This window comes from Mucilaginibacter sp. P5_A4, assembly GCF_056400605.1.
In genome coordinates this window covers 1-57,671 of record NZ_JBFUKX010000040.1, presented here as the reverse complement: position 1 = coordinate 57,671, position 57,671 = coordinate 1, and the positions used below count along the sequence as shown (strand labels likewise).

The window sequence follows — 57,671 nt, the reverse complement described above, 5'->3', positions numbered from 1 at the left end:
CTGGCCTGAAATTTCCTTTTTAACGGGCATTTCCTTCAATTCGGCTGTCAAATATTTGGTATGCTGATAGTAGGATTGCATGGCCGTATCTGTGATACCAGCTTTAGCAATAGGTGCGCGGTTACCTGTATTATATTCAATTTTCACCAGGCGGGCATCTTCATTTTGTGCACCGTAAACAGAACCATACTCCAGCATATACAATGCACCATCAGGACCAAATTGCATATCAATTGGCCGCCTGAAATCGCCATTAGCTGGCATAAAAGCTTCATTACGGAGGTAATTCTCATCCTTATCAAACTTCAGATTAATAACCCAGTTACGCATCCAATCGGCCATAAATAATGTACCGCTGAAATACTCAGGGAATTTATTCGGGTTTTTAACATTAACATCGTACTCATAAAAATCACCGCCGATAGCGCACCTGCCACCCATCCCTAATTCGGGAAACTGGTCAGACGCAGCATACGGGTACCAGATCATGGCTGGTGTGGCCGGAGGCAGCAGATTTAAACCTGTATTATTAGGCGAATTATTTACAGGTGCCCTGGGATCAAAATTAGGCCCTGGCGTATTGGTTACAAAATCCCAATGCGAATAGGCGAAGTTATTGCCTACAAAATATGGCCAGCCAAAATTCCCGGCCTTGCGGGCCTGGTTAAATTCATCGTAGCCACGCGGGCCGCGCGGCGAATCTTTACCGGCATCCGGTCCAACCTCGCCCCAATATAACACCGAAGTTATCGGGTTTACCGCAATTCTATAAGGGTTACGGCAGCCCATCACATAAATCTCGGGTTTGGTTTTGGCCGTGCCTTTAGGGAAAAGGTTGCCCTCGGGTATAGTATAGGTACCATCAGCTTCGGGGTGAATCCGTAGTATTTTACCTTTAAAATCATTGGTGTTACCCGCACTACGCTGTGCATCTAAACTATAATGCTCCTGGCCTGGGCGCTCATCCAACGGAGCATAACCATCAGCCGGGAACGGGCTCGAACTGTCTCCCGTTGATAAATACAGGTTGCCATTTTTATCCCAGGCTAACGAGCCGCCATGGTGGGCACCGCTCACTTTTTGTACAGGAACTTTTAACAGGACCTTTTCTGATTTTAGGTCGAGTACATTTGCAGGGCTAACCTTAAAGCGCGAGAGCTGGAAGTTGAGCGGTTCGACAGTTTGCCCGGCTGGCATGTAATAAATATATACAAACTGGTTACTTTCAAATTTAGGGTCGAGCGTTAAACCGATAACCCCTGTCCCCCCTTCATAAGTAATAGGGAATTTATGGATCACCTTAAACTGGCGGGTGTGGGTATTATAGACCGAGAAATTACCCATCAGCTGGGTGAAAAACACGCGCCCGTCCTTAGCCGTTGCCAGCTCCATTGGGGATGCTATGTTACTTACCAACACCGTTTTTATAAACCGGGTTTGATCTGGCGATACCTTTGAATAGGATTTACTATAATCCAACGATTTGCCATTACCCATAGCATACCGGATACCACCCAGCAGCTGGCCCAGGAACAAAGGATCGCTGTAACTTTCATCGGTATGACCACAGCCTGTGTAAAATGAGCGACCGCCATCAAACTCATGAAACCAGGTAATGGGATGATTTGCGCCATTGGTGCCCCCATCATACGTATTCTCATCCAAACTGGCCAGCACATGAATGCCACTGTAAATGGATTTATAGTTATACCATTCGTCGGTACGCTCCCAGCGGGCAGGCAGATTTGCGGTTATGAGGTTTGTTCTGTCGGTAACATCAATAGTTGCCTTCCGAATGTTTGAATTATTTGGATGACTTGAAAAATAGGCACCAACCAGTTTGCCGTACCATGGCCAATCGTATTCGGTATCGGCAGCAGAGTGTACGCCCGCGTAGCCGCCACCCGCCTGTATATAGCGTTCAAAGGCTGCTTGCTGTACAGCATTAAGCACATTGCCGGTAGTGCAGTTAAATATTACGGCATCATACTTTTTTAAATTATCATCAGCAAAAGCGTCAGCATTAGCAGTGGTATCCACCTCAAAATTATTCTCTTTACCCAGCTTTTGAATAGCAGCTATACCAAAAGGGATGCAGGAATGGTGCCAGCCCAATGTTTTTGAAAAAACCAGTACACGCTGCATGGGTACAGGCTTTTTAAAAGAATATAGTCCAAAGCTGAGCCCTATCAATAAAATAGAGGTGAGTTTTAATTTTAAAGACATTATTTGAGAGATTAGTTGATGTTTAATTTATTACCTACCGGTCGCCACAGCAATATATCCTATTAAAAATTCCACATAAAAAGCTGATCCTTAATGATAAAAACGTATTATGTAGGGGCAAAAACGTATCGGCAGATTAATTGGCTAATACAATATTAGTATTTATAACTCATCACTGTGTAATAAATACACGCTTATTTGAGGGCCTGTTTGTTTTGTAAATGAATTGTTACCAATGGGATTTATAAACACGCGGTAAACGCTTATAAAACTGTCGGAAACTGATCTGCAATTGTCGTAAAGAGCCATCTGTTATTTTAATGACCAATAGTATATTTGATTCATGCAAAACTTGTTTAACCATTTTATTAAAATCACCGTTTTTATCCTGACAGCTATGACAACAGCCAATAAAACCCAGGGCCAGGAAATGGGCCGCTATGCCAATGTAAACGGCATAAAAATGTATTACGAAATCCATGGTAGTGGTCAGCCATTGGTATTGATCCATGGTGGCGGGTCAACCATACAAACTTCTTTTGGGAAGATAATGCCGGTGCTTGCCAAAACTCATAAGGTTATAGCTGTAGAACTTCAGGCTCACGGGCATACAAGCGACAGGGACGCCCCTACAAGTTTTGAGCAGGACGCGGATGATGTAGCCGACCTGCTTAAACAACTGAACATTACCGGAGCAGATATCCTGAGCTTCAGCAATGGAGGTAATACAGCCATGAAAATAGCCTTAAGACATCCCGAACGTGTGCGCAAACTTATCCTGGCATCGGCATTTTATAAACGCGAAGGTATGTACTCCTGGTTTTGGGAAGGGATGCAGCATGCGAAACTGGAACAGATGCCCAAATTATACCAGGATGCATATTTAAGTATCCCTGGTAATACCCAGGCCGGGTTGCAAAGTATGCACGATAGAGATGCCGGAAGGATGCAAACTTTTGTGGATTGGAAAGAAGAAGACATCAGATCGATACAGGCTCCAACGCTGGTAATTGTTGGCGACCAGGACGTGGTGCGCCCGGAACATGCAGTAGAAATGTACCGCTTGTTACGTCATGGCCGGTTGTCAATATTCCCTGATAACCATGGCAGTTATATGGGTGAAGCGATGTCGCCAAATCCCGATAGTAAAGTGCCGGAGCTGTTTGTTGCAATGCTGGAAGAATACCTGGCAGCACCGATGCCGGAGACTAAGTAAAGCATTATTTCATTTTAGTATTTAGCTTAAAAAACATAAGTTTGATGCTTATATAAATCATTCATACTTAATGAGCCAGGTAAGCGATCTATCAACTGTTCCATCATTTATCCGCAATACAGTAGCCCATATTCACCCAGAAAGCCAAACCTTTATGATCCATAAAGTGAATGATACCTGGGTAGAGATTAGTTACGGCGAGGCTTTAGAAAAGATCGATGCTATATCTGCGTGGCTACTTAGCCTGGGTATTCAAAAAGGCGACCGGCTTTCCCTCATTATCGAAAATGGCCCAAACTACGTTTATTATGACCAGGCACTGCAGCAGATAGGTGCGGTTAACGCCTCTATATATCCAACCCTTACCGAAAACGAAATTGAATATATCCTGAATGATTCCGGCGCTAAAACCATTATTGCCGGCAATCCCTTCCTTTTCCGTAAGGTGCTTAAAATAGCCAACAACTGCGCTTCACTTATCCGCATTATTCCTGCATTTGATGATTTTGAAAAATACAGCAGCAAGCTAAACCTCAATGCGGGTGTTATCGGGTTCGACCAGGTGATCAGCGAGGGGTTGGTATTGGTAAGGCAATATCGCGAAGCCATTAGCGCTGCCCGTGAAGCTATTTTACCTACAGATCTATCCTGCCTTATTTATACGTCTGGCACCACAGGGATCCCTAAAGGAGTAATGCTTACTCATTATAACCTCACCCAGAATGCTTTAAACAGTGTTATCCAGATTCCGTTTGTATCAAAGACCGACCGTTTCCTTTCGTTCCTGCCGTTATCACATGTGTTTGAGCGTACCATTTATCATATCGCCATTTTAAAAGGTTCACAAATTGCCTTTGCCCAAAGTTTAGAGTTGTTGGCAAAAAATATGGCAGAGGTTAAACCTACCATATTATGCTGCGTACCACGCCTGCTCGAACGCATACATGATAAAGCCATCAAAAGCGGAACATCAGCAGGAGGCCTTAAAACCAAAATATTTTTATGGGCGTTTGAGATTGGTAAAAAGGTACGCTTGGTGCTGGAAGCAGGTAAAAAACCCGGGCCCATTTTAAAAACACAGCACGTGATAGCAGAAAAACTGGTATTCAGCAAGATAAAAGAAAAAACCGGCGGTAAATTACAGTTCATGGTATCGGGCGGAGGTGCGCTGCCTAAAAACATCGGTGAGTTTTTTGGCGATCTGGGTATTGTGATACTTGAAGGCTTTGGGCTAACAGAAACCTCTCCGGTTATGGCCGTTACCGAACGGCATAGGGTAATTTATGGCACTGTTGGCCGTATTATTCCGGGCATTGAAGTTGCAATTCAAAATGTAGACACCAAAAAGATCTATACCGTCCAAACCCACGATAATTTCAGGGAAGACCTGGTTACCGAAGAAGGCGAGATCATTGTACGCGGCCACTGTGTAATGAAAGGCTACTGGCACAAACCGGGGGAAACCGCTACGGTGATTGATGCTGATGGCTGGTTCCATACCGGCGATATCGGCCGCTTTTTTCGGGGCAACCTGCAAATTACCGACCGCCTTAAAAACATGCTGGTGAACGCCTATGGCAAAAACATCTATCCTACCCCGGTTGAAAACACCTATCTTAAAAGCCCCAAAATTGAACAGGTATTTTTAGTGGGCGATAAGCGCGAGTACATTGCAGCTATTATAGTGCCCGGCAAAGAAACCCTGCAGGAAGCCTTTAATCTGAAAAACGAATTTTTCGAACGATCAGACGTTTTTATTGAGGATAAAGAGATCATTGACTGGATTGGCCTAGACATTCGTAAGCTAAGCAACGAACTTGCCAAATTTGAACGCGTAAAATCGTTCAAAGTAAAGCGCAACCCTTTCAGTATGGAAGAAGGCGAAATTACCCCTACCATGAAAGCAAAACGCAAAGTGATAGAAAAGAAATACGCGGCGGATATTGATGATATGTATGCGGGAGAAGCGAATGCCGATGATTAATGATTTTATTTGAAGATTCGACGGTTTGAAGATGTGCTTCTATCTTGTTGGACAAACTCAAACTATTTTGTGACTTAATCTTCAAAAATCTTAAAACCGGGTAATTTTTACTAATTTTGTTAGCATGAAGCGATCTGGCAGTGCTGACTTACCTTTACACTATGGCTATGTACCCATATGGCTTGCCGAACGTATGGCAAAGTTAGGCTTGGCAGTAATCGAAAATATTGTGATTGATTATGGTAAAGACGAAGTGCTGCGCCGTTTGAGCGATCCGTTCTGGTTTCAAAGTCTGGGTGCTGTTATGGGGATGGACTGGCATTCCTCCGGAATAACTACCTCTGTAATGGGTGCGTTGAAGAGGGCCATTAATCCACATAGTCGCGAACTGGGTATTTACGTTTGCGGCGGCAAGGGCAAGCACTCCAAACAAACCCCGGCAGAACTGTTAAAGATCAGCGAATCTACAGGGCTTGACGGTAACTACCTGGTTAAATGCAGCAAACTAAGCGCCAAGGTTGATAATACAGCCATACAGGATGGCTTCCAGCTATATACCCATAATTTTATTTTGAGCGATACCGGTAAATGGGCTGTTGTGCAACAAGGTATGAGTGATGCCAGCAGTACAGCCCGACGCTACCACTGGCATTCGGAGCACCTCACCTCTTTTGTGGATGACCCGCATACTTCTATCTATGGAAAAAATACCGGTTTGATACTGAATATGACCGATAAACTTGCTGATTCTGCCAGAAATGGAGTGATGCAGATTGCAGGTGAAAACCCGGAGGTGATGATCAGGGAAATTGGCCGATTGATTATGCCGAGTCACCATGAAGTAAAGGCTAAAGATGTGGACCTTAAACGCCTTGGCGCGGTACTTTGGCTTGCCCATGAAAAACAACCCGCCGAATTTGAGGATCTGCTGTTACTGCAAGGCCTGGGGCCACGCACTTTGCAATCATTGGCGCTGGTAAGCGAGGTGATTCACGGTACACCATCGCGGTTTAAAGACCCTGCAAGATTTTCTTTCGCGCATGGCGGAAAAGATGGCCATCCTTTCCCGGTACCTATCAAGGTTTATGATGAAACCATCAGTATCTTGCAAAACGCGGTTTACAAAGCAAAACTGGGCTTGTCTGAGCAAAACGAGGCTATTAAACGATTACACAAAATTGCAGCGAATGCCGAAAAAGACTTTACACCTAACGCCAATTTTGACCAGGTAATAGCCAAAGAACGTGAAGATTCCTGGAAATATGGAGGCAGAACGGTGATGGGTAAAGCAAAGCCGCCGATACAACAGCAATTAAAACTATTTTAAGGTTGCACTAATCATTTTAGCCGAATCGAGATGGGCTTGTAATGACAGTATAGTTTTCTGTGCAAATGCTGACACGTTCAAACTTTTATCCTGCGTGGCAGCTTTAAACAGGTTTATTTGTCGCTCATGCTGGCCTATAATTATTTCTAAATAAGCTTTATCAAATTCAGCAGCCTTCTTTTTTTCCAGGCCGGCTATCATTTGCAAATGGGCCGGATATATCGTATCGGTAGTGGCTGCAAAATTGTCAGTCGCAAATTTTTTAAGATCATCAGCCAGCAGGCTATGATCATCTATCATGGCTTTAGCAAATTGGATTACCCGCTGATTTTTTGAGTTAGAAATAGCCAATCCCGATGCCTTCACAGTTGCATTACTTGCTTCTGTACCATTTTTAAGAAATAACAAACCACTGTCATCAACAAGTACTTTATTATTATAATTATTCGCCCGTTTGTTACTCTGACACGATTGAACCAAAATCAGGGTAACCGCGCCCAATATAAGACCTGTTATTTGCTTCATTTATAATTAGATTATGCTACTGTTCAGGTTTAACAAAAAAACTCCTGTCTGGTTTACCAGATAACGTAATTATTAGTAATGCCTGCTACAGCAACAACAGAGCAGATCCGAAAACACAGAGGTAAAAACCTTCCGAAGCTCGATTTGCTAAATAAAAAAACCACTTTGCTATACCAAAAAAGGTATTACAAAGTGGTTATATCTTCAGCAGATAGGTGATCTTTTAAAACACCTGGTCAAACTGGTTAACGGCATCCTTGCTTTCCAGTAAAGAGTGGCCCATTAAAAATTCATCTACTTTGCGGGCAGTTTCACGACCCTCTGAAATGGCCCAAACAACCAGCGATTGTCCACGGCGCATATCGCCGGCGGCAAACACTTTGCTTACGTTGGTACGGTAAACGCCTTCTTTAGCTTTAACGTTCTTACGTTCGTCGAGTTCAACGCCTAATTGTGCTAATAAACCAGTAGGCTGAGGATAAAGGAAACCCATTGCCAGGAATACACGCTGACAAGGTATTTCGCGCTCAGAGCCTTCAACTGTATTAAATTTTAGGGGCCGGCCCATAACATCCTGCTCCCAGGATACATCAACAACTTTTAATGCCCTAAGGTTGCCTTTTTCGTCGCCCAGGAACTCCAGGGTATTAACTCCCCAAAAACGTTCTGCACCTTCCTCGTGCGAGCTGGTAGTCTTCAGGATCATTGGGTATGTTGGCCACGGCATGTGTTGTGTACGTTGCGCCGGTGGCTGATACATTACCTCAAATTGCTTAATAGATTTTGCACCCTGGCGATTTGAAGTACCCACACAGTCGCTGCCGGTATCACCACCACCAATTACTACTACATCCTTACCTGTAGCCAAAATATCATCGGCATCTACACTAATATTGCTTACGCGTTTGTTTTGCTGTTTTAAAAAATCCATAGCAAAATGGATTCCTTTTAATTCCCTGCCAGGGATCGTGAGGTTACGTGGTACAGTTGAACCACCAGCCAATACCACAGCATCGTTATTGCGTACCAGTTCGTCGGCTGCTACATTTACACCCACTTCGCTGTTCAATTTAAACACAATACCGTCTTTTTCCATTACCTCGATACGGCGTTCTACAACATTTTTCTCCAGTTTAAAGTCTGGAATACCGTAGCGTAATAAACCACCTGGTTTATCATCACGCTCATAAACGGTTACTGCATGACCGGCTTTCACCAATTGGGCAGCCGCTGCCAATCCGGCCGGACCAGAGCCAATAACGGCTACTTTTTTACCAGATTTAACTAAGGGTGCGGTTGGCTTAACCAGGTTTTTCTGGTAAGCTATCTCGATAATATGTTTCTCAATTTCCTCAATTGCTACAGCCGGTTTGTTAATACCTAAAACACAGGCCGATTCGCAAGGTGCAGGGCATATGCGTCCTGTAAATTCAGGAAAATTATTAGTTGATGATAAAATATGGTAAGCCTCTTCCCAGTTTTTACGATACACGGCATCGTTAAACTCTGGAATAATATTACCCAGCGGACATCCCGAATGGCAAAAAGGGATCCCGCAATTCATACACCTGGCCGATTGCTGATTTAGCTTCTCATCGGTATACAAATTAACAAACTCATTATAGTTTTTTACGCGTTCAGTAGCGGAAACCTTCGTTGGTAATTCCCTGTTAAACTCCTGAAATCCTGTTGGTTTTCCCATTGAAATTTAGCCTATTGTTTGATATTGTAATTTCTCTAATACTCTTTTATACTCTTTTGGATACACCTTCACAAATTGGGTTGATGCCTCATTCCAGTTGTCTAATATCTGCTGGGCAAGCTTGCTGCCTGTTAAGCTGATATGCTTGCGCAATAAAGCCAGTATCTGCTCTTCATCCTGTAATGATAAAGGATCAAGATCCACCATCTCGGTATTGCAGTTTTCGGCGAAGCTGTTATCGGGGTTGAATACCCAGGCTAAACCACCACTCATACCTGCTGCAAAATTGCGCCCGGTTTTACCCAGGATAAGCGCCCGGCCAGCGGTCATATATTCGCAGCCATGATCGCCAATACCCTCAACAACTGTTGTTGCGCCGGAGTTACGCACTGCGAAACGCTCGCCTGCCATGCCACCTACAAATACTTCACCTGATGTAGCACCATAAAGTGCAACGTTACCAATGATGATATTATCTTCGGGAACAAATGTTGCGTTTGCTGCCGGATAAATTGCCAGCTGTGCTCCGCATAAACCTTTACCTACATAATCATTGGCTTCGCCTTCAAGCTCAAAGGAAATCCCTTTTGTTGCAAACGCGCCAAAGCTTTGCCCGGCCGAACCTTTGAATTTATAGTTGATGGTATTGTCGGGCAATCCTGCCGAGCCATATTTTTTAGAGATCTCGTTTGATAAAAGCGTGCCGACAGTACGGTTAACGTTGATTACATCGAACGATGCAAATACAGGCGTTTTATCTTCAAGCGCAATTTTTGCGGTCGCTAATAGTTGCCAGTCAAGTATTTCGCTCATACCATGATCCTGTTGCTCACTGTTATACAGTGTCATTCCTTTGGTATTGGTAACCGGGTGCAATATGCCACTCAGATCTATCTTTTTAGCTTTCCAGCTATCCAGGTGATCTTTCACTTTCAGGAACTGAACACGACCAACCATCTCATTAATAGTACGGAAACCAAGCTCAGCCATAATCTCCCGAAGTTCTTCGGCCATAAAGCGGAACAGGTTAACCACATGCTCGGGCTTGCCGCTGAATAGTTTCCTCAATTCAGGATCCTGTGTAGCAACACCTACAGGGCAGGTATTTAAATGACACTTGCGCATCATTATACAGCCACCGGCTACAAGCGCAGCTGTAGCAACACCCCACTCTTCGGCACCCATTAAACAGGCTATCGCCAAATCGCGGCCTGTTTTTAACTGGCCATCTGTTTGTAACACTACACGGCTACGCAGTTTGTTACGTACCAGTGTTTGGTGAGCCTCGGTTAAACCAAGTTCCCACGGTAAGCCTGCATGTTTTACAGAGCTTATTGGCGATGCACCTGTACCACCATCGTATCCTGCAATCAGGATCACATCGGCATGTGCTTTGGCAACACCAGCAGCTATAGTACCAACACCGGCTTTTGATACCAGCTTCACGTTAATACGTGCGGCACGGTTGGCATTCTTAAGATCGAATATCAGTTGGGCCAAATCCTCGATAGAGTAAATATCGTGGTGTGGTGGCGGCGAAATCAGGCCAACTCCTGGTGTGGAGTGGCGTGTTTTAGCAATCCAGTCATCAACTTTATGACCCGGTAGCTGTCCGCCTTCACCTGGTTTGGCACCTTGCGCCATTTTAATCTGCAGCTCATCGGCATTGGTAAGGTAATTTGAAGTTACCCCAAAACGGGCCGATGCCACTTGCTTAATAGCCGAACGCATTGAGTCGCCGCTGGCCATTTTTTCGTAACGCATTTCATCCTCACCGCCTTCGCCGGTATTGCTTTTACCACCTATGCGGTTCATAGCGATAGCCATAGTACTGTGTGCCTCGTGAGATATAGATCCGAATGACATAGCGCCTGTTGCAAAACGCTTCATGATGTTTCCGGCAGGTTCAACCTCATCAATAGAGATGGCTTCACGGTGATGGGCAAAATCAAGCAAACCACGTATCGTGAAATGCTTTTCAGTTTGCTCGTTAATTACCTTAGCATAGTTTTTATATACCGAGTAATCATTACTACGGGTAGCATGTTGTAATAAATGTACGGTAGTTGGGTTAAATAAGTGAGCTTCGCCCCTGCGTTTCCATTGGTAAATACCACCCTCTGGTAGTAAGTTATCAGCAGTTTTAGCATTAAAACCAATGCGGTGTTTACAAAGTGCTTCGCGGGCAATTTCATCTAAACCTAAACCACCTATACGGGTAACAGCTCCGCAGAAATAGCGATCAACAACACTTTTGTTTAAACCTAATATTTCAAATACCTGTGAACCATGGTATGATTGCAGTGTAGAGATCCCCATTTTGGAGAAGATCTTCAGCAAACCATCATTTACAGATTTTACATAGTTTTTTTGTAATGTTTTAATATCAAGGCTGGTTTCTAAACTGCCGTTGTTTTTAACAGTTTCGATTGTAGCCAAAGCCAGGTATGGGTTGATTGCTGTTGCACCGAAAGCCAGCAAACAGGCAAAGTGATGTACTTCCCATGCATCTCCTGTTTCAACCACTAATCCAACCGCACCACGACGGCCTTTTTTGATAAGATGGTGATGTACGGCAGACACAGCGAGCAAAGTAGGAATTGGAGCATGTTCGGAATCAACAGCACGATCCGACAGGATCAATACCTCAAATCCATCATCAACGGCATCTTCGGCGTAGCGACAAAGCCTTGCAATCCCTTTTTCTAATGAACCAGGCATGCCATCGGCCACAAAATAAGTTTGCAGTGTTTTAGCGTGAAAAAGACCGGTATCAATACTGCGCAGTTTTTCTAACTGGTGATTTTTTAATATGGGGTGTTTTAAAACCACGCAATGGCAATGCATTTTATCTTCATCAAGCAAATTGCCATTGTTACCAATAAAGGTAGCAAGGCTCATTACCAAACGCTCACGGATAGGATCGATAGGCGGGTTGGTAACCTGGGCAAAAAATTGCTTAAAGTAGCTTGACAAATGCTGCGGCTTATCAGATAAGATGGCCAAAGGCACATCAGTACCCATTGAGCCAACAGGCTCTTTACCATCAACAGCCATAGGCTTTATAATGGTATCAATATCCTCGCGGCTATAACCAAATACCTGCTGGTAACGAAAAACAGATGCTTCTGAAAGCTGGGCGAATGCCAAACGTGGTTCGGTAAGCTCGCTCAGGTTAATTTTATAATTCTCCAACCAGCGGCCATAAGGCTGCCTGGAAGTAATCTGTTTCTTTATTTCATCATCGGTAATGATCCTGCCTTTTTCGGTATCTATTAGCAGCATTTTACCGGGTTGTAAACGGCCTTTACGTAAAACGGTGCTTTCATCAATAGTTAAGGTACCAGCTTCTGATGCAGCTATAACGCGGCCATCGTTGGTGATCACATAACGTAAAGGGCGAAGACCATTCCTGTCTAACAAAGCGCCTACCAGCTTACCATCGGTAAAGGTGATAGCGGCCGGGCCATCCCAGGGCTCCATTAATGTTGCATGGTACTCGTAAAATGCTTTTTTCACCGGATCCATGTGTACGTTGCCGTCCCATGCTTCTGGTACCAGCATCATCATTACATGAGGTAACGAGCGACCAGAGTGCAACAGAATTTCAATAATGTTATCCAGGCAAGCAGAGTCCGATTGATTATTATCAATCACCGGCAACAGCATTTCCATTTCTTCGGCAGTAAAGTACGACGAAGCATATGATTTTAAGCCTGCATAAAACCAGTTTAAATTACCTGTCAGGGTATTAATCTCGCCATTATGGGCTATCAGTCGGAAAGGCTGAGCCAGTTTCCATGATGGAAAAGTATTTGTTGAGAAACGCGAGTGGATCATGGCAAAGCCTGAAGCAATACGCGGATCTGTAAGATCAGCATAATATTTACGCAGTTGGTAGGTTGTTACCTGCCCTTTGTAAACAATGGTTTTGCAGGATAACGAGGTAAAATAAAAATGCTCGGCCGCACCTGCTATAGTTTCGGTGATGGTTTTATTGATATACCTTCTTAATATGAAAAGTTTGCGCTCAAAATCATCCGCATTGGTAATATGGTGCGGGCGGGCTATAAAAATCTGCTCAACATCGGGCTCGGCCTGCCGGGCGGTTACGCCAACAGCCATTGAATCAACGGTCAATTTGCGGTAACCCAATTTTACAAGGCCTAACTTTTCAATAGCATTGGTAATAACTATACGGCAAGCTTTCTTTTGGGCCGAATCCTTAGGAAAAAATATCATCCCAACACCATACTCACCCGGTTCGGGCAGGCTGATCTCCAGGTTTGAGCATTCTTCCATCAGGAACTCATGTGGCAATTGTATCAGGATACCGGCACCATCGCCGGTTTCGGGGTCGCATCCGCAAGCGCCGCGGTGTTCCATGTTTTCGAGCATGGTAAGCGCGTCATCAATAATCTGGTTACTTTTATGACCGTTAATATTGGTTATAAATCCAGTTCCGCAGGAGTCGTGTTCAAATTCTGGCCTATAAAGGCCCTGGTTGCTCTCAGTTTGATTCATTGTAAATTAAACCGTTTTATAAAATGGTGTAACTACGAAGTTACTGATATATAAATAAATTATAAAATTTATGGAAATTTTTAAAGATTTCTAAAAAATCAATTATTTAAATCATATTTATTTAACAAATTATCAACATAAACAAGCAATTATTATGATTTACTAAATGAAATATAATGTTTTACTATTTAGAATCAATATAAAGTTGCACCAGCCAAGCCGTAATCATTTATACAAGCGGTATATTTATTTATAACAGAATAAAATTTTGTTTGCTAAATCTATGTGGAGAGTAGACATTTATCTCATTAGTCAATGGTCGATAGTCCATAGACCATGCTATTAAACGTTTAAAATCGGGGGCGATAGCTATGGACTATCGACCATTGGCTATGGACTCTCTAAAAAACTATTAACTTCGCCAAAAAAAATTCAACAAATGTCCACAAAAAATAAAGMTGTTTTTTTAGATCGTGATGGAGTACTAAACCAGGAAATGGGCGATTACGTTCGCCGTTTCGAAGATTTTCATGTACTGGATAACTTTGAGGCACTCAAAACTTTGCAGGACAGGGGATATTTACTATTAGTAGCTACAAACCAGGGTGGCCTGGCTAAAGGATGGTATACAGAGGATGAACTTGCAAAAATGCATAATCATCTAAAAGAAGTATATAAAGAACACGGTGTAGAAATAACCGACTTTTTTTACTGCCCACACCACCCCAATTTTACCGGCGATTGCGATTGCCGCAAACCCAAACCAGGTTTACTACTGCAAGGCATTAAAAAATACGACATCGACCCTGCCCTATCCTATTTCATAGGCGACCGTGAGCGCGATGTTGAGGCGGGCACTTCTGCAGGTGTAAAAGGGATATTAATAGATAGCGATCAGCCGATAAGTACGGTATTGGATTTGATAGCGTAAAAACAACAGCCCCACCCAAGCCCTCCCCGGAGGGGAGGGCTTCAAAACTTTTTTATTCAAAAGTTTTGAAGCCGGGGGAGATCTTAGGTAAGGGCTTTTTAACTATTTTTAAAACATTTTGCCCCTTTACAACTTTTACCACTATCTAACAGTAAAAATCGCTACATGCAGTTAAGCCGCTATTTAAAAAACTACGACACCTTTATCGCCGCAGTAATTGGCTTTTTTGCTATCCAATTGTTTTGCAAGTACAGCGGCATCGGTATTTCGCCGGATTCTATCATGTATACCAGTGCCGCGCGCAGTTTAAATACAAATGGCACCTTGCAAACATTTAATCATATTCCTATTGTTGATTTCCCGGTTTTTTATCCCGTATTTTTAGGGAGCATCATGTTTATTACCCGTATTGATCCGGTTGCTTTTGGGGCGATATTGAACGGGTTAATGTTTGCCACCCTGATATACACCAGCGGATGGATTATGCACAGGTTTGTTCCGGCATCGCGTATATATAAATGGTTAATGTTAGTAGCTATTATATTGAGCCCGGCGTTGCTGCAGGTTTACTCCTATTTATGGTCAGAGACGCTGTTTATCTTAGAGACCCTGTTTTTCATCGTCGCGTTTAGGGAATATCTTTTAAAGCATACCATTAAAACATTAGTAATTGCAGCGCTGATAGCCGCAATAGGCTGCGTTACCCGCTATGCTGCAGTTACTATTGTGGGCACCGGCGGCTTACTTTTGCTGCTCGACAGGTTTTTGCCGCTTAAAAAGAAGATAATTCACATTATCATATATGGCTTTGTTTGCATTTCTCTGCTGGTAAGCAATTTGCTGTTTAACGCTTTCATGTCGGGCACTACTACCGGCCCGCGCGAACCATCTATTACTTCGTTTGGTAAAAACCTGTATTATTTTGGTAACGTAATTTGCGATTGGATGGGGCTTACACCAAACCAGTATTGGCTGTCGGTACCATTGGCCACAATTATATTTATTGGTTTTATTGCTGCGTTGGCTTATAACTATTACCGCCGCCACCTTGATGGTTACGAAAACCTGGCTATTACCTTCGCTTTGGTTTATGGGTTGTTCATCGTGATATCATCAACTTTTTCGCGGTACGAGCGCATTAACCATCGCCTGCTGGCGCCTATATATATACCAGCGCTGTGGGGCTATACCAGCTGGGGGCTACTGCTGCTTAAAAAAATAGCAAACACCACTACCCGCAAAATAGTAGCCGGCTTAATGATATTGCTGATGCTGGGCTTTGTTACCAAGGAGTTTTTTATTGATAAAGGCCGATATGATGACCAGGTAGCCGACCAATATGGAAACCCCGGATATACCGATAACAGTTGGATGGAATCGCCATTCGCAGCCTATCTTAAAACGATTGATAAAAGCCGGTTCGACCCTAAAGTTACCATTTATACAGATGCACATGAGGCTGTTTATTTCTTCTCGGGCATGTCATCATATCTTGTCCCACACAGGTTTTTCAAGAAGGATGTGGCCAAATTTTACCAGATCAGGCATTTCTATCTCATCTGGTTTAAAGCGCTCGAAAACCCCGAGCTTATCAATATAAAGGATATAGAAAAGGTAAAACACCTTAGGCTGATAAAGGATTTTGGAGAAGAAGGTGGTATTTATGAGTATGATGAAAGCAATAGTCTGAATCAGAATTTGCAAAATTAAAGAATAGACAGAACCTTAAAATTCGGTTAATTCCTTAAATTCGTTTAGTGATTCGGCTGACACAAGATTCTGTTAATCCTAAAATTCGGTAAATTCTGATTCCGACAAATTCACATTAAATTTTGATTTAAAAAACATCTGTCTATATTTGCGGCGACTTACCCGTAGTATACTATAAAAAAATGAACGGTATCGCTTTACATCATCTCCATCTGCATCACCACCATGTGGTGATCAGCTAAATGTATGTTTCTACGCGAAATAACAAACTCCGTTTATACTCTTTTTTATTATAGTTCCTTAAATTCATTTTGTGAAAACACTTAAAATAGCGATCCAGAAATCTGGCCGCCTCAACGAAAAATCCGTTGAATTATTAAAAAATTGCGGCTTAAACTTCGAAAATTACAAAAGCTCGCTTATCTCACCGGTATCAAACTTCCCTTTAGAGATCCTTTTTCTTCGCGATGATGATATTCCCGAATACGTACAGGATGGCATTGCCGACCTGGGTATTGTAGGCGAAAACGTGATACAGGAAACCGAAGTTGAAGTAAGCTACCTGCAGCGTTTAGGTTTTGGTAAATGCTCACTTAAAATAGCAGTACCAAACAATAACGACATTCAATCGCTTACCGATTTAAACGGCAAAGCCATTGCAACTACTTATCCTGTTATATTAGGAAAGTTTTTGAAAGAGAAGGGGATACAATCAGATATCCGTACGATCTCCGGCTCTGTGGAAATTTCTCCAGGCCTGGGATTAAGTGATGCCATTTGCGATCTTGTTTCTACCGGCGGTACATTAAAAAGCAATGGTTTAAAGCCCTTTGCTGATGTAATGTCGTCAGAGGCAGTATTGATAGGCAGCAAGACCACCGAAAACCATGACCTGGTGCTTGAACTTATCCAACGTATCCAATCTGTTTTGCGTGCAAAAGAGACTAAGTATGTGGTACTTAACGTTCATAAAGATAATCTTGATACGGTGATTGCTTTATTACCCGGAGTAAAAAGCCCATCGGTTATACCATTGGCCGAAGCTGACTGGGTTGCTGTGCACACCGTTATCCCTGAACGCGATTTCTGGAATAGGATAAGCCAGCTAAAACAAGCCGGCGCACAAGGCATTTTAGTAATGCCTATTGAGAAGATAATATTGTAGGGCGGCAGCCCCACCCAACCCTCCCCGGAAGGGAGGGCTTTAAATTATACTGGTTAATTAAGAAAAATCAAAAAGTCTCCCCTACCAGGGGAGATTTAAAGGGGGCTTATGAAGACATACAATTATTCAGAACTTACTGCAAGCGATATTCAGCAACTGGTTCAGCGTAATGTTGACCCGGCTAATGAGATCCGCGCTGTTGTTGAGGAAGTGATAGCCAACGTTCAGCAACATGGCGATAGGGCCTTAATTGATTATGCCCAAAAGTTTGACAAAGTTGAACTTAGCAAGCTTTACCTGGATAAAGCCGAACTGGAAGAACTTGCAACAGCCATAACCGCCCAACAAAAGGCTGCCCTTGAAACTGCTTATAGTAACATCTATAAATTTCACCAAACGCAGTTAAAAACCGAGGACAAGGTAGAAACCATGCCCGGGGTAACCTGCTGGCGCGAGTTAAGGCCGATTGAAAAAGTTGGTCTGTATATTCCAGGCGGCTCGGCCGTTTTGCCGAGTACGTTTTTAATGCTGGGCATTCCGGCCCGTATTGCCGGTTGCCATGAAATTGTGGTTTGCTCGCCACCACAAAAAAGTGGTAAGGTAAATGCATTTATAGCTTATGTAGCTTTATTATTGGGCATCGATAAGATTTACCTGGCCGGTGGTTCGCAGGCTATTGCGGCAATGGCATATGGTACCCAAAGTATAAGTAAAGTTGATAAAATCTTCGGTCCGGGTAACCAGTTTGTAACCAAGGCCAAAACCATCATTCAATCAACAACCACAACCGCTATTGATATGCCGGCCGGCCCATCAGAAGTTTTGGTTATTGCTGATAGTACCGCCATCCCGGCCTATATAGCTGCCGATCTGTTGGCACAGGCCGAGCATGGTATTGATAGCCAATCTGTTTTAGTTTGTACATCGACGGCCATTGCAGAGGCGGTATTGGCAGAAATAGAGAAACAATTACCTATTTTACCGCGTGCCGAAATTGCAGGGTTAGCACTGGATAACTCGTACATCGTGGTTACATCCAGCCTTGCCGAAGCAATGGACTTTAGTAACCGGTATGCACCCGAGCATTTGATTTTGGCTACCCATAGCTGGGAGCAGATCACAGGGAGCATTATCAATGCCGGTTCGGTTTTCCTGGGTAATTTAACTCCGGAAAGTGCAGGCGATTATGCATCAGGAACCAACCATACACTGCCTACCAGCAGCTATGCAAGGGCTTACTCAGGTGTATCTGTGGATTCATTTGTTAAAAAGATCACATTCCAGCATATTACCCGGGAAGGGATCAGCAACATTGGCCCTACCGTTGAAATTTTGGCCGAGATGGAAGGGTTACACGCGCATAGGAACGCGATTTCAATCAGAAGCAATGATTAAATCGTCATTGAGAGAGCTAAAATCCGGGAACTCTGAAGAGGGAATGACAAATCGGCGAAAGACTTAGCAGTTTTAAAAACTTCGTAAGTCCGGGATTCTCCAACTTGTCATGGATAGGCACAAAGCAATCAGCGGGTCAGAAAAAATTCGTTTATCGAGAAAGATTAAAAAAGTAATGTACAATATCAATAATATACTACGCGAAAATATCAAACGCCTTGTCCCCTATTCCTCCGCACGGGACGAATACCAGGGAGAGGCAAGTGTTTTTTTGGATGCAAACGAAAATGCTTATGGTTCGCCGTTGGATCAACAATTTAACCGGTATCCGGATCCATTGCAGTACAAGGTAAAAATGCGCCTGAGCGAAATTAAAGGCGTACCGCCACGCAACATATTTATAGGCAACGGCAGCGATGAGGCTATTGATATCCTTTTCCGCAGCTTTTGCAACCCAGGTGTCGACAACGTGATCCTGGTGCCTCCTACTTATGGCATGTACGAGGTATCGGCCAACATCAACGATATTGAGGCCCGAAAAGTTAACCTTACGCCCGAATACCAGCTTAATTTAGAAGGCATTGCCGAAGCCATTGATGAGCATACCAAGCTGATATTCATTTGTTCTCCAAATAACCCAACAGGCAATTCCATCAACCGGGAGGATGTGGAAACTCTGCTGGCCAACTTTAACGGTATTGTGGTGGTTGATGAAGCTTATATCAATTTCAGTCGCCAAAAAACTTTCATACAGGAACTTACCGAGTATGCTAACCTTGTAGTGATGCAAACCCTTTCCAAAGCATGGGGACTGGCCGGCTTACGTGTAGGCATGGCTTTTGCCAGCGAGGAGATCATCGAGGTAATGAATAAAGTTAAGCCGCCTTATAACGTCAACGAGTCATCACAACAACTCGCTTTAGAGGCTTTGGGTAATGTAGCACAGGTGAACGCCTGGATAAAGGAAACCCTTACCCAGCGCGACAGGCTGGTACTTGCTTTAAAAGACTTTGATTTTGTGTTAGATATTTATCCGTCTGATGCTAATTTTATCCTGGTTAAAACTACGGATGCCAACGGGATCTATAATTTCCTGGTGGCCAAAGGTATCATTGTGCGCAACCGCTCCAAAATTGAACTGTGCGAGGGCAGCTTACGCATTACTGTAGGTACGCCCGAAGAAAACACCATATTATTGGATACCTTACAAAATCTTAGCCGCTCATTAGATTAATTGAATGAAGATTTATTTGATGCCAAGTACAGCTGGACGATATGGAGGAGGACTAAACGGAAACCTCAAAAATCTCGTTGCAATCATCCAAAACAGATTGGATAGTTCGGGGTTCATATCTTCGTTCGATGAATTTTGGTTGACAATTTTTTATCCACCATTATATGTATTGCCAGGGGTAGCTGGAATTGAGAATGACTTTAAAAAAGTGTTCGAAACCCTTCCATCTTCCTTTGTAAACAGACGATATAAAAAGATTGATGTTAATTTAAAAGCTTTTGAGTTTTCTGAGCATATAGATATGCCAGATCAGAAAAAATATAAACATCAGTTTGAGGTTGACGAACAATATAGAAACTTATCCGAAATTGAATTAGCCCATATTTTAATTGACAAATACCTTGAGGCCGGGTCAATCGTTAAATCAAAATTAAAAAAAGATGACTTTTTTGATTTTGACGCATTTAAAAACATATTAACTCTATTAAAAAGCCAAATTAGCAGCAATTTTCTTGAAGTGGAAAATATTAAATTTTCAATAAAATTAAAAGCTGATACTTTAAAACGCGCGATTGATTTAAGAGATGAGAGATCAAAATTAGATAAGGTAAAAGACAAAAGAATTAGAGATTTTAGGGTGTATGATTTCGATTTGGGAACAAAAGCACTCTACCCTTATGCTTATCAATACTGCGAAATATTTTTGAACATCTTAAAGAAGAAAAACTTGTTATGCCCAGTGTACCATCACTTATACATCCAAATTTGCAAAACTATGGATGTATGCCTGGAACGGTCATTTACTTATAATCATTGGTATATAAATGGGCTTTCAATAATAGATTATGACAATTATTTAGCGCAAAGCGAAGCCGAAAAACAAGAAACTGTTTTTGACCTTATTGTGAATGGTTTAAGAGATATAGCTCACATCGACAAACTCGACGACGAGATTATTGAAAGCACTATTCAAGAAATCAAACAAAAAGGGCTTGATACAGAATTAGAACACGACGTAATTGAAAATAAAAAATATAGATTAAAGGTCAGTTACTTTTCGCGGAGTATGGAAGAAGAAAGCCCCATTTATTTCACTGTATTGGATAAAATCTCAAACAAATCAAAAAAAATACAAATCGGTAAAGCAGAAAACTCCCAAATATACCTTTGGCTACAGAAGATCACGCTAAGCGGCAGCCAAATTAAAGTTAAATCCAGCAATTCAATTGCTGCTGATGTTTATTTAAAAAACAAGGTCCGAAGTATGGAATTCAATATAAAAGATATCTTAAATGGATAAATCAAAAAAAATACTCTTTGTTGATCGTGATGGCACCATGATTAACGAAACGCCGGATGAGCAAATCGATTCCTTCGAAAAGCTTACTTTTTATCCCGGCGCGTTAACTTACTTGCCCAAAATAGCAAAAGAGCTTGATTTTGAGCTGGTAATGGTAACCAACCAGGATGGTTTAGGCACCGCCGTTTATCCTGAAGATACTTTTTGGCCGGTGCATAACCTTATCCTTAAAACATTTGAAGGCGAGGGTGTAAAGTTTTCAAACATTTGTATCGATCGTACCTTCCCTGCAGATAACGCCCCCACACGCAAGCCTAAAACCGGCTTGCTTACACAATATCTTGATACAGAAAAATATGATTTGAAAGGATCATTTACCATAGGCGACAGGAAAAATGATGTGCTGCTGGCCAAAAACCTGGGTGCAAAAGCCATCTGGCTAAATAATCACTCGGGATTAGGTGGCGGAGAGTTTACCGAAGAAGACCATATAGGCGATACCATTGTACTTGAAACTACCGACTGGCAAAAGATCTACGAGTTTTTAAAACTGGGCGAACGGGTAATAGCGCACCGTCGCAGTACAAAAGAAACCGACATTTACATTAAAATAAACCTGGATGGTACAGGCGAAGCTAAGGTTTCTACCGGTTTGCATTTCTTTGATCACATGCTCGACCAGATTGCCCGTCACGGCAGTATCGACCTTGAAATTATTGCCAACGGCGACCTGCATATCGACGAACACCATACCATTGAAGATACCGGTATTGCGTTAGGCGAGATTTTTGCTACAGCTTTGGGTAATAAAATGGGTATAGAACGCTATGGTTTTTGCCTGCCGATGGATGATTGCCTGGCACAGGCAGCCATTGATTTTGGCGGCCGCAACTGGATAGTTTGGGATGCAGAGTTTAAAAGAGAAAAGATAGGCGAAATGCCGACCGAAATGTTTTATCATTTTTTTAAATCATTTAGCGATGCGGCAAAATGTAATTTAAATATAAAAGCCGAAGGACAAAACGAACATCACAAAATTGAAGCTATATTTAAAGCCTTTGCCAAGGCAATAAAAATGGCGGTAAAGCGTGATGTAAATAAGATGGTTTTACCAAGCACTAAGGGCTTATTGTAAAGCCCCCTAACCCCCTGAAGGGGGAACAAGAGTTGAAAAAGCATGGATGAAATAACACAAAATTATACGGAGGTAGTTGAACCTGCCCCATCAAAAGCTCCCCCTTCAGGGGGCGGGGGGGGCATAGGTATAATAAGATACGGAGCCGGAAATATTTTTTCCCTTACAGTAGCGCTTGAGCGTTTGGGCATTCCTTATGGTATGATTAATAGCGAAGAGGATTTTGCCCTATATGATCGTTATATTATTCCGGGTGTTGGGCATGCCGGTGCGGCTATGAAAAAGCTGGAATCAACGGGCCTGGTTCCAACTATTAAGGCGTTAAAAAAGCCGACGCTTGGAATTTGTGTGGGCATGCAGTTGCTCACTTCTCATTCTGAGGAGGGAGATTCAAACCTGTTGGATATCTTTCCAATTAAAACTTTAAGGTTTAAGGATAGCAACTTATATAAAGTTCCGCATACCGGCTGGAACCAGGTATTCCCCGAAAAAGAAAACCCATTATTTAAAAATATACCGTCAGGTTCACATTTTTACTTTGTACATTCATACTTTATTGAGTATGATGAAACTTACACTTTATTGTCGGCCAATTATAATAACGAATTCTCGGCATCAATTTGGCGGGATAACTTTTATGGCGTACAATTTCATCCCGAAAAATCGGGCGTGTATGGTGAAACATTATTAACAAACTTTTCAAAATTATAAAAGACATGTATATAATTCCTGCTATTGATATTCTGAATAAAAAAGTAGTACGACTACGTGAGGGTGATTACCAACAGGTAACAGAATATGACGTAACGCTCGAGGAAATGATTGAGCGCTACCAGAGCAACGGCACCAACTTCATTCATATCATTGATTTGAATGGCGCCAAAAACGATTTCAGCAATCAGCAATACCTGTTTGATGTGATCCGTAAAACCGACATGAAAGTGCAGTATGGCGGAGGAATCCGCAGTATCGATAAAGTAAAAGAATTGATAGATGCCGGTATCCACCGTATTATTGTTGGTACCCAGGCACTTACCAATCCGGATTTTTTGCCCGAACTGGGTAAATCCATCTGTGGCCGGGATAAGTGTTCTGACCAGGTAGTTATCGCCATCGACGTACTGGATGAAGTAATTAAATACTCCGGCTGGATGGAAAGCTCGCCAATTAAGCTGAAGGACTACGTTGATAAATGCCTTGCCCTGGGCTTTTTCCGTTTTTTATGTACCGACATTAACAAAGATGGCAAACTTGGCGGCGCTGGTATCGATCTGTACGAAAAACTGCTTGACCATTCACCGTTCATTAAACTGATCGCCTCGGGCGGTGTAAGTTCTATGAATGATGTCGAAAAACTAAACCGATTAAAAGTAGAATCGGTTGTAGTAGGTAAAGCCATTTATGAGGGACATATCACTATTGAAGATGTAAAGAACTGGAATTTGGAGTCACTCATTTCCATATAAGCCCCCTAACCCCCTAAAGGGGGAACCATAGTTGCATATGAAAAAACGGATGTTTTTGGGTGCGGGCGCTCCGATTTTTAGAAATGCAGAAGCTCTTCGTTATAGGATGACCGGGGCGGAAGAATTACTATGGGGGCATTTGAAAAACAATCAATTAGGTTTCAAATTCAGAAGACAACATCCTTTAGGTATTTATATAGCCGACTTTTATTGCCATAAACATAAGTTAGTCATAGAGTTAGATGGCGACATTCATCTACTTCCAGATATTGCCCGAAACGATGTTGAAAGACAAAATAACTTAGAATTTGATGGACTCAAAGTATTACGCTTCACAAATAATGAAGTATTCAACAACTTAAATAAAGTATTGGAACAAATAACCACGCAAATCAGCACCCCCTTCATGGGGCGGGGGGGGCTAAGTAAACGAATTATCCCTTGCCTTGACGTTAAGGACGGTCGTACAGTAAAAGGTGTTAACTTTGTTGACCTGCGCGATGCAGGCGACCCGGTTGAACTGGCCTGGAACTACTCGCGCCAGGGAGCCGACGAACTGGTTTTCCTGGATATTACAGCTACGGTTGAACGCCGCAAAACCATGGTCGAACTGGTAAAAGCTGTTGCCAGGCAAATTAATATACCATTTACAATAGGCGGTGGTATCAATGAAATTGCCGATGCCGATGCATTGTTAAACGCCGGTGCTGATAAAATATCTATCAACTCGGCCGCGGTACGTAACCCTGCCCTTATCGATGAACTGGCCAAAGCATTTGGTGTTCAGTTTGTGGTGATTGCGGTGGATACACGCAGTATTGGTAATAAAAACATAGTTCACCTGAATGGAGGACGTTTACCTACGGAACGCGAAACATTGGAGTGGATATTGGAAGCTGAAAATCGTGGCGCAGGCGAGATATTACTTACGTCTATGGATCACGATGGCACTAAAGCAGGCTTTGACAATAAATTATTGAAGATTGTGAACGATGCAGTGCACATCCCGGTAATTGCTTCAGGTGGCGCCGGATCGGTACAGCATTTTGTTGATGTATTTGAAAAAACAAATGTTGATGCAGCGTTAGCAGCTTCGGTATTTCACTATGGCGAGATATTAATACCGGATTTGAAGGCGGTGTTGAAGAGTAATAATATAGAAGTGAGGATATAGGTGGTTGCGGGGTCGGGTTACGGGGTGCAAGATGTGAGTTGCGGAGGTAAGGCTGCCTGTGGGGATAAGAGCGCTCCACCCTGGCTAACACGGCCCCTGCTCTAAAAAGGAGAATTTGAGTAATAAAACACGAACCTGGCAACCGGAAACACGAGCCAGATAAACGAACCTGGCAACCCGCAACAGGAACCAGAACAACAAATATGAATATAGATTTTAGCAAAACAGACGGATTAGTGCCGGTTATTATACAGGATGAGCAAACTTTAGAGGTGCTGATGCTGGGTTATATGAACCAGGAGGCTTATGATAAAACCGTTAGGGAAAATATAGTTACCTTTTTTTCGCGCTCGAAAAACCGCCTGTGGACCAAAGGCGAAACCAGCAGCAACTTTCTGCATGTAAAAAACATCAGCATTGATTGCGATAACGATACCCTGCTCATTAAGGTTAAAGCCGACGGACCAACCTGCCATACCGGCTCGCGCAGCTGTTTCCAAACTGAATACAATCAAAACTTTATACTGGAGCTGGAAAGCATTATTGCCGATAGGTACGAAAACCCGGTAGAAGGATCATACGTTAATAAACTCCGCAATAAAGGTCTCAACAAAATAGCGCAAAAGGTTGGTGAAGAAGGTGTTGAAACTGTTATAGCTGCTTTAGCCGAAACCGAAACTGATTTAATAAACGAGTCTTCCGATCTTGTTTTTCACCTGTTGGTATTACTTCGGGAAAAAGGGTTAACGCTGCAGACGATTGCTAAAAACCTGGAGAACAGGCATAAATAGTCATTAGTCATTAGTCATTAGTCATTAGTCATTAGTCATTAGGGGGAATTCATGTTCAGGGCTGCTTGTTTTTATATTTTGCTTTTTTGTTTGATTTTTCCTTTTAAGGTTGATGCACAGTCGGGCTCATTAAGAAACAAGATAGCTGAAATTGCAAGGGATACTAAAGGCATTGTTGGTGTTTCGATATTGAACCTGGAAACACATGATACTTTAACTTATAACGGATACGTGCACCAGCCGATGCAAAGTGTAATGAAGTTCCCTATTGCTATCACCGTTTTGCACGAGATTGATAAGAAAAAAATCGCTTTAGATCAGCTGATCCATCTTGATAAAAGTGACCTGTTTAAAACCTATAGCCCCCTGCAGGATAAATATCCGGGCGCAAATGTATATATATCCATTAGGGAACTATTAAGCTATATGGTATCATTAAGTGATAATGTAGCCTGCGATAAACTGCTTAAAATTTTAGGCGGAACTGATAAGGTGAATACTTACATGCACCAGCTTGGCATTAAAAAATTCTCGATAAAAGCAACGGAATACGAGATGGCGCAAGCCTGGGATGTGCAGTTTACCAATTGGGTTGAGGCTACGGAGCTTACCCGTTTGTTACAAATGGCATTTAAATCAAATTTCCTTTCGGCGAAAAGCCATGCCTACCTCTGGAAGATCATGCAGGAAACAACTACCGGGCCTAACCAGATCAAAGGATTGTTACCTGTAGGCACGGTTGTTTACCATAAAACCGGGCGCTCGGGTACTAATGAACAAGGGATTACCGCGGCTACTAACGATACAGGCATTATTACTTTGCCAAATGGTAAGCACCTGGCCATAACCATATTAGTTACCAACTCCCCTGTTGATCTTAAAACCCGCGAATTGGTAATAGCCCGTATTGCAAGAGCTGCTTACGATGAGGCGGTTAAATAGATTACTTTTAAGTGATAGACTGTAATTAAAGGATCATCTCAAAAACCCTACTTTTGTCAAAAACCAGGTATCACCCATAAATCAGTCTTGATACATGATACTCAAACTTGATACTAAAACATGATTGCAGAAAAAATAGCTGAACTAACCGGGCATGGTAACCCAATTTTCGCACTTGAGTTATCACAAAAACCAGGCATACTGTTTACCGGCGGGAACGACAAAGGGCTGGTAGAATGGAGTTTGAAGAGCAATTCATTCATTAAGGTGATGTTCCCGGTTCAGGCTTCTATTTATGCCATTCATTGTCCGGCCGGTTATCCCTTACTGTTTGCAGGTTTACGTAGCGGCGAGGTTTTGGTATTTGATTTTATCGAACAAAAGGTGATTAAATCGTTCAGGCAGCACCTTAAGCCAATTTTTGACATCAAGTCTGTCGGTCATAAAAAAGAACTGCTAATAGCCTCAGAAGATGGCACAGTATCCGTTTGGAACCTTGATACGTTAGAAATAGTACACAGCTTCCAAGTATCTGCCGATACAGTGCGTTGCATAGCCATTTCGCCCGACGAAAAACAGGTAGCATTTGGTTGCCGCGATAACCAGGTTAAGATTTACGACCTGGAGGATTATACACTGATAAAAGCGCTGCATGGACACACCATGTCGGTTTTTTCTTTAACTTATAGTGTTGATGGAATCCATCTTGTTTCGGGAGGCCGCGATGCACAGGTAAAAATCTGGGATACTGCAACTTATCAGCTTATAAAAAACATTCCTGCACATTTATTCGCGGTAAATCATATCCTCTACCACCCTACCCAACCCTATTTTGCCACGGCCAGCATGGATAAAAGCATCAAAATATGGGGATCGGATGATTTTAAACTTTACAAGATCATCAGCCGCGAAAAAGGCTATGCAAGTCATCCCCTCTCGGTAAATAAACTGGCATGGAACGGCGATCAGCTTATATCGGTAAGTGATGATAAAAATATTATGGTCTGGAATATAACAATATAATACTGCCAGGTTTTGCTAAAAAAATCTTTTAATGCTATGCAATTTGTGGGTGTGCCTTTTTAACCCAACCGAATAAATCCCGTCATCATCAATCTCATCAATTTTAACCTTGCCCGATGCATGAATAATATGCTCGCTGCCAAGCAGTATGCCAACGTGGGTAATTTTTCCCTCGGGGTTATTAAAAAAGGCCAGGTCGCCCAGGGTCGCCTCTTTCAGGCTGTTAACTTTAATACCTTCTTCTGCCTGCTGACTGGCATCACGCCTGATCTTTATTTTATTCAGCTTAAATACCACTTGCGTGTAGCCGGAACAATCAATGCCGAAATGGGTACGGCCGCCCCACAAATAGGGAGCATTTAAAAAAAATTTTGCTGTAGTTGCAATATCTTCTCTCTCTCCTATTTCGCCAATGATCTCAAATTTATCACCTCCAATTTTGCAGGTTGTACCTTCTAAAAAAGCAAGCGAGCTACCAGCCGGCAGGTAAATAACAGAATTATCAACAATTTTCCAGGCTTGTGTTACGGCCCGGTAAGTTAAAGGTGGCTGCACATTTTTTAAGCCTTGATAAGCAATATGGCCCAGCATAGCAAACTGCAACCGGCCTATCCAGCCAATATAATCATCAGTAGATGTGATGATCTTAACCCATCGTTCCGTCCACTCTGTAATTTCAAATGTCTCGCCAAACAAAACCTGCGATACCTGCTCGCTCCTGTCGTCAGGTTCGGCGCGAAGCGGTATAACAGCGAGGTTACAAATACCGTATTCCATAGTTTAGATAAAAGTAAAATTAGCAATACGTTATAATCGCTAAGATAATTACAATATGATAATTGGTTAATTTTAGTCAGGGGGCTCTGCAACTAAAATGAATACTATTGAGCTAATATATTAAAAATATTAAATGAAGCATAAAAAAAGGGAACCAGCAAGCTGTTCCCCTTAAATACTTTTATAAAAATATATTATTCGTTCATGTGCAGCCAATCTTTTTTGGCTAACAGCTCTTCCTTGCTTTCGCGGATGTCTTCATCATCAACACAGCAATCAACCGGGCATACAGCGGCACATTGCGGTTCATCATGAAAACCTACACACTCAGTACATTTATCGGGTACTATATAATATATCTCGTCTGACAAGGCAGCCTGGGTTTCCTCAGCATTTAAAGTATTGCCATCTCCAAAATCAATAACTCCTTTAAGACCGGTGCCATCGCTAAAACGCCACGCCGCACCTGCATCATAAATAGCATTATTTGGGCACTCCGGTTCGCAAGCTCCGCAGTTTATGCATTCATCGGTGATTTTAATCGCCATATTTCTAAATATATAATAATCTCAATTAACTTTGCCCGTAATTTACAAGCGCACAAATATAACAAAAAAAGGCTTTAAGGGTTTAAATCCTTACCATAAATATGTCAAAATCTAACATAAAAAATTCCATAAACTCATTTTCAACCTTAGGAAAGCAGCTAATTGAGCCCAACGCACAACTAATGGCTATTATTGAAAACGAGCGTTTCCACAACGCCTGGTTCACGCCCGAAAGTGTTTTGCAAGCCGTAACGTCCATCGGTAAAATGCTGAATGAAGCCGATTTGGAAACCTGGTTATCTAAATATCCCTCCAAAAATGAAGCTCCTGGCAAAAAAGTTGGGCTTATTTTGGCAGGCAATATCCCATTGGTGGGTTTTCATGACGTGCTCTGTGTGCTGGCATCCGGCAATCACGCCCTCATTAAGGCTTCATCGCAGGATGCCCGCCTGATAAAGGTTATTTTGCAAAAATTAGTTGATATTGACGATAGCTTTGCCAATCAATTTAGTTTTGTGGAAAGGCTGGCCGATTTTGATGCCATTATTGCCACCGGCAGCAACAACAGCTCGCGGTACTTTGATTATTACTTTGGCAAAGTGCCCAACATCATCCGCAAAAACCGGAACAGTATTGCATTAATTACCGGAAATGAAACGGCAGAACAATTATTTAACCTTGGTCATGATATTTTTGATTATTATGGTTTGGGTTGCCGCAATGTAAGCAAGCTATTGGTGCCCCGGGATTATAATTTCAATTTCTTTTTTGAGTCGATAGAAGATCATAAGGCCATCATCCATCACCATAAATACAACAACAATTACGATTACAACAAATCAATTTATCTTGTTAACAGCAATAAGCACCTGGATAATGGCTTTTTAATGCTTAAGGAAGATGACAGGATAGCTTCGCCGCTGGCAGTGCTGTATTTTAGTTATTATGACAACCTGGCACTGGCACAACAAACATTGGATCAACAAGCCGAAAACATACAATGTATTGTTACCACTGCCCCTATAAATGTAAACAGCCAGGTAGTTGAATTTGGGCAAAGCCAGCAACCCGCGTTATGGGATTATGCCGATGGGATTGATACAATGGAATTTTTGTCAAATCTTTAAAATTACAATACCTTTGGGTTTCGGGGTGAAAGGATAAAGGTAAAAGGCGAAAGGTACATTGTGTATCATCAAATAAAAACCTTTCACCTTTATCCTTTTACCTTTCACCTTAATAAAATGTATATTATAAAAGTTAAAGGCGTTGCCAAAATACCCGATTATGTACAGTTGAGGGATGATAAGTTTACGCTGCTGGCATATTTTAGGGTAGACAGGCCCGAAAAATCACTGGATAAGGTTGGGCTAACTGATAAAGCCGACTATATTATGAATATTATTAAAGATTTGCCTTTTGGGCAGATTTTAAAACTGGAGCTATAAAAAAGATGATGGGGAACTCTATTATAAAGCTAAATAATGTTGATATTTTTCAGCAGACACACCTGGTATTGTCAAATGTAAACCTGCATGTTGATAAGGGGGATTTTGTATGGCTAATTGGCTCTACTGGTTCTGGAAAAAGCAGCCTGCTCAAGGTTATTTATGGCGACCTTGCCATTAAAAGCGGCACAGGAAATGCCTGCGGATATGAGCTAAGCAAGTTACCAGGCCGCGATGTACCCTATTTGCGCCGTAAGCTTGGCATTGTTTTCCAGGATTTTCAATTACTTACAGACCGCTCTATTGAGCAAAACCTGCTTTTTGTAATGCGTGCAACCGGCTGGAAAGATAAGAAATTAATAGCCGAACGTACCCTTGATGTATTGGAGAAAGTTGGCCTGCGCTCAAAATTAAAAAAAATGCCGCATGAGCTATCGGGCGGCGAGCAGCAGCGGGTGGTAATTGCCCGCGCCCTGCTTAACGACCCCGAGATCATCCTGGCCGATGAACCAACAGGTAACCTCGACCCAGAAACATCCGAAGAAATTGTGCTGCTGCTGAAGCAGATAAGCCAGATGGGTACCGCAGTACTTATTGCTACCCATGACTACCATATCATCCGCACTTTCCCATCGCGTATTATTAAATGCGAGAACGGCAAGGTTTTGGAAGATGCTGAGATATAGTTTCTGAACCGGAATTCATCGAATTAAGGAATGATCCGAATTTTAAAATTCTATTAATTCAATAAATTCGTTTAATTCCGGTTCAGACAACCCTCGTTCAGAAAAAATAATCAGACAAATAATCCTGTCACCCTTGCGCATATTGCGCCACTCCTGCCTATAATAAAACGTGCCACTGACAGCTTGTCGGCTTTAAGCTAATGGCAGGATACTTGATTGGCACTATCAGCTATGAAATTTAACGACATGTTGAAGAAAAAGAAGAAAGAAAATATGGATACTCCTGAAAATATTAATGAGCCAACCCAGGAAAATTTAGTAGAAGAAGAGCAGCTAAAAGCACAGCACACCGAAACTGTTGAAGTTGATGAAGAAGCTGCTAAATTAACAGATCTGTCTGCCGAAGATAAATTAAAAAATGAACTGGCACAGGCCAATGATAAATATTTACGTTTGTATGCCGAATTTGATAACTTCCGCAGGCGTACCCAAAAAGAACGTGCAGAAGCCCGCGAAACTGAGGGTAAGGATTTGATCATTGCACTACTTCCTGTTTTAGACGATTTTGAACGCGCACAACGCTCAATGGAAAAGGCAGTTGATGTAGCCCCCGTTAAAGAGGGTGTTGCATTAATTCAGAATAAATTAAAAAACATACTTGCGCAAAAAGGCCTGAAGGAAATGGAATCAATAGGTTCGCCATTTGATGCCGACCTGCAGGAGGCTATTACAAATATACCCGCCCCTACCGATGACCTTAAAGGCAAGGTTATTGACGAAATGGAAAAAGGTTATACCCTTAAAGACAGGGTGATCCGTTTTGCCAAAGTAATTGTAGGAGCATAAATTGATTTCGGAATTGGGATATTTGATTTCGGATTTTGATCCGGTTTAACGCCCCTTTTCTTATATCAAAAAAGTAAACAAAATAAAAATCCGAAATCGAAATTTCGAAATCCGAAATTAAAGTAAATTATGGCTAAAAGAGATTATTACGATATCCTGGGGGTTGCTAAAGGATCTAATGCTGATGATATAAAAAAGGCATATCGTAAAATGGCTATTAAATATCACCCCGATAAAAACCACGGTGATAAAGAGGCGGAAGAAAAATTTAAGGAAGCTGCCGAAGCTTATGAAGTTTTAAGCAGCGCCGAAAAACGCCAGCGTTATGATCAGTTTGGTCATGCAGCTAATGCTTCATCGCCAAATGGCGGCGGTTATGGCGGCGGCGGTATGGATATGAACGACATATTTAGCCAGTTTGGTGATATATTTGGCGGCGGCAGTCCGTTTGAAGGTTTCTTTGGCGGCGGTGGTCGCCAGGGTGGTGGTGCCGGCGGCAGGCGTGTAGCCCGCGGCAGCAACCTGCGTATTAAAGTCCGTTTAACCCTTGAAGAAATAGCCAACGGAGCCGAAAAGAAAATAAAGGTTAACAAACAGATCATCTGCAAAACCTGCGATGGCAGTGGCGCTAAAGATAAATCATCTTTCCAAACCTGTAAAACCTGCGGTGGATCGGGCGCGGTGCGCAGGGTAACCAATACCATTTTGGGCCAGATGCAAACTACCAGCACCTGCCCTACCTGTAACGGCGAAGGCTCAACCATACTATCAAAATGTAATGTTTGCCATGGCGACGGCGTAGTGCGCGGCGAAGAGCTGATTACCATAAACGTACCTGCCGGTGTAAGCGAAGGTATGCAACTGAGCATGAGCGGCAAAGGTAACGCGGCGCCAAGAGGCGGTGTACCGGGCGATCTGATCATCCTGATTGAAGAGATCCCGCATGAAACCCTTAAACGCGATGGCAACAATGTAATTTACGACCTGCATGTAAACTTTGTTGATGCAGCCATAGGTACAACGGTAGAAGTGCCAACCATTGACGGCAAAGCCAAAATAAAAATTGAACCCGGCACCCAAGGCGGCAAAATACTACGCCTTAAAGGCAAAGGCACCCCCGAGGTAAACTCCTACCACCGCGGCGACCAGTTGGTACACATCAACATATGGACACCAAAGGCCCTAAGCCGCGAAGAACGCGAGATACTGGAAAAACTACAATCATCACCCAACTTTAAACCAAATCCTGGTAAGAACGAGAAAAGCTTCTTTGAAAGGATGAAGGAATATTTTGAGTAAAGCTGAAAGCCGAAGGCGGAAAGCTTAAAGCATATTTAAAGCCCGGAGTTTATGACTTTGGGCTTTTTTGGTTTAAAATATTCATTAAATTGTAGGCCAACATCAATAACATTCTTGCCAGCAAAAATGAAAACATTTTTACCCACTATTGTAATACGCTCCATTTATTTTAAACCATCCAATAAAAAGGGATCATTAATGAAAGCCATCGGGCCAGTCGCACTGTTTTTAATTGCAGGTATCTGCGGCACACAGGCACAAGAACGTGCCCGCGATCTGGGGATAAAATTTGATGGTACACCCGGCCATTACAATGCCATTACAGATGTTAAAGGTGTTTTGGTAGGCTATAAAACTTTAATTAAGGGTGATGGCGCTTTAGTTACCGGTAAAGGGCCGGTGCGTACAGGTGTTACGGTGATTATGCCCAATGGAAAATCGATCGATCCCCTACCCGCCGGGTGGTTTTGCCTCAACGGCGATGGCGAGATGACAGGCACAACTGTAATTGAGGAGTACGGCCTTAACTACGGCCCAATCGGCATAACCAATACCAATAGCGTGGGTGTGGTAAGGGATGCAATTGGCGAGTGGAATGTTAAAAACTTCAGCAAGGGCGCCACGGTTGATTTCTCTTTCGGCTTGCCGGTGGCCGCCGAAACTTTTGATGGGGTGTTAAATGACATCAATGGCTTCCATGTTAAAAAGGAGGATGTTTTTGATGCCTTAAACACCGCTCATGGCGGCAAAATTGAAGAAGGCAATGTAGGCGGTGGTACAGGGATGTCGTTGTTTATGTTTAAAGGGGGGAGCGGTACATCATCGCGGGTAATTAAAATCGACACTGCCACTTATACCATCGGTGCGTTTGTACAGGGTAATTTTGGCCGGCGTACAGATCTCATCATATCCGGCGTTCCTGTTGGTAAGGAATGGAAAGGCGATATGCCGGTTATCAACTCCAAACCAAAAGATGGGTCCATTATTATCATCATAGCTACAGAGGCTCCACTGTTACCCGCTCAATTAAAAATGGTTGCCAAACGGGCTTCGCTGGGTGTTGCGCGCTGCGGCGGTGTTGGGCGTAACAGCTCGGGCGATATTTTCCTGGCATTCAGTACTATAGGACCAAAGTATAACACCAAAGGCACCCTGCAAACATGGACCGTACTACCCAAAGAACAAATGGACAAGGTTTACCAGGCTACGGTTGAAGCTGTTGAAGAAGCTATTGTGAACGCCATGATAGCAGCTAAGGATATGACGGGCATAAACGGCAACACTGTTTATGCTATCCCGCATAATAAGTTGATGCAGGTGATTAATAGTTATAGCCATAAAAACGACTAATCTTTCATTCCAGGCTTTTTTGTTTTTGGGGATTGGGTATATTGCAATTCGTATTACCGAGATGAATTTATATAAAAAAATAGTATCCTTTACAGCCTGGCTGTTTATAATTTTTAATCAATCATACGCCCAAACCCCATCCATCCACAATAATTACCAAACCGAGGCCGGTGTTCCAAAATTAAACATTGAACGGTCGATGATCTACTCGCCTGATAAGGAATGGCTGTATAATCATCACCCTGCTATCATCCATTTTAAAGATAAGTTTATCGCCATATGGAGTAATGGTTTAATAGACGAGGATTCGCCGGGCCAGCGGGTGGTTTATGCAACCTCTAAGGATTTTGTACACTGGTCGGCACCTGCTGTACTGGCGTCGCCCGGCAAGGTTAATGATACCTTAACCGTATTAACCGCCGCTGGTTTATACCAATATAAAGGCACATTGGTAGCCTATTACGGCGAGTACACCAAACACCGGCAAAATACCCACCTTTGGGCCAAAACAAGTACCGATGGCTTGCATTGGAGCAATCCCATCGATACGCACGTACCTTTAATCCCCAACCACGGACCGGAGGCGATCAAAAGCGGCAGGCTCATCATCAGCGGTAATTTTCTGTTCCCCTATACGGATGACCCGCGCGGCATCTCCGGCTGGAAGCTGAGTAGCTTTTATCCCGATTCGCTTTATAAGCAGGATAACTCCGCCGCCTTTTATTCCCCTGCGACAAAATTGGGTTTGCCGCCCTTGTGCGAGGGATCTTTTTTTCAAACGGACGATGGTATACTGCACATGTTACTCAGGGTAACCGGCAAGGGCTGGAAGGGTAAACTTTGGTTAACCGAGAGTAAGGATAATGGTACCCAATGGTCGCGCCCCACAGAGGCTGCATTTTCTGATAACGACAGCAAATTCCACTTTGCCCGCCTGCCCGATAAACGTTTTTATTATGTTGGCATCCCCGATACATTGCATCATTACGACCGGAATCCTTTGGTGATCTCCCTATCCAATAATGGCGATACTTTTGATAAAAACTATATCATCGCCAACGAACTTTATCACCTCAAAAAAGAAGGTCTTTGGAAAGGAGGACAATACGGTTATCCGCATACCATCATCTATAATGGTTATATGTATGTGATTATATCACGGCAAAAAGAGGCTATTGAAACGCTGAGGTTTAGTATCGACCAATTAAAATGAAATAGACACGAATTTCACGAATGGGGCTAATTACACAAATCAATTCGTGTAATTCGAATAAATTCGTGCAATTTGTGTTTTATACAATTCGTGTAATTCGAATAAATTCGTGCAATTTGTGTTTTATAATATTGTAACATTTTAAAACCGGTCGTATCTAAAACGTACTATTAACTATGATAAACCCTTTGCAAAAATGTTAAGCATCCGTAATATTGTAAAGCAATACGCCGGTCACCGCGCGCTGGACGATGTAAGCCTGGAAGTTGAAAGCGGGCAGATCTTCGGCTTGCTTGGCCCAAATGGTGCCGGTAAAACCTCGCTGATCCGTATCGTTAACCAGATCACCGCACCCGACTCGGGCGAGATTTACTTTAATGGCGAAAAGCTCAATCAATCACATATCGAGCGCATTGGTTACCTGCCCGAAGAACGTGGTTTGTATAAAAAAATGGAGATCGGCGAGCAGATGATCTACCTGGCCCGCCTGAAGGGTTTAAGCCGTGATGAAGCCCAAAAACGACTCAAATTCTGGTTTGATAAGTTGGGCATGGAAACCTGGTGGAAGAAAAAGATCGAAGAATTATCCAAAGGCATGCAACAAAAAGCCCAGTTTGTGGCCACCGTACTGCATGAGCCCGACCTGATTATATTAGATGAACCCTTCAGCGGTTTCGACCCGGTAAATGCCGAGGTGATTAAAGACGAGATCCTGGAGCTTAACCGCAAAGGCGCTACCATCCTGTTTTCAACCCACCGCATGGAATCTGTTGAGGAACTTTGCGATGCCATTGCCCTCATCCACAAATCGCACAAGATACTGGATGGGAAAGTTAAAAATATCCGTAACTCTTACCGCAACGATACTTACCTGATTGAATATGCAGGCGAACCTTTAAACTTTAACGGGATACAGCCATTCGCGCAGATAGGCGAAACTATTACCGATGATGACAGCCATACCATCCGCATAAAACTAAATGAGGGTAAAACATCAAACGATGTGCTGCAATACCTTATTCCCAAAACCCGCGTCAATATGCTGCAGGAGGTAATTCCCAGCATGAACGAGATATTTATTGAAAAAGTGAACGCTAAATCCCTAAGCCATGAATAAAGTATTACTCATTATACAGCGCGAATACCTTACCAGGGTAAGAAAAAAATCATTCATTGTGATGATCTTCGTGGTGCCATTACTAATACTGGCCATGGGAGGAGTAATTGCTTTAGTGGCAAAAGACAGTGATAAATTATCATCCCTGCAAATAGTTAATGTGGTAGATAAAAGCAAAATCTTTGTAGGCCAATTTCACGATGTATCAAACATAAAGTTTGTGTTAAGTCAACAGGATATAAATGCGGCAAAGGCTGAGTCAAAAAAAGATGAAAATATTTCGACGCTACTGATTCCTGCCGATTATATAAAAAAGGGCGCTGTGCAAATATTCTCCAAAAAGAAATCGGCCATACAGCTTACTGATGAGATTGAAAAACAGATGAGCGAGATAGCCTTCAACTACAACATGATTCAGCATCATATTGATACCGCAATTATTCATTCTATTAAAAAAACAGATATTTCTGTAAACGCTGTTGAAATTACCGAAACTGGCGATAAAGACGCCAATATAGGCGCCAACATCGCGATTAGCATTGCTTGCGCCATATTTATCTACATATCTTTGTTTATTTACGGTGGACAGGTGATGCGCGGAGTTATAGAGGAAAAAACCAGTCGTATTATTGAAGTGATCATATCATCAGTAAAACCATTCCAGCTAATGCTGGGTAAAATTATTGGTGTAGGCTTAGTTGGGTTAACACAATTTAGTGCCTGGATAATTTTATCTGTTATATCATCAAAAATTGCAGGTCACGCCTTTAATTCACCGCAAAGTCCTATGGCTGGCCTGATAGCAACATTATCAACCATACCCTTCGGGTATATATTAGGGTGTTTCCTGTTCTATTTTTTAACAGGCTACTTGCTATATAGCGCCCTTTTTGCTGCAGTAGGTTCGGCGGTTGACAGCGAAACGGAGACACAACAATTTATGTTTCCCATAACTTTGCCGTTATTATTTACCTATATGTTGTCTGTTACAGTTTTGTTCAGGGCGCCTGATAGTGCTTTGGCGGTTTGGCTGTCAATAATTCCGTATACGGCACCGGTTGCCATGATGGTTCGTTTACCGTTTGACCCTCCGGCATGGCAACTTGCTTTATCCATGTTTATGATGGTTATTGGCTTTTTGTTCACTACCTATGTTGCGGCACGTATTTACAGAGTTGGGATCCTGATGTATGGTAAAAAAGCAAGCTTTAAAGAACTCAGCAAATGGTTCTTTTATAAAGAATAACCCATTTTACTGTCATTAAATTATTTAAATCCCTGTAATTGCTAAACAATTTGGGGGATTATTTATTTTAGCTGTATGAGTAAACGCGTTGCCGTAATGGACCTTGGTACCAATACCTTCCATTTATTGATTGCCGATGGCGAGATCCACGATTACCATGAATTAGTTCATTATCACGAAGCTGTAAAGCTTGGCGAAGGCGGCGGCATCAACAAAGGCTATATTTTGCCCGAGGCCTATCAGCGCGGTATCAATACCATGCAGCAGTTTCATGAAGAGATAAAGGCCAGTAATGTTACCGAGGCAAGGGCCGTTGCCACATCGGCACTGCGTGGCGCATCAAACGGTAAAGATTTTATTAAAGAGGTAAAAGATAAAACCGGCATCAGCATAGAAATTATTAATGGCGAAGACGAAGCAGCATTTATTTACCAGGGCGTAAAGATCACCGGCTGTTTATCTGCCCAAAACTCCCTCATTATGGATATAGGCGGCGGCAGCGTGGAGTTTATTTTAGGCAATACCGATAACATTATCTGGAAACAAAGCTTTGAAATTGGCGCAGCCCGCTTAATGGACCTGTTCCACCGCACCGACCCGATCCCACCCTCATCTATTGAGGCCCTGAACCTGTACGTGGAAGATCATTTGACCGATCTTTTTGCTGCAGTAGCTAACCTTAAAATTGATAAGCTCATTGGTTCTTCGGGCGCTTTTGAAACTTTTGCCGAAGTGATTGAAACCGAAAAAGGTAATACCTTTGACTTAAAAGTAAACAAAAACTATAGTTTTAATGAGGATGAACTTTTAACGCTCACCAATAAATTCGTGCTTTCAACACATAAAGAAAGATCAGCCAACAAAGCGATTATCCCGGTAAGGGTTGATATGATAGTAACAGCATCACTCATTACCCGTTTTATTATGCATAAACTGGAAATTCATAACGTGAGCATGTGTAGTAACTCGTTAAAGGAAGGGATTTTGGCGGATATGTTGGGGTTAACTTACAAAAACAGCCCAACAAGTTGAAAAACCAATAAGTAAAACCACCAGGGCACTTAGTAAAAACTCTTTATGGTAAATAGCAATTGCCATAACCAAACATGCTATAATTTGAATGGCTATTAAAAACGCTTCAGCAATTAAAGCAAACTCATCTTTTTGATACTCAATTTTTAGATATAGCGTATAAACAATAAGCACCAGTAAATTTATGCCAATGATAAGCATTTGAGGATTTGTCTTTGGTTTATTTTCCCCCATCATCCTATCCCGCCCCGAAGACTTATAACACCCACACATGTGGAAAACCCAATTATCAAAACTATTAAGCCACTTAGCAGCCACGCCCATCTGCGTGCTGCAGCAGCCATGCCAATACAAATGATAACATGAATTGCAATGATAAATGCATCGAGTATTAATCCGCTATCGCCGGCTACGGCACAAATAACAGTATAACCAACCAGCACGCCCAAATTGATGCCAACTAATCGCATACCTGTGGTTGGTTTAGCTCCTGGCTTTTCTTCCGGAAGGTTAATTTTATTTTCTTCTTCTGTCATACTATTATTTCATTTCTTAATTGTTCCAAATATTCCCGTTTATCATCCCGGTAAAAAATATTCATGGTTTCAAACGGGATGATCTGCATATCCTTGTTTACGATGTGCACGCATGATTTTTTGATAGCGCGTACATCAAAGTTTTGCGCATCAATAAACTGCATAATAATTACCCTGAAAAGGTTATCATAGCTTAGGCTTGGCGCATCAATCTCTGGCAGGCAGCATAAAATAGAATGCAGGTGTTCTTTAGCCTTATCAACCGAATTACCCGTGCTAAACATATTGAGCAAATGCCCTTTTAGTTTTTCATCCTGCTCATAAACGATGGTGTTTTTGGAATTATCCAGCAGGTCATCAGGGTTTATCATCCTCGTGAGCGGGAATACCTGGTCGCCCAGTTTTAAAGCGTAGGCCATTACCAACGCATCCGGGTTGCAGGGTACCGGGATCAAATCGTTTTTATTGAAGATGCTGGTTTGCTCCAATATAGCGGTACGCACTTCGGTAAGTGTATAACGGTCGGTTTGCTCATTAAAATTATCCAATCTGCCGGCCTGTTGTGTTGGTTGAAAAGTTACGCCGCGGATGCAGGGTTGTTTAAGCGCGTATTCAATTATCGCACCTATTTCATCAGTATTTAAGCCTTTTTGCAGGGTGACTACCAATGTGGTCGATAGGTTATATTTATTAAGATGTTCTATAGCTTTTAATCGAACTTCGCGCAGATCTTCCCCTCTTAACTGCTCCAACGCCTCTTTCTTAAAAGAATCAAATTGCAGGTAGATCTCAAAATCGGGCATATAGGTGGCCAGTCGTTTTACAAAGTTTTCGTCTTTGGCTATCCTTATGCCATTGGTATTCAGCATCAGGTGTTTAATGGGTTTTGTTTTGGCAATGTCCAGGATCTCAAAAAACTGCGGGTGTACGGTTGGTTCTCCCCCGCTTATCTGTACCACATCGGGCTGGCCTTCATTTTCTACAATCACATCCAGCATTTGCTCAATTTCCTGCAGGGTACGGTGCCTGCCATACGTGGGCGACGACATGGCGTAACAGGTTGGGCAGCTTAAATTGCACCTATCTGTAACCTCGATAACCGTTAAGCAGGAATGCTGTTCATGATCCTGGCATAAACCACAATCATAAGGGCAGCCATAATGCGTTTTGGCATTAAATTTTAACGGCATTTCGCTGCGCTTGGCATAATTGCGGCAGTTTTTATAATATGCTATGTCGGTGGCAATAAGCACCTTTTCAAAACCATGCTGACGGCAGTTTTTAAGCATGTACACCTTATCGTCCTCAAAAACTATCTTGGCATCAACCCTGCGCAGGCAGGTAGAACAAATGCTTAGCGTAAAATCATAATAAATATACGGGCGTTCAGGCATAGGTTTTTATCAGTTTTGATGGATACAAAAATACTTTATAATAATACAAAATACCTGCGATACAAACTAACTGTATCACCGAAAGACCGAAACTAAAAAAGTAATCGGGTTTAATAAACTCATCCAAAAGCCTGAATAGCAGGTAACTCACCATAAATAGCTTGAACTTTGAACCATCGGTGAAATGATGGCGCTTTTCAATGGTTTTTAATACAATCCAAAGCATTATCCAGAATAAAATTTCGTACAGGTTGGTGGGATGCCTGCGAATACCATCGCCAAAGTTAATTGCCCAGGGAAGTTTGGAAGCTATGCCATAGGTACCGTCTTCCAGTCCCGCCAGGAAGCAGCCTGTACGGCCGATGATCATGGCCAATATCAAAGGGTAAACCATCATATCGCCGGAAGACACTGTTACGCCGATCTTTTTTTTGGTGAGCTCTACCCCTATTAAACCGCCCAGCATCCCGCCGACAATGGTTTTGTTGCCCATAAAATAAATGATATTGAACCGCGACAGCAATGTAGGGTTTTCCAAAATCCCAACCACATGTGAGCCTACAAATGCACCGAAGGCTGCACCGATAAAAATGATGAGCCGGTTTTCGGTGCTGATCTGGTCACGGGTATTCCGGCGCAACCAGGCATAATAACGGTAACCTAAAAAATAGGCCAATGTTTCGCACACAAAATGTACCGAGATGGAGGATTTGCCTATGGGGATGTTTACGGGGAAGTGCAAAATGCGATGTTTAGTAAAACACTAAAATATTCTTTTTATTTTATGCCACATGCGCCTGGTAAAAGAATATCGTACAGAAATGCCTCCGACTATAAGGTCAACCGAACTAATACTCGTGTACATTTAAGCATCAAAGAGCCATCTTCCCATTTTGAAACAAAAAAGTGTTATTTAGCAAAATCTTCCTTTGTTAAATAACGTTAAACTATTCTTAAGTTCCATTAAACTATGGGTTTTTGATTTATAACTTTTGTGGTTCTTAAATTGAGGCTAAAATTAGCCGGATTTGTGAGATAGGCGGATGATAAGTTTCCAATTAATCCGGCTCTATATATCCCGATATAAATTGATTTTTCTTCAAAAAAGTGCATTTATAGTGAAGACGGGAACACTATATAGAAATTAACTAACAAAGAAACAAGAAGTAAATCATTTTGCGTCTTAGCGTCTTTGCGCGAGATAAATTCAGATATCGAACTACAGTCCGCCAGCTTAATTTTAATCATAAGTTAATAATTGGATTTATAATGTTGATTATCAGCTACATAAGCGTTCCGGTCTTTGTTGGTTTTTAAAAAGCTTAAGTTGTTGATAATCAGCCAGAATGCGTTCCAAAGCGTTCCGGGTGTTCCACTGCACTCAAATGGAACACTTAATAAATCAAATTTAAACAGCTTCTAAGTGAATTTTCTATATGATGCAGTCGGATCAGGCTTTCCATAAATCTTTTTAATTTTTCGTATCATTTCTAAAGCAAAATAAAATTTCCGGGCATCCTTTGTATATTGCTTCCATTAAAGCATCCTCATGAAAATTAAATTTACAGGCTTAGTTTTACTTGCACTTTTGGCTGTTAATGCCCTGGCTCAAAAAAGAAAGATAAACCCCGGCGATACTACCTCAAACTATAATCCGGCAACAGCATTTTCGCCACAGTTTTATAGCGAAAAGGGTAATGAATTTCACTCGGCCAATGGCGATCCGGGGCCAAAATACTGGCAGAACAGGGCTAATTATAACATTAAAGTAACGCTGGATACCGTAACCAAAACCATTGATGGTATGGTATCGATAGATTATATCAACAACAGTCCCGATGAATTACAATACCTGTGGCTGCAATTGGATCAAAACACCTATAAAAAAGAAGCCCGCTCCAATTTTTTTACCGGCCGGGTGCCGGGCCCAAACCAACATACCAACGGTTATACCATAGAATCGGTGGCATTAGGCCAGGGCGACATTGTTAAACAAATACCCTTCGTTATTACCGATACCCGGATGCAGGTACGCCTGCCCCATGCTTTGGGCAAAGGAGCCTTGCGCTTAAGGATCAAATACCATTATACCATTCCCGGCGATTTTGGCAACCGTACCGATTACGTAGATACCAAAAACGGCAAGATCTATGAAATAGCCCAATGGTTTCCGCGCATGTGTGTTTATGACGATAGCCGGGGCTGGGATACCCTGCCGTTTTTAGGAGCTGGCGAGTTTTACCTGGATTATGGCGACTTTGATTACCAGGTTACCGTTCCCTGGGATATGATAGTAGCCGGATCGGGTGAATTGGTAAATCCTAAGGAAGTGCTTACAGCTAAGCAAATTGCACGTCTCGATGAAGCCCGTAACAGCGACAAAACCATCATGATCCGCAACCTGGCCGAGGTGACCGATCCGTCAAGCCGCCCGGTAAATAAAGGCACGCTTACCTGGCATTATAAAATGCTCAACACCCGCGATGTTGCCTTTGGTGCATCAAAAGCTTATATATGGGATGCCGCAAGGGTAAATTTACCCGGCGGTAAAAAATCACTGGCCATGTCGGTATACCCCGCCGAAAGCGTTGGCGCCGATGCATGGAACCGGGCTACCGAATATTTGAAAAAGTCGATTGAGTATTTTTCAGAAAAATGGTTTGTTTACCCCTATCCCGTTGCCATTAACGAAGCCGGTATTGCCGGAGGTATGGAATACCCAGGCATTGTATTTGACGGCATTACCGATAAAGGCAAAGAACTTTATTGGGTTACCGCTCATGAAATTGGTCACAATTGGTTCCCGATGATCGTAGGATCAGATGAGCGCCGCTTTGGCTGGATGGATGAAGGGTTTAACACGTTTATAGATATTTACGCATCTGATGCCTTTAATAAAGGCGAGTACGCCCCCAAACGTGATGGCGAGTATGCGCCCGGCGGCGGCAACCCTGCCGATGAGATCATTCCGATTTTAACAGATGTCGGCTCGCCGCCAATTATGACAGCTGCCGATGCCACACCCGAGAAATATCGCCATCCATTAGTGTATTTTAAACCAGCATTCGGGTTGGTTTTATTGCGCGAGCAGATATTGGGCAGGGACAGGTTTGACTATGCCTTCCGCAACTACATCAGCAAATGGGCCTACAAACATCCGCAGCCGGATGATTTTTTCAGGTCGATGGAAAACGGGGCTGGCGAAGATCTATCCTGGTTTTGGAAAGGCTGGTTTTATAACAACTGGGTTAGCGATATTGCTATTATAGATGCCAAAAATGTAGTTAGTGATGCCACTAAAGGGGTAAAAATAACCGTTGTGAACAAGGAACAACTACCTATGCCATTTACCGTAGAGATAAAATATAAAGACGGCAGCAAAAAGCGCAGCTATCTGCCGGTTGAAACCTGGATGCAGCGTAAAGTGGTAACCGTTACCTTACCAGCTACACAGGATGCCGAAAGCATAACCATCGATCCGGATAATGCATTGCCTGATTTGAACAGGGGGAATAATAGTGTGAAGGTGAGCCCCCCAACCCCCTAAAGGGGGAGTTTCTTATTTTGTAATTAACCTCGTTTATTATTGCTCCCCCTTCAGGGGACTGGGGGGCTTCTCATTAATTTGTCAATCTTAGCCCTTACATTAATCTTTTAATAACCTAAAGCTTTATCTTTGTTAACATGAACACAGCCGATCTGTTGCAACGCGCTTTGCGGTTTGATTTTTTAACCCAGGATGAAGGCGTTTACCTGTATAACAACGCATCCACTGCCGACCTCATGTACACCGCCAACGAACTGCGTAAAAAGCAGGTTCCGCATGGTAAGGTTACCTGGCAGATAGACCGTAACGTTAACACCACCAACGTTTGTATTGCCAATTGTAAGTTCTGTAACTTTTTCCGCAGGCCTGGCCACGAGGATAGTTACATTACAGATATTGAGACTTATAAGAAAAAGATAGAGGAAACTTTCCGTTACGGCGGCGATCAGCTGCTGTTGCAGGGCGGTCATCACCCCGACTTAGGGCTGAAGTTTTATACCGACCTGTTCAGCGAACTGAAACAGCTATACCCTAAATTAAAACTACACTCTTTAGGCCCGCCAGAAATTGCGCACGTAGCCAAGCTGGAAGGCATGAGCCATATTGATGTGCTGCGGGCCATGAAGGAATCCGGCTTGGATTCACTGCCCGGTGCAGGCGCCGAGATCCTGAACGATCGCGTACGCCGCCTGATATCAAAAGGCAAATGCGGCGGCAAGGAGTGGCTGGATGTAATGCGTGCGGCCCATCAATTGAATTTGCCTACATCTGCCACCATGATGTTTGGCCATATTGAAACCATCGAAGAACGTTTTGAGCACCTGGTTTGGATTCGCGAGGTACAGGCAGAAAAGCCTGAAGGACATTATGGTTTTGTGGCCTTTATACCATGGCCTTTCCAGGATGATGGTACCCTGCTGCGTAAGGTACGCGGTATCACCAATAATGTAACTGGCGATGAATACATCCGCATGATAGCGCTTAGCCGCATTATGCTCCCTAATATCAAAAACATACAAGCCTCATGGCTTACTGTAGGCAAACAGGTAGCGCAGTTGTGCCTGCATGCCGGCGCTAACGATTTTGGGTCGATCATGATCGAAGAGAATGTGGTTTCGGCTGCAGGGGCTCCGCACAGGTTCACTGCAAAAGGCATTCAGGAATCTATCCTCGAAGCCGGTTTTGAACCACAGCTGCGCACCCAAAAATACGATTGGCGCGATGTGCCTGTTGAAATTGAAGAACAGGTTATTAACTATTGATCGGTGAGTAGTGAGCGGTGAATGGTGAGTTTTTGCTTATTAGCTTAACAAACCACTCACTACTCACCACTCACCACCCACCATTCACAAAAATGGAACATTACATAGAAGCACTCATTTTCGCGTCAGAACAAGGTATCCGTATGGAGGAGATCATGTATTGTTTGCAGGCTGCTTTTGAACGCGATTTTAATACAGATGAGGTAAATGAAAGCCTCAAAGCCATCGAACTAAAATATAGTGATGATAAACTGGCCATCGAACTGGTAAAAGTGGGTAATGGATACCAGTTTTTTACCAAAAAGCAATACCATCCTGTTATTAACCTGTTGCAGTTACAGCGATCAAAAAAAAGATTAAGCCAGGCCGCGCTGGAAACCCTGGCCATCATCGCCTACAAGCAGCCGGTTACCAAAACTGATGTAGAGCAGATTCGCGGTGTAAACTGCGATTATTCGATCCAAAAACTGCTGGAAAAAGAGCTAATAGCTATAATTGGGAAGTCGGAAGCCTTAGGAAAACCAATACTTTATGGCACCAGTGGCTTATTTATGGATTATTTCGGCATCAACAGCATACAGGAATTGCCTCAGATTAAAGATTTTACCAGTAATTCAATCGCTATAGGCGAACAAACAGAATAATTTTAATTTCATCTTTTTAATAAAAATGAAATTGATTATTTTTACTATTGGATAAGGAAATAAAAGTCTCAAAAAAATTCTTGCTTTTTATCCGATTTAAAGTATTATTGACAAAGTTTTACAAATAAAATCCGTTACAATGGGAGCGCCAAAAAAACCGATTACTAAGAAGATCGACAATTCCGAAGATGACAATGAAGACGATGATGATCTGATTCTCGACTCAAAAACAAAGAAAAAGGTTGATGACGACGATGATGATTTTGATGGCCCGTTAGACGATGATCTGGGCAGAGGATTTGATTCTTTTGACGAAGAAGATGACGACGATTATTAATCCTTAAAGAAACATATTCTATTTGTAAAGCATTCAGCACATGCCCTGAATGCTTTTTTTTATATTTAGCCCTCCTATGATCATAACAGAAGTAAAAGATAAGGCATCAAAAAAAGCATTTTTAAACGTACCGCGTATTCTTTATAAAGATGACAAAAACTGGGTTTGCCCGCTTGATAATGATGTGGAGGCGGTATTTGATCCGGCTAAAAACAGCTTTCACCAGGATGGCAAATGTACCCGGTGGATACTTACAGGCGATAATAATAAGCCAATTGGCCGGGTAGCGGCGTTTATAAACAACAAAAAAGCTTACCATTACCAGCAGCCAACCGGCGGTATGGGTTTTTTTGAATGTATAGATAATAAAGAAGCGGCTTTCCTGCTATTTGATACTGCTAAAAACTGGTTGATGGCTAATGGCATGCAAGCCATGGACGGGCCTATAAATTTTGGCGAGAACGATAATTTTTGGGGATTGCTGGTTGAGGGCTTTACGCATCCCTCCTATGGCATGAACTACAACTTTGCGTATTATAGAGGCTTTTTTGAGAAATACGGTTTTAAAACCCTGTATGAGCAGATCACCAATCACCTGGATGTGCACAAACCATTTTCGGAGCGGTTCACCAAAATTGCCAACTGGGTTATAAAGAAGCCTGGTTATGATTTCAGGCATTTTGAGGTGAAGAAAATGGAAAAATTCGCTGCTGACTTTATCGAGATTTACAATGATGCCTGGCGCGATTTTGAGAATTTTGTACCGATTACCCATGCCACCATTGCCGAAAGCTTTGAGAAAATGAAGCCATTGATGGACGAAAAGCTGATATGGTTTGCTTACATCGATAATGAACCTGCAGCATTCACCATCATTTTGCCCGATGCCAACCAAATACTTAAACCCTTAAACGGCAAACTCAACCTGATAGGTAAGCTTAAATTTTTATATTACCGCTGGAAGGGCGTATCCCGGATGAGGGCAATAGTGATGGGAACCAAGCAAAAATATCAAAAACACGGGCTCGAGTCGGCCATCTTTATTAAACTAAAAGAATATGTTTTACCTTTAAAGCAATACGATGAGTTGGAACTATCGTGGGTGGGAGATTTTAATGAGAAAATGATTGCTATTCACGCGGCTGTGGGTGCTACATTTGGCAAAAAACACTTAACAATGCGTTGCACATTTTAACCAAGCCCGGTTGCAGCCGGGCTTAAATTCATGCAATAGCCTTTGAGTGTCTAAGCTCTTCAAACAACTCAATCACTTTTTTCTGCAGATCGATAACCTCAGTTTCACGATCCATTAACCGTTTGTTAACAGTTTCCAGTTCGTTAACAAATTTCTGATCCTGTTCGGCATCATTAAATGTAAGTAACTGAACTACTGTCATTTCAAACAAAGTTGCAATTTGCTCAAGCCTTGATAAGTTAATATCAGTAATCCCCGTCTCAATCTTTGAGAATGCAGGAATGGAAATATCCAACCGCTTTGCAACATCTTCCTGGCTCCACCCTTTTTGATGACGTAGCAGTCTGATTTTTTTTCCAAGTGTCTTCATGTAATTGAAATAAATAATAAAGGTTTCGCAAAAGTTAATTATTTTACAATAATATTTATTATCACGCTAATTATCAACTAATTTGCATAATATTTTTTTTAAAGTGCACATAAATAAAACAATTGGAAATTAGCTGGGTTTTAGGCGAAAAAATGAGCACCAATGACAACTTCTTGAGCATTTTAACTCTTAATTAATTCGCGTTCTTTGTTAGTCACCACGATGTTGGGTAACTGTTTCCACCTCGCAAATCATCATTTAACTGTAATTAAAAAAACAACAGTTAAAAAAATCTTGCACATACCATAAACAAGTTTACCTTTGTACTGTAATATTAAAAATTACAGAATGAACGGACAATTTCAAATAGCGGTACACATCCTCACCCTGCTTAGCAAGCAGCCGGATGAACTGTTATCGTCCGATTATATTGCCGGCAGCATCAACATTAACCCGGCACTTGTGCGTAAAGAAATCAGCAACCTGCGTAAATACGGGCTTATTGATAGTAAAGAAGGCAAAACAGGTGGTTATACGTTGAGATTACCTTCTCAAAAAATACTTTTGAGCGATGTATACCAGGCTGTAAAAGTTCAACCTGCTTTGGGCCAGGCAAAAAACAAGCCTAACCCCGATTGCCCGGTAGGCAAACAGATTAATCAGCATTTGGATGCATTAGCCGGGGAAGTTGATACCATTATATTTGATAAATTAAAGACCATTACCCTGGCCGATTTTAGCGACCGGTTCGAATAAAAAAAATTTAAACAAAACTGTAACAAATTTAATTACAATATAAAAACAACAATTATGAAATTAGCACTGATAGGCGCCACCGGCTTTGTAGGCAAAGCGGTATTAAACGAAGCATTGCAACGTGGTTATGATGTAACCGCTATAGCACGCGACCCGCAAAAAGTAGATGCAGCAAGTGATAAAGTTACACCTAAAGCTGCCGATGTATTTGATACCGCCTCCCTTGCTGTGGTGCTTGAAGGTCATGATGCTGTGGTAAGCGCATATAATGCCGGCTGGGCTAACCCTAACCTTTACGATGATTTTATAAAAGGTTCAGAAGCTATTCAGCAGGCTGTAAAACAAGCCGGCGTTAAACGCTTATTGGTTGTTGGCGGTGCGGGTAGTTTATACGCTGCTCCGGGCTTGCAATTGGTAGATACGCCACAATTCCCTGCCGAGTGGAAAGCCGGTGCTACAGCGGCCCGTGATTATCTTAATACCCTTAAAAAGGAAGATGAGCTCGACTGGACATTTTTAAGCCCCGCTATACACCTGCACCCTGGCGAGCGTACCGGCAAATTCCGTTTAGGCACCGATGAGCCCGTATTTAACGAAAAAGGCCAACACGAAATTACTGTGGAAGACCTGGCTGTGGCTATTTTAAATGAATTGGAGAATAACCAGTTTGTGAAAAGAAGATTTACGGTGGGGTATTAAGAAGATTTTGTCTGAACCGGAATTTGTCGAATTCGCAGAATTTTCCAAATTCCGGTTCATGCAATATTACTTTATAAATTTAGCCGCCACCCATTCCTTATCTTTTTTATGGGTGATGTATTTCAGGCCGTATTTGCGGGCTTCATCGGTAATGATATCCAGATCGGGAGTTTCATAAAATCCGCTGAAATAGATCTCGCCATCGGGTTTCAGCGCCTCGGCATAACGCTCCATCTGGTCTATGAGGATATTGCGGTTGATATTGGCCAATATGATATCATATTGCTCCTCATCGGGGATCGCTTCTTTTGAGCCGCAAAGCGGTATGATATTGTCAATATTATTTAGCGTGGAGTTTTCGATGGTACTCTCATAGCATACCAGGTCGTAATCAATAGCAGTAACCTGTGCGGCGCCAAGTTTAGATGCCATGATAGCCAGTATGCCTGTACCGCAACCCATATCAAGCACGTTTTTTCCGTTGTAATCGTTCTCCAGCATCAACTCCAGCATCATCGATGTAGTTTGATGGTGACCGGTACCGAAAGCCATTTTGGGGTCGATCACAATCTCATACGGAAATTCGGGCCGGGCGGGATGAAAGGTTGCCCTTACATAAATCTTATCACTAATCGCAATCGGTTCAAAATTACGTTCCCATACCTCATTCCAGTTTTTTTGCGGAATAAGGGTTACCTCATAACTAAAGGTAAACAATTCACGGTACGGTAACAATTGCTCTATCACCGTTGCCTCATCAAAATCATCCTCCGGTATATAGGCTTTAAACCCAAAATCCAGCTCTTCAAAAGTATCAAAACCAATTTCGCCCAAAGCGTTGATCAGCAGGTCCTGCTGGTAATCTTCGGTAGTTATGATGGTAAAAAATAGTTCGTAGTAATTCATAAGATAATGTTTTTACAACACGTTATTGCCGCTCCTCTCCTCCGGGGAGGGCTTTAAAAACCATGTCATTATAAGGTACGAAGCAATCGCGAACTATGCAGATTCGCTTTGTAGAGCCGTGATTACTTTCGCCGGTTTTTCCTGTTTTTATTCTTCCTGCACAGCCGCTTCTTCAACAACCTTCTTTTTCAATGTAACCGTCTTCCCGGTAACTAAAAACATAATAAAAAAATTAACGGCCCAATAAGCCAGCTGAATGAGTAGCATAATTGTAGTAAGCCCGGTTAGATTACCGTACCCCGATTGCTCATCCCAGATAGCATAAGCCACCCCTCCCGCTGCACCTGCACAAACGATAGCAACCATAATAAAAGTGACCAGCGCCGCTGTTGCAGACCGTAGCACAAAAGCCTCCCAAACCGGAACAATAATTATCCATTGCGTTAATATGGCAACAATAAAATACAATGGCCAGCAATAATAAAAACAGGCCATAAAAGCATGCACATTGCCCTCTCCCATATCGCTTAACTGCATAGTACGACCTAGCGCGCTAACTATTACAAAAGCAGCAAAGCCCATAAAAGCAATTAAAGGCGGGAGAAAAACTTTCATATTTTAGATGCGAGCTATTAGATGTGAGATTTGAGATTAGCCTCAAATCCCACCTATCTAACATCTGTTGCCTATTTCTGTTTGATCTAAAAAAACCGACAAGCGCAACTCATCTTATATCTCAAATCAGATATGAGATGTGAGATGTGAGATGTGAGATTAATCTCAAATCCCCCTCATCTAACGTTTGTGCCTATCTCTGTTTGATCTAAGTAATCAGACAAGCGCAGCTCATCTCACATCTAATATCTAATTAAACGCCTTGATGATATCCACAAAATCGCGTGATTTCAGGGATGCACCACCTATAAGGCCGCCATCAATATCGGGCTGGGCAAATAGTTCGGCGGCATTTTTGGGGTTACAGCTGCCTCCGTATAAAATAGTAGTGCTATCAGCAACATCCTGGCCGTATTTTGCAGCAATTTCTTTACGGATAAATTCATGTATTTCCTGCGCCTGTGCCGATGAAGCAGTTACGCCTGTACCAATAGCCCAAACCGGTTCATAAGCCAAAACCAATTTTGAAAAATCAGCAGCTTCTAAATGGAACACGCCTTCAGCAAGCTGCGATTTAATCACATCAAAATGCTGGTTTGCTTCGCGCTCCTGCAAAGTTTCGCCGATGCAAAAAATAGGACGAAGATCATGTTTCAATACTGTATCAGTTTTTTTAGCCAGCAGCTCATTGCTTTCGCCAAAATACTGGCGGCGCTCTGAGTGACCAAGAATAACATAGGCTGCGCCGATAGATTTGATCATTTTGGCGGAGATTTCGCCGGTATAAGCACCACTTTCGGCCTGGTGGGCGTTTTGCGCACCTACCGATACTTTATTGTAACCTTTTGCTAATTGTACCAGGCTGTTGATATGGATAAAAGGGCTGCAGATAACCGCTTCCTGAGTGCCGGTAACTTCGTCTTTAACCATGTTGATGATTTCGGTAAATACGCCTAAACCTTCATTATAGTCAAGATTCATTTTCCAGTTTCCGGCAACAATTTTTTTTCTCATGATTTTATTATTTTAGTTGATTATATGTGAGTGGTTGATTGGGTTGAATATTGGCTTGGTGAGTAGTTGATTAAGTTGATTAGGTAAGTGGTTGTAGGCAGATTGCACCGCCCGTTTAAACCGTTCACCTAATCAACCAATACTACTCACTAAAAACGCCTATACTCTTCTGTTAATTCAAATACCTTTTGCAATATCTCCTGTTCCACTACGCCAAATTCACGGTGGTCGCGGCGGTCAAATACTTTGCGCGCGGTCTCAAACATTTTACTGATCGAGTAAACCTCAAAACCCTGTGCTCCTCCCCATGAAAAATCGGCTATAAAATTACGCGGGAAGCCGGCGCCAAACACATTGGCACTAACCCCTACCACCGTACCGGTATTAAACATGGTATTGATGGCGCATTTGGCATGGTCGGCCATAATGAGTCCGCAAAATTGCAGGCCGGTTTTGCGAAAACGCTGCGTATCGTAATCCCAAAGGCGCACTTCGGCATAATTATTTTTAAGGTTGGAGTTGTTGGTATCGGCACCAATATTACACCATTCGCCTAATACCGAGTTACCTAAATAACCCTCATGCCCTTTTGACGAATACCCCCAGATCACGGCATTGTTCAACTCGCCGCCTACCCGTGAGTACGGGCCTACAGTAGTTGCACCGTAAATCTTCGCGCCCATTTTCACCTGCGAATGCTCGCAAAGCGCAAAAGGACCGCGGATATGGGTACCTTCCCAAATTTCGGTATTGGCTGATAAGTATATTGGCCCGTTGGTGGTGTTGAATGTAGAACAATCGGCAACCGCGCCCTCTTCGGCAAAAAAATCATCACCAATAATGATATTGGTTGAACCTATTGCAGCACTTGTACGGCCTTTGGTAAGCAATTGAAAATCTTTCCTGAGCTCAATATCATTCTTCCTGAAAATATCTTCGGGATAGCGGATAAATACAAACAGGTTGGTGTAAGCGGTAACCTTATCAAACTTTGCAGCAGCATCAAAACTTTCGGCATCGGCCTGGTTAAGTTTTACAGCCAGCAACTGATCGTTATACTTTAGCGCTTCGCCGGTTTGCAGCTTTTCTATAGCACCCAGCAGGTTCTCGTCGGGGCAAACCGCACCATTAATAAATAAATTATCGGCCTCAATTTTTGCAGGGAATTTGGCCTGTAAATAATCGAGCGTATAAAAAGAAGTATTGGCATTTAAATGCCTGGCCCACTTTTCTGCAATGGTAAGGATACCTATGCGCATATCGGCCACGGGCCGGGTATAGGTAAGCGGTAGCAGTGTTTGGTGTGCGTTATCGTCAAAAAGGATAATTCCCATGGAACAAAAATAAAAAAAGTCCCGGCTGCAAAGCCGAGACTTGTAAATATTTAATTAAACAGGAAATTACTTCTTGTTGTAACGTGTACGGAATTTATCGATACGACCTGCAGTATCAACCAGTTTCATTTTACCGGTATAGAAAGGGTGCGAAGTGTGCGAAATTTCTAATTTGATCAGTGGATACTCGTTACCGTCTTCCCATTTAATGGATTCACGTGTATCGATGCATGATTTAGTCATGAAAGCATAGTCGTTTGACATATCTTTAAACACAACTAATCTATAGTTTGATGGATGCAGATCTTTTTTCATTATATATAAACTTATCTTCTGTAGTCTTTAAAAGAGGCGCAAATGTAATAAAATAATTCAAAAGTCAAAAGGCAAAAGTAAAAAGATTTGCAGGATGGGGTTTGGTGCGGGGATCGTGGTGCGGGTTGCGGGTTTGGAGGACGTGCATTGAAGTAAAGAATGAAGCTGGTTGAATAGATTGGAAGTTCACCTTATGTTGCGTATCCAGATCTTGCACCCAATGACTCGCACCTCGATCCCCGCAACCCGATCCTCGCAACCCGAACCCCGCAACGCGCACCCGACCCTCGCAACCCGAACCCCGAACCTAAACACTCTGACAAAGCTCTATCAACACCCCATTCGCACTTTTGGGATGCACAAAACAAACTAACTTGTTATCCGCACCCCGTTTAGGTTCCTCATTCAGCAATACAAACCCTTCACTTTTTAACCGTTGCATTTCGGCAATTATATCATCTACCTCAAATGCAATATGATGAATCCCCTCCCCTTTTTTGCCAATAAACCTGGCTATCGGGCTATCGTCATTTAAAGCTTGCAGCAACTCAATTTTATTGGGGCCGGTTTGTAAAAAAGCGGTGAGTACACCTTCGGTTTCAACCGTTTCGGTTTTATAAACCGATGTATTCAGCAGCTTTTCGTAGATGCTGCCCGCAAGGTTAACATTGTTAACCGCTATACCTATGTGCTCTACTTTATTCATGTCCAAATATTGTAAATTAATAGTCAGCTTTGATAATTTGCGAATGTTTTTAGCTGAAATTCAATTAAAACTTGCTTATCTTTGTCATTGTTAATATATCATAGAACATGAATATCCCAATTTATTTAGATAATAACGCTACAACGCCAATGGATCCGCGGGTTTTGGAGGCAATGTTACCTTATTTTACCACAAAATTTGGTAATGCAGCCAGCCGTAACCATCCTTTTGGCTGGGTAGCCGAAGAAGGTGTTGATTATGCACGCGAGCAGGTGGCCAAATTGATTGGCGCCAATGAGAAAGAAATAATTTTTACTTCGGGCGCTACAGAATCAGATAACCTTGCTATCAAGGGTGTTTTTGAAATGTATAAAGACAAAGGCAACCACATTATAACTACCGTTACCGAGCATAAAGCAATACTTGATGCCTGCAAACACGTTGAAAAATTAGGCGCTAAGGTTACTTACCTTCCGGTTAAAGAAGACGGACTGGTTGACCTTGCTGTTTTAGAAGCAGCCATGACCCCCGAAACCATCCTGGTATCGGTAATGTATGGCAACAACGAAATTGGTGTTATTCAGCCTATAAAAGAAATATCTGCTATCGCCCACAAATATGGCGCGCTGTTTATGACAGATGCTGTACAGGCGGTTGGTAAAATACCTGTTGACGTTAATGCTGATGGTATTGACCTTTTGGCATTATCGGCACATAAAATATACGGCCCTAAAGGCGTTGGCGCATTATACGTTCGCCGTAAAGGACCAAGGGTTAAAGTAACAGCACAAATGGATGGCGGCGGCCATGAGCGTGGTATGCGTTCGGGCACATTAAACGTACCGGGTATTGTTGGTTTGGGTAAAGCCTGTGAGCTTTGCGGTTTAGAAATGGAAAGCGAAGCAAAACGCTTGTCGGCTTTACGTGATAAACTGGAATCGGCATTAACCGTACTGGAAGAAAGCTATGTAAACGGAAACGTTGAACACCGCCTGCCACATGTAGCCAATATCTCGTTCAAATATGTTGAAGGCGAAGGCTTAATGATGGCGATGAAGGACCTTGCTGTATCATCAGGCTCGGCCTGTACATCAGCTTCGTTAGAGCCATCATATGTACTGAAAAGCCTGGGCTTATCAGACGATCTGGCACATTCATCAATCCGTTTTGGCCTGGGCCGCTTTACTACCGAAGAGGAAGTTGATTATGCTGTTGAAGTAACCAAAAAAGCGGTTACTCACCTGCGCGAACTTTCACCGCTTTGGGAAATGTTTAAAGAAGGCATCGACCTTAACTCAATTGAGTGGGCAGAACATTAATTGATTTGAAGATTTGGTAATTTGAAGATTTGAAAATTACCAGGTTCAATTAATAACAGTACTTAAATAAATAAGGGATCTGAATCATTTTCAAATCCTCAAATTTTCAAATTAAAAAATTAAGAAAAATGGCATATTCTGATAAAGTAATTGATCACTACACCAACCCCCGCAATGTGGGCACTTTGGATAAAAGCAGCCACAAGGTAGGTACAGGCCTGGTTGGTGCTCCGGAATGCGGCGACGTTATGCGCCTGCAGATTGAGGTGGACGATAACAACGTTATTACCGATGCGAAATTTAAAACTTTCGGTTGTGGTTCGGCAATCGCTTCTTCATCTTTAGCTACAGAGTGGTTAAAAGGCAAAAGCATTGATGATGCTATGAAGATAGACAACATGGATATTGTTGAAGAACTGGCTCTTCCACCGGTAAAAATCCACTGCTCGGTTTTGGCAGAGGATGCAATTAAAGCTGCAATTAACGATTTCCGCGTAAAAAACGGCCTGGAAGCAATTGCAAGCGAAAAAGTACATCATTAATAAGATTTGAGATGTTAGATATGAGATTTGAGATCCCATATCTGGCGCAGATTTTTAAATGGTGTGTTGTTTAATAGATTGAGTTGGGTTTGTGGCAATTGATCTCAAATCTAAAATCTCATATCTCAAATCTAAAAAAATGGTAACCATAACTGATAAAGCGAAAAGTAAAATAGAACACCTGATGCAGGATTCGGGGCTTGATGCTTCTTATTTTCTGCGGGTGTCTGTACAGGGGGGTGGTTGCTCTGGTTTATCATATAATCTTGATTTTGATAACGAAGAAAAAAAGGGCGACCAGTTTTTTGAAGACCATGGGATCCGTATTGCTTTGGATATGAAATCATTCCTGTATCTTGCCGGTACCGAGCTTGACTTCTCCGACGGTTTAAACGGGAAAGGCTTCAATTTTCATAACCCCAACGCCAGCCGCACCTGCGGTTGCGGCGAAAGTTTCTCTGTCTAAAATTTACTATGAATCATATTCAAAGAGGCGCCAGGTTGGCGCCTCTTTTTGTTTTGAGTTTTTTTTGAGACATGACACTTTAAAAGGTCTGTCATCCTGAACGCAGTGAAGGATCTATTGGCAGACTGTACAGGGCGATGAGGCATTGCGAATAATAGATGCTTCACTCCGTTCACTGTTGTCCGGTAAAAAGTTTCATTGTTAAAAAAAGGATTGATTAGGAGATAAAAACAAGGATTTATGTTTTAAACCCGATGTCCAAGCCCCCCAATTTTAGTTGCCGGTCGTGAGCAGTTGCGACGGACAGCTTCTCGGGATCGTTCAGAAAGTTAAACAGATGGATATAACTCATCAGGTGCAGTCTGATAATAGAACTCAGATT

53 protein-coding genes and 1 pseudogene (1 of these 54 running past the window's edge) are annotated in these 57,671 nt (G+C 42.4%); 37 read left to right on the top strand and 17 right to left on the bottom strand.

Features of this window, described 5'->3' with window-relative positions; all coding sequences use genetic code 11:
- Positions 1-2,226 carry the 5' portion of a ThuA domain-containing protein gene (locus tag AC1DQW_RS20535; protein ID WP_477455771.1) on the bottom strand. It extends 1,218 nt beyond the left edge of the window, so 2,226 of the gene's 3,444 nt are visible here — the first part of the coding sequence; the start codon lies at positions 2,224-2,226; the stop codon falls past the left edge of the window.
- A 343-nt stretch (positions 2,227-2,569) separates the two neighbouring features.
- Here AC1DQW_RS20535 and AC1DQW_RS20530 point away from each other — a divergent pair, with 343 nt between their 5' ends.
- The 3 genes from AC1DQW_RS20530 (at position 2,570) to AC1DQW_RS20520 (ending at position 6,753) form a co-directional block, all read left to right on the top strand.
- A complete protein-coding gene (locus tag AC1DQW_RS20530) occupies positions 2,570-3,442 on the top strand; it encodes an alpha/beta fold hydrolase (protein WP_477455770.1) in 873 nt (290 codons plus the stop codon).
- Positions 3,443-3,512: 70 nt separating this feature from the next.
- On the top strand, positions 3,513-5,426 hold the full coding sequence (locus AC1DQW_RS20525; RefSeq protein ID WP_477455769.1) for an AMP-dependent synthetase/ligase: 1,914 nt from the start codon (positions 3,513-3,515) through the stop codon (positions 5,424-5,426).
- 124 nt (positions 5,427-5,550) lie between these two features.
- The gene (locus AC1DQW_RS20520) at positions 5,551-6,753 is read left to right on the top strand and encodes a DUF763 domain-containing protein (RefSeq protein ID WP_477455768.1); all 1,203 of its coding nucleotides are present in this window, start codon (positions 5,551-5,553) and stop codon (positions 6,751-6,753) included.
- Here AC1DQW_RS20520 and AC1DQW_RS20515 read toward each other — a convergent pair.
- The 3 genes from AC1DQW_RS20515 to gltB form a co-directional block, all read right to left on the bottom strand.
- Positions 6,745-7,278 carry a DUF4142 domain-containing protein gene (locus AC1DQW_RS20515; RefSeq protein ID WP_477455767.1) on the bottom strand — a complete coding sequence of 178 codons (534 nt, stop codon included), beginning with the start codon at positions 7,276-7,278 and terminating at the stop codon, positions 6,745-6,747. The two genes, AC1DQW_RS20520 and AC1DQW_RS20515, sit on opposite strands and share 9 nt — an antisense overlap.
- 223 nt (positions 7,279-7,501) lie before the next feature.
- On the bottom strand, positions 7,502-8,980 hold the full coding sequence (locus tag AC1DQW_RS20510) for a glutamate synthase subunit beta (RefSeq protein WP_477455766.1): 1,479 nt from the start codon (positions 8,978-8,980) through the stop codon (positions 7,502-7,504).
- A 6-nt stretch (positions 8,981-8,986) separates the two neighbouring features.
- On the bottom strand, positions 8,987-13,504 hold the full coding sequence (gltB, locus tag AC1DQW_RS20505) for a glutamate synthase large subunit (RefSeq protein ID WP_477455765.1): 4,518 nt from the start codon (positions 13,502-13,504) through the stop codon (positions 8,987-8,989).
- A gap of 439 nt (positions 13,505-13,943) precedes the next feature.
- Here gltB and AC1DQW_RS20500 point away from each other — a divergent pair, with 439 nt between their 5' ends.
- The 14 genes and pseudogenes from AC1DQW_RS20500 to AC1DQW_RS20435 all read left to right on the top strand — a co-directional run bounded on the left by AC1DQW_RS20500 (position 13,944) and on the right by AC1DQW_RS20435 (position 27,770).
- Positions 13,944-14,435 carry a D-glycero-alpha-D-manno-heptose-1,7-bisphosphate 7-phosphatase gene (locus tag AC1DQW_RS20500; RefSeq protein WP_477455764.1) on the top strand — a complete coding sequence of 164 codons (492 nt, stop codon included), beginning with the start codon at positions 13,944-13,946 and terminating at the stop codon, positions 14,433-14,435.
- Positions 14,436-14,600: 165 nt separating this feature from the next.
- A complete protein-coding gene (locus tag AC1DQW_RS20495; protein WP_477455763.1) occupies positions 14,601-16,145 on the top strand; it encodes a hypothetical protein in 1,545 nt (514 codons plus the stop codon).
- 313 nt (positions 16,146-16,458) lie between these two features.
- Positions 16,459-17,310, top strand: a complete 852-nt coding sequence (gene hisG / locus AC1DQW_RS20490; RefSeq protein WP_477455762.1) for an ATP phosphoribosyltransferase — start codon at positions 16,459-16,461, stop codon at positions 17,308-17,310.
- A gap of 108 nt (positions 17,311-17,418) precedes the next feature.
- Positions 17,419-18,705 carry a histidinol dehydrogenase gene (gene hisD / locus AC1DQW_RS20485; protein WP_477455761.1) on the top strand — a complete coding sequence of 429 codons (1,287 nt, stop codon included), beginning with the start codon at positions 17,419-17,421 and terminating at the stop codon, positions 18,703-18,705.
- A 175-nt stretch (positions 18,706-18,880) separates the two neighbouring features.
- Entirely contained in the window at positions 18,881-19,939 is a 1,059-nt protein-coding gene (gene hisC, locus AC1DQW_RS20480) for a histidinol-phosphate transaminase (protein WP_477455775.1), read from the top strand.
- Positions 19,940-19,943: 4 nt separating this feature from the next.
- Positions 19,944-21,239, top strand: a complete 1,296-nt coding sequence (locus AC1DQW_RS20475; protein ID WP_477455760.1) for a hypothetical protein — start codon at positions 19,944-19,946, stop codon at positions 21,237-21,239.
- The gene (gene hisB / locus AC1DQW_RS20470; RefSeq protein ID WP_477455759.1) at positions 21,232-22,374 is read left to right on the top strand and encodes a bifunctional histidinol-phosphatase/imidazoleglycerol-phosphate dehydratase HisB; all 1,143 of its coding nucleotides are present in this window, start codon (positions 21,232-21,234) and stop codon (positions 22,372-22,374) included. Before AC1DQW_RS20475 ends, hisB begins: the two co-directional genes overlap by 8 nt.
- Positions 22,375-22,416: 42 nt before the next feature.
- Positions 22,417-23,085, top strand: a complete 669-nt coding sequence (gene hisH, locus AC1DQW_RS20465; protein WP_477455758.1) for an imidazole glycerol phosphate synthase subunit HisH — start codon at positions 22,417-22,419, stop codon at positions 23,083-23,085.
- Between the two features lie 5 nt (positions 23,086-23,090).
- Positions 23,091-23,840, top strand: a complete 750-nt coding sequence (locus tag AC1DQW_RS20460; RefSeq protein ID WP_477418130.1) for a 1-(5-phosphoribosyl)-5-[(5-phosphoribosylamino)methylideneamino]imidazole-4-carboxamide isomerase — start codon at positions 23,091-23,093, stop codon at positions 23,838-23,840.
- A gap of 37 nt (positions 23,841-23,877) precedes the next feature.
- Positions 23,878-24,222, top strand: a pseudogene (locus AC1DQW_RS20455) (endonuclease domain-containing protein); the annotation flags it as partial.
- Positions 24,223-24,246: 24 nt separating this feature from the next.
- On the top strand, positions 24,247-25,014 hold the full coding sequence (gene hisF / locus AC1DQW_RS20450; RefSeq protein WP_477455774.1) for an imidazole glycerol phosphate synthase subunit HisF: 768 nt from the start codon (positions 24,247-24,249) through the stop codon (positions 25,012-25,014).
- A 203-nt stretch (positions 25,015-25,217) separates the two neighbouring features.
- Complete coding sequence (hisIE, locus tag AC1DQW_RS20445; RefSeq protein ID WP_477455757.1) at positions 25,218-25,805, top strand: bifunctional phosphoribosyl-AMP cyclohydrolase/phosphoribosyl-ATP diphosphatase HisIE; 588 nt, start codon at positions 25,218-25,220, stop codon at positions 25,803-25,805.
- A gap of 90 nt (positions 25,806-25,895) precedes the next feature.
- Positions 25,896-26,747 (top strand): class A beta-lactamase, subclass A2, encoded by an 852-nt coding sequence (gene bla / locus AC1DQW_RS20440; protein ID WP_477455756.1) that lies wholly within the window; start codon positions 25,896-25,898, stop codon positions 26,745-26,747.
- A 120-nt stretch (positions 26,748-26,867) separates the two neighbouring features.
- Complete coding sequence (locus tag AC1DQW_RS20435) at positions 26,868-27,770, top strand: WD40 repeat domain-containing protein (protein WP_477455755.1); 903 nt, start codon at positions 26,868-26,870, stop codon at positions 27,768-27,770.
- Positions 27,771-27,785: 15 nt separating this feature from the next.
- Here AC1DQW_RS20435 and AC1DQW_RS20430 read toward each other — a convergent pair whose 3' ends face one another.
- On the bottom strand, positions 27,786-28,547 hold the full coding sequence (locus AC1DQW_RS20430) for a C40 family peptidase (RefSeq protein WP_477455754.1): 762 nt from the start codon (positions 28,545-28,547) through the stop codon (positions 27,786-27,788).
- 194 nt (positions 28,548-28,741) lie between these two features.
- The gene (locus tag AC1DQW_RS20425; protein WP_295716369.1) at positions 28,742-29,095 is read right to left on the bottom strand and encodes a 4Fe-4S dicluster domain-containing protein; all 354 of its coding nucleotides are present in this window, start codon (positions 29,093-29,095) and stop codon (positions 28,742-28,744) included.
- Positions 29,096-29,196: 101 nt separating this feature from the next.
- On the opposite strand from AC1DQW_RS20425, the gene AC1DQW_RS20420 reads away from it, so the two are divergent.
- From AC1DQW_RS20420 to AC1DQW_RS20375, 10 genes are all read left to right on the top strand, one after another.
- Positions 29,197-30,222 (top strand): acyl-CoA reductase, encoded by a 1,026-nt coding sequence (locus AC1DQW_RS20420; RefSeq protein ID WP_477455753.1) that lies wholly within the window; start codon positions 29,197-29,199, stop codon positions 30,220-30,222.
- Between the two features lie 117 nt (positions 30,223-30,339).
- Positions 30,340-30,543, top strand: a complete 204-nt coding sequence (locus AC1DQW_RS20415; RefSeq protein WP_295716372.1) for a fructose-6-phosphate aldolase — start codon at positions 30,340-30,342, stop codon at positions 30,541-30,543.
- 5 nt (positions 30,544-30,548) lie between these two features.
- On the top strand, positions 30,549-31,229 hold the full coding sequence (locus AC1DQW_RS20410) for a cell division ATP-binding protein FtsE (RefSeq protein ID WP_477406359.1): 681 nt from the start codon (positions 30,549-30,551) through the stop codon (positions 31,227-31,229).
- 231 nt (positions 31,230-31,460) lie between these two features.
- The gene (locus tag AC1DQW_RS20405; protein ID WP_477418141.1) at positions 31,461-32,075 is read left to right on the top strand and encodes a nucleotide exchange factor GrpE; all 615 of its coding nucleotides are present in this window, start codon (positions 31,461-31,463) and stop codon (positions 32,073-32,075) included.
- Positions 32,076-32,204: 129 nt separating this feature from the next.
- Positions 32,205-33,374: a molecular chaperone DnaJ gene (gene dnaJ, locus AC1DQW_RS20400; RefSeq protein WP_477418143.1), complete on the top strand. Its 1,170-nt coding sequence runs from the start codon at positions 32,205-32,207 to the stop codon at positions 33,372-33,374.
- Between the two features lie 126 nt (positions 33,375-33,500).
- Positions 33,501-34,724 (top strand): DmpA family aminopeptidase, encoded by a 1,224-nt coding sequence (locus AC1DQW_RS20395; RefSeq protein WP_477455752.1) that lies wholly within the window; start codon positions 33,501-33,503, stop codon positions 34,722-34,724.
- 61 nt (positions 34,725-34,785) lie between these two features.
- Entirely contained in the window at positions 34,786-35,937 is a 1,152-nt protein-coding gene (locus AC1DQW_RS20390; RefSeq protein ID WP_477455751.1) for an exo-alpha-sialidase, read from the top strand.
- 196 nt (positions 35,938-36,133) lie between these two features.
- Positions 36,134-37,054: an ABC transporter ATP-binding protein gene (locus AC1DQW_RS20385; RefSeq protein WP_477455750.1), complete on the top strand. Its 921-nt coding sequence runs from the start codon at positions 36,134-36,136 to the stop codon at positions 37,052-37,054.
- Positions 37,047-38,300 carry an ABC transporter permease gene (locus AC1DQW_RS20380; protein ID WP_477455749.1) on the top strand — a complete coding sequence of 418 codons (1,254 nt, stop codon included), beginning with the start codon at positions 37,047-37,049 and terminating at the stop codon, positions 38,298-38,300. Before AC1DQW_RS20385 ends, AC1DQW_RS20380 begins: the two co-directional genes overlap by 8 nt.
- Before the next feature lie 75 nt (positions 38,301-38,375).
- Complete coding sequence (locus AC1DQW_RS20375) at positions 38,376-39,332, top strand: Ppx/GppA phosphatase family protein (protein ID WP_477455748.1); 957 nt, start codon at positions 38,376-38,378, stop codon at positions 39,330-39,332.
- Here the strand turns inward: AC1DQW_RS20375 and AC1DQW_RS20370 are convergent.
- From AC1DQW_RS20370 to AC1DQW_RS20355, 4 genes are read right to left on the bottom strand one after another with little or no spacing between them, the layout of a single operon-like run.
- Positions 39,303-39,569, bottom strand: coding sequence for a hypothetical protein (locus AC1DQW_RS20370; RefSeq protein WP_477455747.1), 267 nt, complete (start codon positions 39,567-39,569; stop codon positions 39,303-39,305). The genes AC1DQW_RS20375 and AC1DQW_RS20370 overlap by 30 nt on opposite strands.
- Positions 39,566-39,868: a hypothetical protein gene (locus AC1DQW_RS20365; RefSeq protein ID WP_477455746.1), complete on the bottom strand. Its 303-nt coding sequence runs from the start codon at positions 39,866-39,868 to the stop codon at positions 39,566-39,568. The genes AC1DQW_RS20370 and AC1DQW_RS20365 overlap by 4 nt, the downstream gene beginning before the upstream one ends.
- Complete coding sequence (locus tag AC1DQW_RS20360; RefSeq protein ID WP_477455745.1) at positions 39,865-41,262, bottom strand: radical SAM protein; 1,398 nt, start codon at positions 41,260-41,262, stop codon at positions 39,865-39,867. Before AC1DQW_RS20360 ends, AC1DQW_RS20365 begins: the two co-directional genes overlap by 4 nt.
- Positions 41,255-42,004, bottom strand: a complete 750-nt coding sequence (locus AC1DQW_RS20355; protein ID WP_477455744.1) for a prolipoprotein diacylglyceryl transferase — start codon at positions 42,002-42,004, stop codon at positions 41,255-41,257. The genes AC1DQW_RS20360 and AC1DQW_RS20355 overlap by 8 nt, the downstream gene beginning before the upstream one ends.
- Before the next feature lie 807 nt (positions 42,005-42,811).
- Between AC1DQW_RS20355 and AC1DQW_RS20350 the strand changes: the two genes are divergently transcribed.
- The 5 genes from AC1DQW_RS20350 to AC1DQW_RS20330 all read left to right on the top strand — a co-directional run bounded on the left by AC1DQW_RS20350 (position 42,812) and on the right by AC1DQW_RS20330 (position 48,247).
- The gene (locus AC1DQW_RS20350; RefSeq protein WP_477455743.1) at positions 42,812-44,809 is read left to right on the top strand and encodes a M1 family metallopeptidase; all 1,998 of its coding nucleotides are present in this window, start codon (positions 42,812-42,814) and stop codon (positions 44,807-44,809) included.
- A 137-nt stretch (positions 44,810-44,946) separates the two neighbouring features.
- Positions 44,947-46,071: a cyclic dehypoxanthinyl futalosine synthase gene (gene mqnC, locus AC1DQW_RS20345; protein ID WP_477455742.1), complete on the top strand. Its 1,125-nt coding sequence runs from the start codon at positions 44,947-44,949 to the stop codon at positions 46,069-46,071.
- Positions 46,072-46,163: 92 nt separating this feature from the next.
- Positions 46,164-46,715: an SMC-Scp complex subunit ScpB gene (scpB, locus tag AC1DQW_RS20340; protein ID WP_477418170.1), complete on the top strand. Its 552-nt coding sequence runs from the start codon at positions 46,164-46,166 to the stop codon at positions 46,713-46,715.
- Between the two features lie 139 nt (positions 46,716-46,854).
- Positions 46,855-47,052: a hypothetical protein gene (locus AC1DQW_RS20335; RefSeq protein ID WP_477418172.1), complete on the top strand. Its 198-nt coding sequence runs from the start codon at positions 46,855-46,857 to the stop codon at positions 47,050-47,052.
- Positions 47,053-47,128: 76 nt separating this feature from the next.
- On the top strand, positions 47,129-48,247 hold the full coding sequence (locus AC1DQW_RS20330) for a GNAT family N-acetyltransferase (protein ID WP_477455741.1): 1,119 nt from the start codon (positions 47,129-47,131) through the stop codon (positions 48,245-48,247).
- A 28-nt stretch (positions 48,248-48,275) separates the two neighbouring features.
- Here AC1DQW_RS20330 and AC1DQW_RS20325 read toward each other — a convergent pair whose 3' ends face one another.
- A complete protein-coding gene (locus tag AC1DQW_RS20325) occupies positions 48,276-48,617 on the bottom strand; it encodes a helix-turn-helix domain-containing protein (RefSeq protein ID WP_477418176.1) in 342 nt (113 codons plus the stop codon).
- A 348-nt stretch (positions 48,618-48,965) separates the two neighbouring features.
- On the opposite strand from AC1DQW_RS20325, the gene AC1DQW_RS20320 reads away from it, so the two are divergent.
- On the top strand, positions 48,966-49,373 hold the full coding sequence (locus AC1DQW_RS20320; protein ID WP_477407822.1) for an Rrf2 family transcriptional regulator: 408 nt from the start codon (positions 48,966-48,968) through the stop codon (positions 49,371-49,373).
- A 54-nt stretch (positions 49,374-49,427) separates the two neighbouring features.
- Complete coding sequence (locus tag AC1DQW_RS20315) at positions 49,428-50,072, top strand: NAD(P)-dependent oxidoreductase (RefSeq protein WP_477455740.1); 645 nt, start codon at positions 49,428-49,430, stop codon at positions 50,070-50,072.
- Positions 50,073-50,138: 66 nt separating this feature from the next.
- On the opposite strand, the gene prmA is transcribed toward AC1DQW_RS20315, so the two are convergent.
- The 6 genes from prmA to mce form a co-directional block, all read right to left on the bottom strand.
- Positions 50,139-50,978, bottom strand: a complete 840-nt coding sequence (prmA, locus tag AC1DQW_RS20310; protein ID WP_477455738.1) for a 50S ribosomal protein L11 methyltransferase — start codon at positions 50,976-50,978, stop codon at positions 50,139-50,141.
- A gap of 147 nt (positions 50,979-51,125) precedes the next feature.
- Entirely contained in the window at positions 51,126-51,593 is a 468-nt protein-coding gene (locus AC1DQW_RS20305) for a hypothetical protein (protein ID WP_477418184.1), read from the bottom strand.
- A 249-nt stretch (positions 51,594-51,842) separates the two neighbouring features.
- The gene (gene tpiA, locus AC1DQW_RS20300) at positions 51,843-52,607 is read right to left on the bottom strand and encodes a triose-phosphate isomerase (RefSeq protein WP_477455737.1); all 765 of its coding nucleotides are present in this window, start codon (positions 52,605-52,607) and stop codon (positions 51,843-51,845) included.
- Between the two features lie 149 nt (positions 52,608-52,756).
- Positions 52,757-53,941: a GlmU family protein gene (locus AC1DQW_RS20295; RefSeq protein WP_477455736.1), complete on the bottom strand. Its 1,185-nt coding sequence runs from the start codon at positions 53,939-53,941 to the stop codon at positions 52,757-52,759.
- A 66-nt stretch (positions 53,942-54,007) separates the two neighbouring features.
- The gene (locus AC1DQW_RS20290; protein ID WP_477394939.1) at positions 54,008-54,256 is read right to left on the bottom strand and encodes a type B 50S ribosomal protein L31; all 249 of its coding nucleotides are present in this window, start codon (positions 54,254-54,256) and stop codon (positions 54,008-54,010) included.
- A 307-nt stretch (positions 54,257-54,563) separates the two neighbouring features.
- Positions 54,564-54,962, bottom strand: a complete 399-nt coding sequence (gene mce, locus AC1DQW_RS20285) for a methylmalonyl-CoA epimerase (protein WP_477455735.1) — start codon at positions 54,960-54,962, stop codon at positions 54,564-54,566.
- Positions 54,963-55,069: 107 nt separating this feature from the next.
- Between mce and AC1DQW_RS20280 the strand changes: the two genes are divergently transcribed.
- From AC1DQW_RS20280 to AC1DQW_RS20270, 3 genes are all read left to right on the top strand, one after another.
- Complete coding sequence (locus AC1DQW_RS20280; protein ID WP_477403399.1) at positions 55,070-56,281, top strand: IscS subfamily cysteine desulfurase; 1,212 nt, start codon at positions 55,070-55,072, stop codon at positions 56,279-56,281.
- A gap of 128 nt (positions 56,282-56,409) precedes the next feature.
- On the top strand, positions 56,410-56,823 hold the full coding sequence (gene iscU / locus AC1DQW_RS20275) for a Fe-S cluster assembly scaffold IscU (protein ID WP_090646927.1): 414 nt from the start codon (positions 56,410-56,412) through the stop codon (positions 56,821-56,823).
- 139 nt (positions 56,824-56,962) lie between these two features.
- The gene (locus AC1DQW_RS20270; RefSeq protein ID WP_477403396.1) at positions 56,963-57,289 is read left to right on the top strand and encodes a HesB/IscA family protein; all 327 of its coding nucleotides are present in this window, start codon (positions 56,963-56,965) and stop codon (positions 57,287-57,289) included.
- The last annotated feature ends 382 nt before the right edge of the window (positions 57,290-57,671 follow it).

Excerpts from the sequence above, each read along its gene's own strand:
- AC1DQW_RS20515 (WP_477455767.1), bottom strand. The coding sequence starts at position 7,278 with ATGAAGCAAATAACAGGTCTTATATTGGGCGCGGTTACCCTGATTTTG.
- iscU (WP_090646927.1), top strand. The coding sequence starts at position 56,410 with ATGGCATATTCTGATAAAGTAATTGATCACTACACCAACCCCCGCAAT.
- AC1DQW_RS20280 (WP_477403399.1), top strand. The coding sequence starts at position 55,070 with ATGAATATCCCAATTTATTTAGATAATAACGCTACAACGCCAATGGAT.
- AC1DQW_RS20320 (WP_477407822.1), top strand. The coding sequence starts at position 48,966 with ATGAACGGACAATTTCAAATAGCGGTACACATCCTCACCCTGCTTAGC.
- AC1DQW_RS20410 (WP_477406359.1), top strand. The coding sequence starts at position 30,549 with ATGATGGGGAACTCTATTATAAAGCTAAATAATGTTGATATTTTTCAG.
- AC1DQW_RS20370 (WP_477455747.1), bottom strand. The coding sequence starts at position 39,569 with ATGATGGGGGAAAATAAACCAAAGACAAATCCTCAAATGCTTATCATT.
- AC1DQW_RS20350 (WP_477455743.1), top strand. The coding sequence starts at position 42,812 with ATGAAAATTAAATTTACAGGCTTAGTTTTACTTGCACTTTTGGCTGTT.
- AC1DQW_RS20530 (WP_477455770.1), top strand. The coding sequence starts at position 2,570 with ATGCAAAACTTGTTTAACCATTTTATTAAAATCACCGTTTTTATCCTG.
- AC1DQW_RS20520 (WP_477455768.1), top strand. The coding sequence starts at position 5,551 with ATGAAGCGATCTGGCAGTGCTGACTTACCTTTACACTATGGCTATGTA.
- hisD (WP_477455761.1), top strand. The coding sequence starts at position 17,419 with ATGAAGACATACAATTATTCAGAACTTACTGCAAGCGATATTCAGCAA.
- hisC (WP_477455775.1), top strand. The coding sequence starts at position 18,881 with ATGTACAATATCAATAATATACTACGCGAAAATATCAAACGCCTTGTC.
- mce (WP_477455735.1), bottom strand. The coding sequence starts at position 54,962 with ATGAATAAAGTAGAGCACATAGGTATAGCGGTTAACAATGTTAACCTT.
- AC1DQW_RS20435 (WP_477455755.1), top strand. The coding sequence starts at position 26,868 with ATGATTGCAGAAAAAATAGCTGAACTAACCGGGCATGGTAACCCAATT.
- AC1DQW_RS20380 (WP_477455749.1), top strand. The coding sequence starts at position 37,047 with ATGAATAAAGTATTACTCATTATACAGCGCGAATACCTTACCAGGGTA.
- dnaJ (WP_477418143.1), top strand. The coding sequence starts at position 32,205 with ATGGCTAAAAGAGATTATTACGATATCCTGGGGGTTGCTAAAGGATCT.
- AC1DQW_RS20270 (WP_477403396.1), top strand. The coding sequence starts at position 56,963 with ATGGTAACCATAACTGATAAAGCGAAAAGTAAAATAGAACACCTGATG.
- AC1DQW_RS20525 (WP_477455769.1), top strand. The coding sequence starts at position 3,513 with ATGAGCCAGGTAAGCGATCTATCAACTGTTCCATCATTTATCCGCAAT.
- AC1DQW_RS20365 (WP_477455746.1), bottom strand. The coding sequence starts at position 39,868 with ATGACAGAAGAAGAAAATAAAATTAACCTTCCGGAAGAAAAGCCAGGA.
- scpB (WP_477418170.1), top strand. The coding sequence starts at position 46,164 with ATGGAACATTACATAGAAGCACTCATTTTCGCGTCAGAACAAGGTATC.
- hisIE (WP_477455757.1), top strand. The coding sequence starts at position 25,218 with ATGAATATAGATTTTAGCAAAACAGACGGATTAGTGCCGGTTATTATA.
- AC1DQW_RS20290 (WP_477394939.1), bottom strand. The coding sequence starts at position 54,256 with ATGAAAAAAGATCTGCATCCATCAAACTATAGATTAGTTGTGTTTAAA.
- hisF (WP_477455774.1), top strand. The coding sequence starts at position 24,247 with ATGGGGCGGGGGGGGCTAAGTAAACGAATTATCCCTTGCCTTGACGTT.
- prmA (WP_477455738.1), bottom strand. The coding sequence starts at position 50,978 with ATGAATTACTACGAACTATTTTTTACCATCATAACTACCGAAGATTAC.
- AC1DQW_RS20510 (WP_477455766.1), bottom strand. The coding sequence starts at position 8,980 with ATGGGAAAACCAACAGGATTTCAGGAGTTTAACAGGGAATTACCAACG.
- AC1DQW_RS20335 (WP_477418172.1), top strand. The coding sequence starts at position 46,855 with ATGGGAGCGCCAAAAAAACCGATTACTAAGAAGATCGACAATTCCGAA.
- AC1DQW_RS20325 (WP_477418176.1), bottom strand. The coding sequence starts at position 48,617 with ATGAAGACACTTGGAAAAAAAATCAGACTGCTACGTCATCAAAAAGGG.
- AC1DQW_RS20425 (WP_295716369.1), bottom strand. The coding sequence starts at position 29,095 with ATGGCGATTAAAATCACCGATGAATGCATAAACTGCGGAGCTTGCGAA.
- AC1DQW_RS20330 (WP_477455741.1), top strand. The coding sequence starts at position 47,129 with ATGATCATAACAGAAGTAAAAGATAAGGCATCAAAAAAAGCATTTTTA.
- AC1DQW_RS20420 (WP_477455753.1), top strand. The coding sequence starts at position 29,197 with ATGTCAAAATCTAACATAAAAAATTCCATAAACTCATTTTCAACCTTA.
- AC1DQW_RS20360 (WP_477455745.1), bottom strand. The coding sequence starts at position 41,262 with ATGCCTGAACGCCCGTATATTTATTATGATTTTACGCTAAGCATTTGT.
- mqnC (WP_477455742.1), top strand. The coding sequence starts at position 44,947 with ATGAACACAGCCGATCTGTTGCAACGCGCTTTGCGGTTTGATTTTTTA.
- AC1DQW_RS20475 (WP_477455760.1), top strand. The coding sequence starts at position 19,944 with ATGAAGATTTATTTGATGCCAAGTACAGCTGGACGATATGGAGGAGGA.
- AC1DQW_RS20305 (WP_477418184.1), bottom strand. The coding sequence starts at position 51,593 with ATGAAAGTTTTTCTCCCGCCTTTAATTGCTTTTATGGGCTTTGCTGCT.
- AC1DQW_RS20430 (WP_477455754.1), bottom strand. The coding sequence starts at position 28,547 with ATGGAATACGGTATTTGTAACCTCGCTGTTATACCGCTTCGCGCCGAA.
- AC1DQW_RS20385 (WP_477455750.1), top strand. The coding sequence starts at position 36,134 with ATGTTAAGCATCCGTAATATTGTAAAGCAATACGCCGGTCACCGCGCG.
- AC1DQW_RS20375 (WP_477455748.1), top strand. The coding sequence starts at position 38,376 with ATGAGTAAACGCGTTGCCGTAATGGACCTTGGTACCAATACCTTCCAT.
- AC1DQW_RS20315 (WP_477455740.1), top strand. The coding sequence starts at position 49,428 with ATGAAATTAGCACTGATAGGCGCCACCGGCTTTGTAGGCAAAGCGGTA.
- AC1DQW_RS20415 (WP_295716372.1), top strand. The coding sequence starts at position 30,340 with ATGTATATTATAAAAGTTAAAGGCGTTGCCAAAATACCCGATTATGTA.
- AC1DQW_RS20395 (WP_477455752.1), top strand. The coding sequence starts at position 33,501 with ATGAAAACATTTTTACCCACTATTGTAATACGCTCCATTTATTTTAAA.
- AC1DQW_RS20390 (WP_477455751.1), top strand. The coding sequence starts at position 34,786 with ATGAATTTATATAAAAAAATAGTATCCTTTACAGCCTGGCTGTTTATA.
- AC1DQW_RS20405 (WP_477418141.1), top strand. The coding sequence starts at position 31,461 with ATGAAATTTAACGACATGTTGAAGAAAAAGAAGAAAGAAAATATGGAT.
- AC1DQW_RS20460 (WP_477418130.1), top strand. The coding sequence starts at position 23,091 with ATGTATATAATTCCTGCTATTGATATTCTGAATAAAAAAGTAGTACGA.
- hisH (WP_477455758.1), top strand. The coding sequence starts at position 22,417 with ATGGATGAAATAACACAAAATTATACGGAGGTAGTTGAACCTGCCCCA.
- hisB (WP_477455759.1), top strand. The coding sequence starts at position 21,232 with ATGGATAAATCAAAAAAAATACTCTTTGTTGATCGTGATGGCACCATG.
- gltB (WP_477455765.1), bottom strand. The coding sequence starts at position 13,504 with ATGAATCAAACTGAGAGCAACCAGGGCCTTTATAGGCCAGAATTTGAA.
- tpiA (WP_477455737.1), bottom strand. The coding sequence starts at position 52,607 with ATGAGAAAAAAAATTGTTGCCGGAAACTGGAAAATGAATCTTGACTAT.
- AC1DQW_RS20295 (WP_477455736.1), bottom strand. The coding sequence starts at position 53,941 with ATGGGAATTATCCTTTTTGACGATAACGCACACCAAACACTGCTACCG.
- AC1DQW_RS20495 (WP_477455763.1), top strand. The coding sequence starts at position 14,601 with ATGCAGTTAAGCCGCTATTTAAAAAACTACGACACCTTTATCGCCGCA.